Origin of the sequence: Bradyrhizobium sp. NAS80.1 (assembly GCF_001908205.1) — a bacterium.
Taxonomy (GTDB): domain Bacteria; phylum Pseudomonadota; class Alphaproteobacteria; order Rhizobiales; family Xanthobacteraceae; genus Bradyrhizobium.
In genome coordinates this window covers 1-47,084 of the sequence record NZ_LGHL01000104.1, presented here as the reverse complement: position 1 = coordinate 47,084, position 47,084 = coordinate 1, and the positions used below count along the sequence as shown (strand labels likewise).

Sequence of the window (47,084 nt, the reverse complement as noted above, 5' to 3'; positions counted from 1 at the left end):
CTTATCGTCTTCGTAGTACGCACTCTCTACAACAAACCCACGCGGCACCAGACTGGAGCGCTGGAGTGCTTGCTGCATGGCGCTGATTCTCCCCCATTCAAAACGCCAGACATCCCCCAAACTGCATCAAAAGTGAGTCAGAGCCAAGGTTGCACGCCGAAAGGGGGCAATATTTCGGAGCCAGAACACAATCCGGCTTTGGGTCATCGCCTTCGCCTTCCGCTTCCTTTTGCGCCTGGCGCTGCTTGATGCCCGCCTGACGGATTGGGGCGTCGCGCACCTCATGATCGTACTTGCCAGCCTCGCTACCCCACGCGTGCCAGCCGTGGCGCGTCTCACGCGAGAAGATGTCGGCGCGCCGCCAACCCGGCGTACGATCCGCGATCATCTGATAAAGCTCATCCGGCTTGCGGCTGTGCTGGCGCGCGATGCCGTCAAAGATCGATGGAAACGTGATCAGGGGCGGCTTTCCGATGGTGCCGATCAGCACCTGCTCGTGCATTGATCGCGTCCAAAATCCGCAACCCATACGCAGTTTCCCGCGCCTCGTGACCTTGCGCCAGACGATGTTACTTTTGTACGTGACACGCCACGCTTCAAGGCAGGCGAGCGCGTGCGGCAGCATAGGTATGGTGGCCCAACACATCACGATGGCGTCATCCTGGCAGAGATCGCGGACAGGAAGCACCTTGATCGCGTCGAGCGGCATCACGGTGTAATGTGCCTGCGCCGACTTGCCTTGTCCGGCAAGCGAGTAGGTTTGAAATTCCCACGGCGGATCAATCAGCGCGAGCCGGAATGAACGCGGCAACAACGGCTCGAAAAACCAGGGCATGATCGACATGGTACACCTCACGATCCTGCCCCAACGAAATATCCGCGCTGGCCATATCGCTCGGCCGGAGACCGAAAGCTCGCAATGCGAATGCTCCTGACAACGCCTGTGAGCGCCTGTCCCGCCCGGGCAGCGGGTTTGTCGTTGTCCGCAAGGTAGATGACATCGCGGTCCTTGAACACAGCAGCGATCTGTGGGGTCCAGACGGCGTCGACACCATGTTGAACGGCACCAAATCGAGTTCGTCATCAATCTGAAGACGACCAAGGCGCTCGGGATTGAACTGCCGGAGTAGGTTGAAGAGGAAGAACCGCCACGGCGGGAAACGATTGGCGCCCGCGAGCACCGCGGCAAACAACCGGAGCACCGCGACGAAGCGTCCTAGAAAGACTTTTGGGGTATGAGCCTCGGTGGATCTGGCCGGAGTCCGATTGACGAAATCCCGAAGACAAGGCCGCGAAGGTGCACAGTATCATTCAGCAACTCGGGGCAAGTCTTGCCGTCGCCTCTCCGGACGGTCCGGAAAATCTGCTCACCGTCTAGCTGCGAAAGCTACGAGCTTTCCGACGATTGGTCCGTGGTTTCTGGCCGCTTGTTGTACGGAATTTGTACGAAAATCGCAAAAAGTCACGGGTCAGCCCGCTCGGTGCAAAGGTAACAGGCTGTTTCTGATAGCAAAATAGAGCTGGAGCGGGTGAAGGGAATCGAACCCTCGTATTCAGCTTGGAAGGCTGCTGCTCTACCATTGAGCTACACCCGCGTTAGGGGCTCCCTAACACGGCCGGGCGGCGGTCTCAACTGCCCAAGGAGTGGCTTTCGGCGGCTTTTCCCGCTTGCCAACAGGTCCGGTTCGGCCCGGTCCGCCTCCCCTTAACAGCGGTAGGCTTGCTGCCTATATTGGGGCTCCCGAAACCAACGAAAGGAGGTGATCCAGTGTTTTATCTCAAGCGCTGTCACCTCGCTGGGATCGCCAGCTAAGCTTTGAACAGAGGCTTGGCATCGGGGCGGTCTCGGCCCTGGACCAGCGAGCAGGAAATCGGGCGCGACGGGCGACTGCCCGCCGCGCCTTTTCTTTTGAGATTTTGTCCTGGTCGGAAGGAGCGAGCCGGCTCAGATGGCGCGAAGCCGCTCGCGCATGGCGACGGCAGCAATCAGCGTGCCGACGCACCAGGTCATGACGGCGCGGTGTGGCTCGTCACTCAAGAGCACGGTCAAGATGGTCGTGAACAGGCACGGGGCGATCGCCTTGCTGGACCGGCTCGCCAGCGAGAGCAGGAACTGCATCGCGGCGATCGAAACTTGCAGGACGCTCATTGTCGCGCATCGGTTCGAAGGCTTTAGAGGCCGCGGACGTTCAGAAGACGCGGCTGCTTGCCGCGGCGGCTTTCGACGATCCGCTCGCCGCCGTTCTCAGCCGAGCTACCGTAATAGCGGTGATGGCCGCTCTGATCCTGCAAATCCGCCGGCTCGGATTGTCCCGCCCGACGCGCGTCGCAGATGATCCTGATGGTCGACATGGCCGCCTCCGAATGGCTCAGTGTTCTTGGTGGCCATCAGTCGCATCGATTTCGGACAGCGTTCACCGCTCGAGGCGGCAATCGGGTTTCAGGACGGTTTCGTCGCTGGGCCGGCGACGCAATATTTTCGGCGCCGCTATTGTCGGTGGCGGCCGCGGTGATACGTCCTTTGGGTGCGCGCAGCAAAATCAGCGAGGTGACGATGCTTTACGCCATCCTGGCCTATCATGTGGAAGACGAGGTCATGTCCTGGACGCCGGAGGCGGACGCCACGGTCATGACGAACCTGAGAGCTGCCCACGAGCCGTTGCGGGCCAACGGCCATTTCGGCCCCGCCGCCCGGCTCGACGAGACCAGCAAGGCCCGCACGCTGCGCGGGCCCGGCGCCGGGATGGTTCTGGACGGCCCGTTCGCCGAGACCAAGGAGCAGCTCCTCGGCTTCTACATCATGGAGTTCGACAACGAGGACGGCGCGATCGCCGCGGCGCGCGAGCTGCGCAAGGCCAATCCGAGCGCGGTCTACGAAATCCGCCCCATCAAGCTTTTCCTGCCGGCCGACGGGTTCGGCGCGACATCAGGGTGATCGGGGCGCTTTACGTATCCTGGTCCGCCGGTGCGGCATTAAAGCGCCTGATCAGGAGCCCACCGAAGGCAATGAACCAGAGAAAGGGCGCGACATGCGGCGCGAACGCCGCAGCGATCGTGCCTGGCACGAACACGAGCAGCGGAAACAGCGAGGCCATGGTCTCACGGCGCCAGCCGCCGAAGATCGTCCACCACAGCCAGGCATTGAGGCCGGCGATCGCAGTCAAGTGCAAGCCGTAGAGCACCGCGACGGCGCTACTCATGGCGTAATTGGTGTAGAGGCCGTTGGTCACCGGCAGCAGCACGATCGAGAGCAGGAAGAACAGATTGAGGATCACCACGCCACGGCTGCCGACAGGCTGGCGCGCCAGCCGTCGGTGATGGCTGATCCAGAACAGGCCGGCGATGATGAAGCTGAGCGCAAAACCGCCGAGCTTGCCGGAATAGACCCGGGCGAGATCGCTCCAGTCGGGCGCGCTGGTGAAGACTGCGGCCTTGGGCAAGTCATAGGCGAGCAGCGTCATGGCGACGCCAAAAATGGTGTTGCTGAGCGACTCCAGCCGCCGCATCTCGAACTGTTCGGGCTTGAGCTCGGTCATACCGGGTGCGCTTTTCGGGCTGGAACTTTGGGCCGTCTATTCCCTAGGTGTTAAACTCGGCTCCGTCCAGCCGCATTGCGATTCGCTGGCAAATCGCCGATTCTCACCCTTTCACCGGGGCGATTCGTGGCGACATATCTGGACACGCTCAATGCGGAGCAGCGCCGCGCCGTCGAGCATGGCGTGGCCGATGGCGCAACCGTGGGCGGTCCCCTGCTCGTCATCGCCGGCGCCGGTTCCGGCAAGACCAACACGCTGGCCCATCGCGTCGCCCATCTGATCGTTGCCGGCGCAGATCCGCGCCGCATCCTCCTGATGACATTTTCCCGCCGCGCGGCGGCCGAGATGGCTGGCCGGGTCGAGCGTATCGCCCGAAAGGTGCTCGGCGAGAACAATGCCGCGATCATGCGCGATGCGCTGACCTGGGCCGGCACTTTCCACGGCATCGGTGCGCGGTTGCTACGCGAATATGCCGAGCGGATCGGCGTCGACCCCGCCTTTACCATCCACGACCGCGAGGATTCCGCCGACCTGATGAACCTGGTCCGGCACGAGCGCGGGTTGTCGAAGACCGAGAGCCGCTTTCCGGCCAAGGGCACGTGCCTGTCGATCTACTCGCGCTGCGTCAATGCCGAGATGGAGATCGAGAAGGTGCTCGGTCAGCATTATCCCTGGTGCGCGGGCTGGGCGGCCGAGCTGAAGGGACTGTTCGCGGCCTATGTCGAGGCCAAGCAGGCCCAGCACGTGCTCGATTACGACGACCTCCTGCTCTACTGGTCGCAGATGATGAGCGATGCGCTGATTGCCGAAGAGATCGGCGGCCGCTTCGATCACGTGCTGGTCGACGAATATCAGGACACCAACCGCCTGCAATCCTCGATCCTGCTGGCGCTGAAGCCTGATGGCCGCGGCCTCACCGTGGTCGGCGACGACGCGCAGTCGATCTATTCATTCCGCGCCGCCACCGTGCGTAACATCCTGGAATTTCCGCAGAGCTTCTCGCCCCGCGCGGACATGATCACGCTCGACCGCAATTACCGCTCGACGCAGGCCGTGCTGGCGGCCGCCAACGGCGTCATTGGCCTTGCGCGCGAACGCTTCACCAAGAATCTCTGGACCGACCGCACCTCGTCGCAGAAGCCGCAGCTCATCACCGTGCACGACGAGGCCGACCAGGCGCGCTACATCGTCGAGGAGGTGCTGGCCAATCGCGAGCAAGGCGCACTGCTCAAGCACCAGGCGGTGCTGTTCCGCACCTCCTCGCATTCCGGGCCGTTGGAGATCGAGCTGACCCGCCGCAACATCCCCTTCGTCAAGTTCGGCGGGCTGAAGTTTCTCGACGCAGCTCACGTCAAGGACGTGCTGGCACTCTTGCGCTTTGCCGAGAATCCACGCGATCGCGTCGCGGGCTTCCGCGTCCTGCATCTGTTGCCGGGCATTGGCCCCGCAACCGCGCAGCGCGTGCTCGACCAGATGGCGGAGAGCACCGATCCGCTGCACGCGCTCGGCCAACTTCCGGTGCCGCCGCGTACTGGTGCCGACTGGACCGACTTCGTCCGCACGACCCAGAATTTGCGCTATTCGGAATGGCCGGCCGATCTCGAGCGCGTCCGGCTCTGGTACGAGCCGCATCTTGATCGCATCCACGAGGATTCCGAGACGCGCCGCGCCGACCTGATGCAGCTCGAGCAGATCGCGAGCGGCTATGCCTCCCGCGAAAAATTCCTGACCGAGCTCACGCTCGACCCGCCGGATGCGACCAGTGACAAGTCCGGTCCGCCCTTGCGCGACGAGGACTATCTGATCCTCTCCACCATCCACTCCGCCAAGGGCCAGGAGTGGAAGTCGGTGTTCGTGCTCAACGTCGTCGACGGCTGCATGCCCTCCGATCTCGGCGCCGGCACCAGCGCCGAGCTCGAGGAGGAGCGCCGCCTGCTCTATGTCGCGATGACGCGCGCCAAGGACGATCTGCACCTCATCGTGCCGCAGCGCTTCTTCGTGCACGGCCAGGCCGCCAAGGGCGACCGCCACGTCTACGCCTCGCGCACCCGCTTCATCCCTGAATCGCTGGTCTATTTGTTCGAGCGCACCGCGTGGCCGAAAGCCGCAGCGGGCGCGGCCCGCACCGCGGCGCAAGGCCCGAAGATCGATATCGGCGCGCGGATGCGCGGGATGTGGCGGTAGAGCGCGGCGCTCGGCAAGAGGGTTGTGCGTATCTCGAGATAGGACCCAAGAATGGAAACCCAGCATTTCCGAAAGCCGCCTTGTGAGCTGGCCGCCGTCCCTTAAGTCTCGTCGATCCCTCCCCTCAGAGACCTGATCGATGAACGCACCGCTTCAATTCGGACTGGATACCTTTGGCGACGTCACCAGGGACGCCTCCGGCGCGATGCTTGCGCATGCGCAAGTGATCCGCAATGTCGTCGACGAGGCGGTGCTGGCCGACGAGCTCGGCCTCGACTTCATCGGTCTCGGCGAGCATCACCGCGCCGATTTCGCGATCTCCTCGCCTGAAACCGTTCTCGCTGCGATCGCTGCGCGCACCAAGCACATCCATCTCGGCTCGGCCGTGACGGTGCTGAGCTCGGACGATCCGATCCGCGTCTTCCAGCGTTTTGCCACGCTCGACGCGCTCTCGAACGGACGCGCCGAGGTGATCCTCGGCCGCGGCTCCTTCACAGAATCCTTTCCGCTGTTCGGTTTCGACCTCAGGGCTTACGAGGCGCTGTTCGAGGAAAAGCTCGACCTGTTCGCAGCGCTCCTGTCGCAGAAGCCCGTGACCTGGGAAGGCAAGCTGCGTCCGCCGCTTAAGGGTCAGCTGGTCTATCCGCCGGTCGAGAACGGCCAGCTCAAAACCTGGATCGGCGTCGGCGGCAGCCCGCAATCGGTGGTGCGCGCCGCGCATTACGACCTGCCCCTGATGCTCGCGATCATCGGCGGCGACCCTGCGCGCTTTGCGCCTTACGTTGACCTCTATCACCGCGCCTTCAGGGAGTTCGGCCGCCCGGCACAACCAATCGGCGTGCACTCGCCCGGCTATGTCGCCGAGACGGATGCGCAGGCGCGCGAGGAGCTGTGGCCCGATTACAAGGCCATGCGCGACCGCATCGGCAAGGAGCGCGGCTGGCCGCCAATGGGCCGCGATGAATTCGTGAACGAGGCCGAGCACGGCTCGCTCTATGTCGGCTCGCCGGAAACCGTCGCGCGCAAGATCGCCAAGACGGCAAAGGCGCTTGGTATCGAGCGGTTTCAGCTGAAGTATTCGGCGGGGCCGTTGCCGCACGAGAAGCTGATGAAGAGCATCGAGCTCTACGGGCGGAAGGTGGTGCCGATGGTGCGGGAGATGATGGGTGAGCCCTTGGAGACAGCCTGACTACGCTGGCTTCATCAGCCCTAGCCGGCTTGCGCCGACATAGAGCGAGAGCACGGCAGCATTGGACACGTTGAGGCTCTTGATCTCGCCGGGCATGTCGAGCCGCGCCACGACGCTGCAGGTCTCGCGGGTCAGTTGCCGCAGGCCCTTGCCTTCGGCCCCGAGCACCAGCGCAAGCGGCTCGCGCAGCGCGACGTCCGAGAGGTCCTCGCTGCCTTCGCTGTCGAGGCCGACGGTCTGGAAGCCGCGCTCATTCAACGCGGTGAGCGCGCGGGCGAGGTTCTGCACGGTCACCATTGGCACCAGCTCGAGCGCGCCGGAGGCCGCCTTGGCCAGCACCCCGGTCGCTTCCGGGGTGTGCCGCGCGGTGGTGACGATCGCCTTGACTGCGAAGGCCGCCGCGGAGCGCAGGATGGCGCCCACATTGTGTGGATCGGTGATCTGATCGAGCACCAGCACCATGCCTTCCTGCTTCAAGGTCTCGATGTCAGGCGAAGGCAGAGGGTCGGCTTCCGCGAGCAGGCCCTGATGCACGGCGTCCGGCGAAAGCAGACGGTCGATCTCCTGGGGGCGGACGATCTCGGGCGCGACGCGGGTCTCGATGTTTTCTTCCGCCAGCCGCCGGGCGGCGTTCTCGGTCAGCGTCAGCTTGCGGATCCGCCGCGCTGGATTGGCCAGAGCCATCGTGACGGTGTGCCATCCATAGAGGATGACGGGTCCGTCGAGTTGCGAATCACGATCGCGCCAAGCCGGCCGGCCGGCCGATTTCCCGGGCCTGTTGAAGGGCTTAGCCCCGCCGCGGGGCCCCCTGGGGGCAAATTTTCGATCCTTCATGGGCTCGCTTGTGTCACGGGCGCCGGAATATGGCAATTTGGATGCGAGTGGAGGCGATTTTAGCTGTTCACCTCGGTTGACTTTGCCCCACTGCTTCGCCCATAAACGCGCCGGTCGCGCCCCGATCCGGGTTGCCGCGGCCTTCACGTTCCATGGCCGTCTTCGGTCCGCCGGCAAGGCCCGGCCCGATTGTGCTGCCGTCGAGCGGGGGAGTGTCCCGAGTGGCAAAGGGAGCTGACTGTAAATCAGCCGCCTCATGGCTTCGCAGGTTCGAGTCCTGCCTCCCCCACCAGCCTTTTTCCGCAAAGCCCTAGCGGCGTCCCCGTCTCTTCGTAACCGCCTATTTGCGATCACCGCTACGGCACGCTCACGCTAAAAACAAAATGCCCGTCCGCTTCGCGCGGACGGGCATTTCTTCAACTCAACCAATCAAACGATCAGTAATAGCGGCGCACCGCGCGCTGGCCGCCGTAATACGGCGCGCGGTAGCCGTAGCGCGGACCGTAGCCATAGTTCGTGCGCGGCAGATAGCCGTAGCGCGGGCCGTAGCCATAGCGATATGGACGGTAGGCGCCCGGGGCGGCAATGACGCCGCGATAGCCATAGCCGTAGCCATAGCCATAGCCATAGTTGGCGGGGGCAACGACCGCGTCCTCGCTATAGGTCGGATACGGCGCGAAGGCGCCCGGGCCGGTATAGGTCGGACCCTGGTTGACCCAATAGTACTGCGTCGTCGGCTCGGCGAGCTGCGCAAAGCCCCAACCGCCATAGCCCGGGCCATAACCCCAGCTACCGCCGCAACCCGTGTTGCAGCCGGAATAGACCGGTACAACTGGCGCAACCGGCGCGCAAGCAGTGTAGCCGCAATCCGCGGCCACCGCGGCGCCCGCAAACATCACGGCAGCCGCCGCGACCAGTCCCGAAATCATTTGACGCATTACTCTCTCCTGTTGAATTCCGTTCGTTGGATTTTGACGTTTCTTAGCCGGGGGGCCTGCCGGGCAACCCGGGATGCGGGCGCGGCCGATATCGCCGCGGATAGTCGTTGATCTCAGGCGCGAGGATCACCGGTGGCGGATCGACGGGCACGTCCATCTGCGGCGGCAGCGGCGCGGATTGCGCACTCCAGCTCTGGTGGTAGCTCTCGGCCGGCTTCGGCAATTTGCGGTTCGCGGGCGGCTCGACCTCGAGGCGGCCGTAGCCGGGCCGCAAGCCCAGCGTCGGATAATAATGGCCGACGTCGGCGGGCTGCCGCTCGGCGATATAGCGCCCGCCATAAATCGTCGGCTGCACCTGGACGTTCTTGCCCAGGCCCCAGACACCCTCGACGACAGTGTAGGATGCGTCGATGTTGTTGATGATGATCGGCACGCCGGGACGGCCGGGAACGACGATATCAAAGCCCTCGCCGGCAAACGCCGTCGCGGGCAGTCCGATCAGAAAGGCTGCGAGCGCCAGAGCGCGCATGGGAGGATCCCGGTTATCCGGGCGACAACCTATCCGATTGCGGCCCGCAGAGGGTTAAGGCCGCCTCACCAAATTCCGGTAAGCCTAACACGTAGGGATTGCATGCCGCTCAAATGCTGCGAAGCGAGCTAGCGAAGCGTTAACGCCTTGCGGCCGCCGATGCTCGGCGTCGCCCGAACCACGCCGGGATGCATGGCACAAACCGCACATCTTCTGCGCGATCACATCGAAGTGACACTGCTTACGCAAGATCGCGGAACGACTCGTCGACGGTCGCACTTAGCCTGTCGCTTAACGACGGTCTCAACTACATGGAGCAAATACCATGACGAGCCTGAAACTGATCGGCGCGGCTGCTATCGCGGCGTCCGCATTGGCGAGCCCTGCTTTTGGTCAAGCGGCCTTCTCCAATCCTGATGCTTGCCAGTCCGAGTTCCCGAACGCGAATTGCATGAACGCGGGCCCCGGCAGCCCCTACGCGACCAGCCGTCAACAGCGGCATTATCGGCGTACGGCCTACCGCCAGCCGAACCGCTACAATAATGCGACCAGGCCCAACAGCGGCTTCTGGCCGCTGGATACTGCGGGCGCAGTTGCTGGCGCCGCCGTCGGCACCGCGGCGGCCGTTGCCTCAGCTCCGTTCCGCAGCTGGGACAACTCGTACGCCTATGACGCTTCCGGCAGCTACAACCGTGGCGAAATGGGTTGGTACGGCAATTGGGATACTTACGCGGCCCGAAACGGCATCGTTTGCCGGCCCGGCACCTGGATCAAGGGCGAAGACGGTCGCCGGCACATCTGCCAGTAGGCTGACCCAGGTCGAATGCAATAGAACAGGCGGCCTCTAGGCCGCCTGTTTCATGTCCGCGAGGATGATCGCGGGGTTCTGGCACTTTCCGATCAAGTCTGGTATTGCGGCGCGCACGGGCCGGACAGCCCCGGCGCATGCCGGTCCCTGCCCACATCCCAGCGTCGCCGGCTTAGCTCAGCGGTAGAGCAGCGGTTTTGTAAACCGAAGGTCGGGGGTTCAATCCCCTCAGCCGGCACCACGGATTTGCCGGGAATTACCGGGCTTTTCTCGCTTTCAGGCCTCCGGAAGGCGCGGCTAAAACGGAAACAAAACGCGGTCACGTCCGTCGCAAGAACAGGCACAGTTGTTCTTGACCTGTTCACTTCCCGGCGAAAAAGTACACGAGCCCGTAACCCGGGAAAAATGCCGACAACAGCGCATTTAGAATCGATCCGTTTTTAACGCCTCGGATGATTCCCATGATCGGGCTCGCAATGAATACGATAACGACGACCCAATGCCAGATAGACAGCGAGCCCATACGCCCCCCCAGTTAGATCAGACCCATGCGCGGCATAGTCTAATCTCGGCGCGCGTTCAACTCGCGCCAGATCTTGCTCGCCTGGGTCTCTGTCAGCTTCCATCGCTGGAATGTGCCGTCTGCTTCCCCGAGGGTGATGTAGCGTTCGCCGGGCGCTCGCCGTTCAGGCCAAACTCAATCTCATCCTCGGGGCCAATATCTTCGACACGTACTTCCAGAGGCGCGGCATTGTCCGCTGGCGTTATCTCCGCCTACGCTACTAGGAGCGAAGACATCGCGGGGATCATCGGCGCCGAATACAGCCCCCCAATTGCGGAGGCGATCGAGGGTGCGGTGGGACAGCGCGTGACAAGCGTGCTGGTTCTGCCCCGTCGTAAATCACGACGTTGACGGCGCGACGCTGCCTTCGCCGCAAGTCCACGCCTTCCCCTCACTCCTGCCCCACCTCGAACGCCAGCAGCACGTTGCCGGCGACGCCGCCCCATTGGCCGTAGCCGGCATTGGTGTAGAGCATGCCGCCGGCGATGACCGGCCCCGGGCCGTCGATCGCGCCGCCATGGGCAGCAACGCCGTTGACGGCCTTGAAGTCCCGCGCGGTGTCGAACTCCCACAGCAGCTTGCCGTCGGCGGCGGCGTAGGCGCGCATGAAGCCGCTGACGCTGCCGGAGAACACGACGCCGGGGATCAGGCTCACCGCTGCCGACAGCGCGGGGCTGCATTGCAGACGCTCGCCGCAGGCGACCGGAGGCACTTCCATCGCGATTTTCCCGCTGGCGAGATCGAGGCCAAACAGGCCGCCACCCTGGGTGGAATCGAGCTGTAGCGGGCTGGCGCGCGTAAAGCGCACGTCGGAGTTCGCGACATAGACGCGGTCCTGATCGGCGGCCGAGCCCCATTCGCTGCCGCCGAGCGGGCCGCCCTTCCCGATTCTGGTCTGCCACAGGATCTTGCCGCCATCATCGGGATCGAGCGCATGCACGACACCGGATTTCTGCGCGATGACGAGCATGCGCCTGCCGTCGCGCAAGGTCACGAGGATCGGCGACTGGCCGAAATCATGATCGGGCCCGTGATCGTCGGGACAATTGGTCTTGTCTGCGCTGAAGCACGCCACGACAAAAGCATCCTTCGGCGTTGCCTGCTGCTTCCAGAGCAGCTTCCCGGTCGCGAGCTCGAAAGCGAGGATCGCATCGGCGGTTGCGGCTGGCGGATTCGAATAGGAATTGCTGGTCGCGACATAGACGGCGTTGCGCTTCGGATCGATCGTCGGTGCCGACCAGATCGAGGCGCCGGACGGACCGAAGAGCTGCGTGCCCCTCGCATTCTTGCCGGTCGGATGCGGCACTTCCGGGATTGTATAGGCCTGCCAGACCGGCTTGCCGGTCGCGGCCTCCAGCGCGACCACGCTGCCGCGGAAGGTACAGCATTCGTAAGTGACTTGCGAGCCGGCGGCTTCCTCGATCGAGGACACCGGCACGTAGAGAACGCCGGAATGCAGCGTTGGGGCGCCGGTGATGCGCGCGGCCGGATGCTCCTCGACCTTTGTTTTCCAGATCAGTGCGCCGGTCAGCGCGTTCACGGCATAGGCGTTCGCGCGCAAATCACCGAAGAAGATCGCGAACTGATCGGTGCCGGGAAGCGGCGCAAAGCTGATCGCGGCACGCACCGCGCCATCGGTTGCGAATGTCCACAGCGTGCAGCCGCTTCTGGCGTCGAGCGCGCGCACCTTGCGGTCGGTGCCGCCGATGAACAGCAGACCGCCTACGATGGTCGGTGGCGCAAAGGACACCGAGGCGCCGGGAAATGCATAGGCCCATTTCAGCCGCAGGCGCGGCACCTGCTCCGCGGTCAGGCCCGCCATGTCGGCCGGCTGGAAGCGGCTATTGTTGACGTCGACGCCCCAGCCGTTCCAGCGAGGACCGTCGAGCGGTTGCGGAAAACCGCTGACCCGCTGCGTGCAGCGGCCCTGCGCGTCGGCTGCGCTAGCCTCGGTCGCGGCCTTGCCGGTGACGAAGGAAGCGATCGCACGGCGTTCCTCGTCGCTACGGTCCTTCGCCATCGCCGCCATGCTGCCGGAGGTCAACGTCCCCAGCACATGATCGAACGACATCGCCTGCATGGCGCTGCGGCCCGGCACACGGCTCTGGGCATCTCCGCCATCGTGACATTGCGCGCAATGCGCTGCGTAGAGGGCGGCGCCGTCCTGCTGCGCCAGTGCCGGCGCGCAGCACCAGATCAGCATCGCAGCTACCACTACACTGGGTCTCATGGCGTGCTCCAGCACCGGTACCGGTACCTTAACGCGAGATGGCTTCACACAACCCCAAGTATATTGCGCCCAAGTATACTGCGCCAAGTGTACAGCGGCAGCAAGCGCCGAAGGAACGGATGTTCCGTCGCGTTTGTCACATATCCGTGGCAATGCCGGCGATATGGGGCAGTTCGTCCAGCCGCCAGAGCCCGAGGCTCTTGTCTCGCCAGCCGCCACCGCCCTCCTCGCAACGCTCGTTGATCAACGCGCGCGGCGCCGGCCAGTTGAACGGCGCCTTCTCCATGTTCAGCGCGCGCCAGTCGCCGTCTTCGCAATCGCGATTGCCGTCCCATTCGGGGAATGTCGTGACCAGCAGGAAGCGCGCGCCACTGTCGCGAAAGCGAGTGACGGTGCGAGCGATGTTCTGAAAGCTCAGATGCACCAGGCAGTCGCGGCACAGGATTATGTCGGCAAGCGGCAGCGCATCGCGCGTGATGTCCGCAACGCGAAACTGGCCGGCCAGTTCACCCCGCGCCGCGCGCTCGCTATTGGCCTCGATCAGCGACGGCACGATGTCGATGCCGATGTAATCGACATCGAGCTTCATGCGGCCGATCCAGCCGGCATCGCCACAGGGCGCATCGAGCAGCGAGCGCGCCCCGAGCCGTTGCAACAGTGCCGGGAGTGCTTCCCGGATTGCGGCGGTGGCGGGGTCCTCTGAGCCAAGGCCTGACACCGAGGTCGCGGCTCCCCAAAGGTTCGTCCTCTCTATCCGCTCGAACCGCGCGGCGAGATCGAGGCCAGCAAAGTTCTCGCGGTCGGCGACGAAGCGTTCGTGGGCGAGCACGGCTGGACGATTTGCGATCATGGGATGAGGCTCACATCAAGATTCCGTCGCGGGCTCACTATATAGACGTGGCGTCGCGTCCAAAATCATCGGCCCCTCCTTCAAGCCGGCTTCTGCCACTCCATGATGTGGAAGAAGGGCACGCGGCGATGATGGGCAATTCTGTCGGGATCGCCGGCTGTGGGCTGCGGTTCGACGAACAGGCGCAACTGCAGGCCGTGATCGAGCAGGAGCGTCATATAGGTGCTGAGCGGACGATGCCAGTTCTGGACACGGATGCCGTTCCAGCTCACCCAGATCGGCCGCTCGTCCATGTAGTGGTCGATCGAAAAGCGCGGGATACCCTCGCGGTCGCGCATCCATCCATCGGGCTGGCCTGCTGTGTTGAAGCTGGTCAGGTTGGCGATCAGCAGCGTGCCGCCCGGCCGCAGCGCGGCCACCATCTTCGCGATGGCCCCAGCGAGATCTGGTATGTCGATCAGGCTGAGATAGCTGACGACGAGATCGTAGAACGCATCGGCGTCGATCGTCTCGGCCCTGCCGAGCCGATAGTCGCCATGCGGGTCCAATTCCCGAGCAGCGCTTCGGTCGGATCGATGCCGGTCGTGCAGATGCCGGCGCGCTGCATGATGCGGCAGAAGCGCCCCTCCCCGCAGCCGACGTCGAGCGCATTGCGAAACCCGCGTCCCTCGATCCGCGCCTGCATTGGCGCATCCAGCACGAAGCGGCGGCCATAGTCGCCCTCATCCCCCTGCTCGATGATCCAGGCGGCCGCGGACGCGGCCCAGCCATCGCTGATGTCCTCGCTCATGCCTCTGCCTTCGGGACTGGATGCTCGCCGCGCGTTGCGCGGGGACGGCTACTGACCACAGATTGGATCAGAGTTCAACATGAGGTAGGGTGCACATGGCATGCATCCCTATACCAGCCGAGAGATCGCCAAGATCGTCGCCGGTGCCGTGACGGCGATCGTCGCGACGGGCTTTCTTTTCGCGATCGCCATGGCTCTCTTGCTGCCGCAATAGGAACTGCGGCTCGCCGGCGCAAGGCCGCCGGGCCTTGTGCGTCGCCCGGCTTACGCCGCGCGCACCGTCCGGAGGAATTTCCCGACCTCGTCCTTCAGCCGGTTGCTGTCGCTTGCCAGCATTTTGGCGGTCGAGAGCACCTGCGAGGAAGCCGAGCCGGTTTCGGCCGCGCCACGCTGCACGTCGGAGATGTTCGAGGAGACCTGCTGGGTGCCATGGGCCGCCTGCTGCACGTTTCGTGCGATCTCCTGGGTCGCGGCACCCTGCTCCTCGACGGCTGCGGCAATGGTCGAGGACACTTCCGACAGCCGCTCGATCGTCGCTGAGATGTCCCGGATCGCATTCACCGATTCCTGGGTCGCGCTCTGAATGCCGGAGATCTGCTGGCTGATCTCGCCGGTCGCCTTTGCGGTCTGCTCAGCCAGTGTCTTCACCTCCGAGGCGACGACCGCGAAGCCGCGGCCGGCCTCGCCGGCGCGCGCCGCTTCGATCGTGGCGTTCAGCGCGAGAAGATTGGTCTGACCGGCGATGGTATTGATCAGTTCGACGACATCGCCGATCCGCGTCGCCGCGATCGAGAGCTCGCTGACCCGCTCGGTCGTGGTGCGGGCCTGGCTGACGGCGTCGCCCGCCATCCGGGCCGATTCCTGCACCTGCCGGCTGATCTCGTTGACCGAGGAGGACAGCTCCTCCGTGGCGGTCGCGACCGATTGCACGTTGCCGGTGGCTTCGCCCGAAGCGGTCACGACGACCGAGGTCAGCTCCTGCGCACGTTGCGCGGTGGTTGCCAGGGTCGAGGACGACGCCTCGAGCTCGGTGGAGGCGGATCCGACGGTATCGATGATCTCGCCGACCGCACGTTCGAAGCCGTCGGCAAGGTTGAACATGTCGCGGCGGCGCTGCTCGGCAGCCTGCTTCTCCGCTTCGACCTGCGCGGCCTTGAGACGCTCCACTTCCAGCGCGTTGGTCTTGAACACTTCGACGGTCCTGGCCATGTCGCCGATCTCGTCGTGGCGCTCTTTTTCGGGCACCTCGGTTTTCAGATCGTTGCGGGCGAGACCCTCCATGGCGAGCTTGAGCCGGGCGATCGGCTGCGACATCGCCTTGAGGCCGATGAACAGCGCGATCGCGATGCCGACGAACAGGCCAAAAGCGCTGACGCCCATCACGGTCCAGGTCGCGGATTTGGCGTCACGTTCAATGGCATCCTTGCGCTTGACAACCGCCCGGGCAGTCTCGCCTACGAATGAATTGATGCGCACCAGGGCCGCGTCGATCAGCGGATCGCACTCCTTGTGAGCCCGATCGGCGGCCTTCGCATTCTCTTCCTGGCTGCTCGCCTGCGAGCCGGCCTGAAGTACCCGATCGCAGCCCATGAACACGGCCTTCAACTGGCTGCTCATGTTCTTGATCTCGCTTGCGCGCGACAGATCGTCTTGCTCCGCCGCCTCCAGGAATTGACGAATTTCGTCGCGGTTCTGGGTTGCTGTCTTGAGACGCTTGGCGTTGCCTGCCTCGGTCGCCTCGGTGAAGACCGCATAGAGCGCAGCGTGATACGTCTCGACGCGGCGCAAGGCTCGCGTCAAGTTAAGCGCCGACGATTGCGCAGCGGCGAGTTCGCTGTATCCGTCGACGGTTACAGAGAGTTCGCGCGTTCCAAAGGCGGCGACGCCAGCCAGCGCACAGCCCATCACGGTCACGATCAGCGTGACCTTCCAGACGATCTTCAAATTATTCAAAAAGCTCATTTCGGCCGCCCAACGATTTTCAGCGACCGAAGCAGTCGCAGCGGCGCCATTGGAGCCGGCGGTCGTTAAGATTTGATACCAGATGACGCTCGTAGTCTTACGGAAAAATAACCGCTCGCAGCCCGCGCGTAAGCTTCAGTGATCTCTGGCAGAGTTTGGTCCGCTCTCGGCGCGCCCTTCGTGCCCAACGTCAACCCACGCGAGCGATAGCGCTCAGCGCGGGGATGCCTCGGTACCCTCCTCGGGCCGGCCATGGGCACGCAGCAATGCCTCGACGAAAGCAATCACCTCCGCCCGCTTGTCGGGCGGCAGCGACAGAAAGGCGCGCACGAGCCTCAGGCCCTGCGCTTCGTCCGACTGCTCTGTCTTGGGATCCATGCCCTACTGTCGGGCGTTCGGGAAAAATATGCAATCCCCTGCGGGGTCACCTCCTTGATTCGGCCGGCCAGCTTTGCTGGAATAGCTCCAACCGAGGTGCACCATGAAGTGGATCAAGGAACGCGACGCGCTGATCGCGCAGACAATGGCCTTCGTCCAATCGGTAACCGGCAAAGGCAAAAGGGATACCCACCATCCACCGGAGCGCGCCACGACTGCGTTCGCGGTAACGACGGAGATTGTTACCGTCCGGGCCGTTGCGGTCGAAGCCGAGCCTCCGGCCGCCGTATCGCCACCCGAACCTCCGGCGGCCGTATCACCCCCCGAGCCCCCGCCGCTCGCCCAACCTCACCCCGTCCAGGTCCCGCCGCCGCGGACGAGCGATGTTCGCAGCGAGATGCAGGCCCGCATTGCCAATTTCCGCAAGCACCAGGAACGGTTTGAGCGCGAACGTGAGGAATATTGTGCGGCGACCTTCGCGCGGCTCCGCGCCGAGACGCGCGACGCCTCCCCCCACCCGCCGGCGGGAAAGTGAGGCGGCTAGCGCCTCACAGCCAGGACCATACCAGCCAGAGATTGGTCGCGCAGGCGCCGAACAGCGCCAGCGTCAACGGCAGGAGCATGTGCCCGCAGGAGGTTTTGAGGTCACTCGTCATGGCCAAAAACATCCGCTGATTCCGGCCGGAGAGTCCCAGGGATTCTTTTTTCTGGGATTCAGGACTCGTTTACGACTCAGGGCACCAGGCGCCTTGATCACGGCTCCGTGATCACACTGCCAGCCGGAACCCCCTCCCCAGCGAAGTCGTTAACGCGCATTCCGGGAGCGGGAAAAATGCCCTACGCCCTGTTCTGCAACGACGCACAAATCAGCAAGGCCTATCCGGGCGAAGCCGACGTTTGGAAACTCGCGGAGCGGAGCGGTTTGGTCGTGGATGTGTCAGCCGACGACGACCGTCCCGGACCGCGCCGGGTGCTCGACAACGACTACGAGATCAAGCCCTGCCGGGCAGCCCAAGGCGAGGACCCGGCCGAGAACAAGGCCGAGGCCGAGCAGCAGTCCAGGACGGAGCTTAACCTGAATTCGTGAGATCCGGCCGGAGGCCTGAGGGGGGCTCAGGGCGACGCGGTCGCCAGCGAGGCCTGCTCACCCGTCAGCACCACACAGGACTTCCGGCGGTGCAGCCCGCGGATTGCCCCGGTGACCTTCAGCACCTTGCCCGACGGACAGGAGGCGTCCTTGACGAAGGCCACCTCATAGGGTGCCAGCACCAGAGGCTCGGATTTGAGGATTGTCTGTGCAGAACACGGCAAGGCGATGAAGCACGAAAGCACTACTGCCGACACAAGAATACGCATGTCCGTCGTCCCACCAACCCGTAGCTGTCATATAACGCGTTCCGGAGCGCGAGTTCCGTAAGCGGCAAAAATTATTTTTGCTTTACCCGAGCCCCGTGACGCGCGTGAGAAGGCGCGCGCCAGAATGTTTGCCTGCAAATGATGCGCCAGATGGTTCACGCAAGGCAAACGAAAGGTCGGCAAACAAAAGGCCGGCGGAGGCCGGCCTTTGTCAGATCGTGGTCGTTGACGGTGCGTCAGTAGCGCGAGCCTGCCGGACCGCCCCAGCCGAAGCGGTAGTTCACACCGACCTTGACGGTATGGTCGTCCTCCCGGCCGCGAACACCGGCAATATCGGCCGGGCCTGAGGTGAAGGTCGTGCTGCCGAAATTATAGTACTGGTACTCGGCCTTGGCCGACCAGTTCGGCGCGAACATGTATTCGAGGCCGGCGCCGACCGTGTAGCCGTCCTTGCTGTTGCCGGTGGTGGTGAAGGCCTGGGGCACGCCGGCAATATTGACGCCGAGATTGTTGTTACGCCAGGCGTAACCGCCCTTGGCGTAGAGCAGTGTCGGCCCCCAGGTGTAACCGACGCGGCCCGTCACCGACCCGATCTGATCGGTGTTGGACGTCACCTGCGTCCCAAGCGGGAACAAGACACCGTTGTTGTTGGTCGGCAGCCAGGAATACTGGGCCTCGATACCCACCACCCAGTTGGGCGCGAACTGATAGTCGAAGCCACCCTGCACGCCGCCCAGGAAGCGCGCGTCGCTCGACTGGAAGCTGCTGTCGCCGGCGAAGGCGCCGCCGACATGGCCGCCGATGTAGAAACCGGTCCAGTTGTAGATCACCTGCGGCGGCGTGTAGACCGGCGCCTTGGTGTAGGTGCGCGGCTGCATGTCGGCTGCCGCGGCCGGCGCGGCCAACGCAAGCAGAGCTGCGGCGCCGAGCCAAATCGTCTTCATGTTCATCCCCGTTCTTTCAAGAGATCGACCCTCAGCAAACCAAACAACGTGGCGTGAATTTGGTTGCCTCGCGGCGATGCCGGAACGTTGATCGTTCGTTACTGTGACGGGTGACAACAACGCGATTTGTTCCGCCAAGTTGCCTTGCACCGACTGTTTTTGTCGCTTGCGCAAGGCCCCCGAAACAATTGGTCGCAAGGCAAAACCGCCCCGTTCAAAGCTCGCCAAAATGTGATCCAGCGGCTCCGGCGGCCCCTCTCCTAGCACCAGGCGATGAAGGCGGGCTTTGCGCTACCGCGTCATCTTTTCCAGTTCCGGAAAGGGAGCGTAAACCGCACCGGCGCAGAGCTCGCTGGCGCGATCGACGACGCGATCGGCCCGCCCGTTGACGAAAATCACGGCGCGCTCGCGCATGCCCTTGTAGCTGCCGTCGGTCTCACGCGGCGTGAAGTGCAGGCAACTCACATAGAACTGTCGTCCGCCGACCTCACGCTGCACCGGCTCGGCCATGCTGGCGTCGCGCACCCCGACTGGATTGTTGAGATAGGAGCGCATCAAGGCGAGTGTGTCGCTGCGGAAATTGTCGGGAAAGGGCTGCGGGCCTCCGGCCTGGGTCCCTTCCATCAGGGACGGACGGTCGCCATCGCTGCCGAAACATCCCGCAAGCGCCAGCGGCAATGCCAGGATCACCGCACGTTTCGCCAATCGCCCCACAGGTCGCGCTCTCCCCTCGAACAGACTTGGGGATGTTCTAGCTGCAAGGTTGCGTCAAGGGAATTCGCTTGCGCCCTCCGCGCCGGCGCGAATGGCGCACCGGCCCGCCACCGACACCTCGAGCTTTCGCGCAAGGCATGGCCAGCGGGCCGGGCCTGAATTCCGCACGCGGCAGCGGGGGCAATGCAGAGATGCCGCCGCGCGGGATCAGTCGTCAGCTGCGCTTTTCAGTGGTCGCCGGCTTGGTGACGTCCGGCTGCGCCTTCGGCGACTTCTTGGCCGACAGATGCTTGTGGTGATGACGATGCGTACGCACGGTCTTGTGCTCGTCGGGCGTGACGGCGGCGTGCGCGTTCATCGTCTTCGACTTGGTATCCGCCTTGACGTCGGCAGCCTTCGTATCGGCCTTGACGCCGGCATCGGGTTTCGCGGCGGAGTTCGACACCTTGCTCTGGCTCTGGTCCGCCTTGATCACCGGCGCGGTGGTGTTGGTCTTGCCGGCCTCGGTGGCGAAGGCCGGGGCTGCGATCACGGAAGCTGCGAGCAAGGCTGCGGAAAAGGTCTTCAACATGGTTGGTCTCCTCTTGAAGGATCTCGAGGCGGCGCCCTCTCGCCTACCCTTCGATCGTAGGTGCGAGCATAGGGAGTGCGCACTGAACCCAGTCTGAAGCTCCTTGCCAGCTTCCGTTCATCTCGATGACAAGTTTGTCATCTGCGGCACGGCGAATAGACCGGCCAGCCGGGAATGTTTTGGTCCGATGGGTGTTCCCGTCTTCGGGCAATCGTGTAGGATCGCCACATTCCATACGGGAGAACTTAGATGCGCAGACTCTCAATGCTTCTGGTGCCGGGACTCGTCTCCATGACGCTGGCGGCCGCGCCGGTGCTGACCAGCGCTTACGCCGCGGGCAGCGACGAGCCCTCGTCGCCGCCGAAGTCGGATACTTCCGCCAAAAAGGGGAAGAAGAAGAGCTCCTCCGTCAGTGATCCCAAATTCCTCGCTGCCTATCGCACCGCCTACACCACGATCTACGACAGCCACGACTACACGAGTGCGATCGATCAGTTGAAATCGCTCAAGCGCGACGACGTCGCCGACGTCGCCAATCTGATCGGCTACTCCTATCGCAAGCTCGGCGACTACCGGTCGTCGAAGGTCTATTACGAGCTGGCGCTGAAGGACGATCCAAACCATGTTCGCACCTGGCAGTATTACGGCCTCTGGCAGCTCGAGCAGGGCAACCGCGAACAGGCGCAGTATCATCTGAACAAGATCGCTTCGCTCGCCGGCACCGACAGCTCCGAGTATCGCTCGCTTGCCGCTGCGCTCGACAAGCCGACCGGCGCGACGCTCGTCTACTGAGACATCGTATTTTTGAGTGAAGCGAACGGGCACAACCTCAGGGTTGTGCCCGTTCCGCTTTCTCGGCTAGCCTCACGCACCGATCTTCCCCTCGCAAATTGGTGCGCAATGGACACGTGGCTACGCTCCGCGATCGACTACATCGGCTCCTGGATCGAATTCCAGCAGACGACAATCCAACAGCCGGGCGTCATCGTCGCATTCGCCCATCGCGGCGAGGTCGTTGCCGAGCATGCGTTCGGCCTCGCCAATCTCGACACCGGCGAGAAGCTCACCCCGCGCCACCGTTTCCGCATCGCCTCGCACTCCAAGAGCTTTACCGCAGCCGGCGTCATGAAGCTGCGCGAGCAGCGCAAGCTCCGGCTCGACGACCCGATCGGTCAATATGTCCGCGGCCTGCATCCGCGCGTCGCCGAAACGACGATTGCACAAGTGCTCTCGCACAGCGCAGGGCTGACGCGCGATGGCGCAGACTCCGGCCAGTTCATCGACAGCCGTCCCTATCTCAACGCCAAGGAGCTGCTCGCGGAATTGAAGCTGCCGACCGCGATCGAACCCGGCACGCGCTTCAAATACTCCAATCACGGTTTTGCACTGATCGGTCTCGTGATCGAAGCCGTGACGAAGGAGCCCTACACCGTTTGGATCAAGCGCGAGATCATCGAACCCGCGGGCCTGCGCGAGACCGAGCCGAATGCGCCGCTTGCCAAGGGCACGCCGTTCGCGCGCGGCCACACGCGAAAGCTGCCGCTGGGCGAGCGATGCGTCGTCCCCGGCGACAATCTCGCCTATGCCATGGCATCGGCCGCAGGCTTCGTTGCGACCGCCGGCGATACGGCTCGCTTCTTCTCGCAGCTTGCGCCCAACGCAAGGAAGAGCGTGCTGTCGGTCGCGAGCCGCCGCGAGATGACGCGAAACCATTGGCGCATCCCGCAAAGCTTCGAGGGCTATTACGGTTTGGGCGTCAGCGCCGGCAAAACCGACGGCTGGGACTGGTTCGGCCATGGTGGCGGTTTCCAGGGCTACATCTCCCGGACCTGCTCCATCCCCGGGTGCGAGCTTGCGATCAGCATCCTCAGCAACTCCATCGACGGCGCAGCGCCGTTGTGGATGGACGGCGCGATGCAGATCCTGCGCGTCTTCCAGACCCGCGGCGCACCCGACCGGCGCGTGCGCGACTGGACCGGCCGCTGGTGGACGATCTGGGGCGCAACGGACCTCGTGCCGGTCGGCAACCGGGTGCTCGTCGCTAATCCCCAGTTCAACAACCCGTTCATGGATGCCGCCGAGATCGAGGTCACCGGCCGCGACACCGGCAAGCTCGCCTGGGCCGCCGGCTACTCCAGTCATGGCGAGCCGGTGCGCCGCGTCCGCGACAAGCGCGGCAAGGTCAGCGACATCTGGCTCGCGGGCGCTAATATCAAGCCTGCGAGCGTCGTGACGCGCGAGATCGCGCGGCGCTACCCACCGCGCAAGCGGCGCCCTACTCCCTGATGAGCGCCTCGACCTCACCGCGGAACGCCTGCCGCGAGCCGTCGTGCGAATAGAACATATGGCCGCCGGGATAGACGACGAATTTCACCCGCTGCGTCGCAAAAGCCGGCAACTGGTCGAGCACCCGCTTCGTTCCGAAATAGGGCGTGGCGAGATCGAACAGGCCATGCCCGACCAGCACGTTCAGCTTTGCGTCGGTCGCAAGAATCTGGCGCAGATCCGACACCGACTGCGGCGGATTGATGCCCCGGCCGAAATCCCAGTGGCCTTCGACAGCCCCGTTCAGGACCTCATAGGAGCCGTCGGGCCGCCAGTTGAGCTTGCGCGTCAGGACATCGACCGCGGCACTCGTCAACGGCGCCTGGAGCGCATCGCCTGAAGGATCGCCGAAGCGCGAACTGCTTGAATCCGGATATGGGTCGAACCCGCGCACGGAAGCATCGTAGCGTCCCGTCACCATGCCGTTCTTGCGGTCGAACTCGCGGCGGAATTCGCCGACGTCAAAGCGGCCGGCGAGCCTGCGGCTCACCGCCTGGTCGATGCCGGTGAGCTCGGCGACCTTGTCGGCAAGCCGGTTGGCCGCCTCCCTGTCGGCCGCGCCCTTGACGAGGTCGGTCAGGAATTCACCTCGCGCGTAGGCCTCGACGTCGGCGAGATCGGCGCGCGTGACCGGTCCCTTGGCTTCGCGCGCCACCGCCACATAGCTCGGCAGCGTCGCGACATATTGCAGGAGGCTCGTGCCGGTGAACTCGCGGAAATCGAGCAGCGGCGACACCAGGATCAATCCCCTGACGCCGACGCCATGCTGGACCTGCAACTGACGCACGACCTTCGGTCCGCGGATGCCGCCATAGCTTTCGCCGGCCACGTATTTCGGCGAGACCAACCTGTCGTGCTTCTCGAGCCAGCGGCGGATCACGAGCGCGATCGAGTTGGCGTCACCATCGACAGAATAGAAGCGCTTGCGCGCGTCTTCGCCGCTGGTGACAAAACGGCTGTAGCCGGTGCTGACGGGATCGATGAAGACGAGATCGGTGAAATCGAGCCACGTCTCCGCGTTGGGCTTCACCTCGGGTGAAGCCGACGGCGACAGGGCTTCGCCGTGGAGCGGCAGCCGCCACGGCCCAACTGCGCCGAACTGGAGCCACGCCGAGGACGCGCCGGGCCCGCCGTTGAACAGGAACGTGACCGGGCGCGTGGCGCGGTCGGCACCGTCGAGCTCATAGGAGGTATAGGCGATGTCGACCAGCGGCTCTCCCTTGTCGTCGAACACGCGGATCGAGCCGGCGGTCGCACCGAAAGCAAGCGTCCGGCCGGGCAGATCGAGCGTGTGTTTCGTGGTCGAATCCGGCGGCAGACGGTGCGGCTCGGCCGCCGATGGTGACGTCGGCGCTGCGTTCTGTGCATTGCCGCTGCGCCCACCCTTTTGTCCGGTTGGCGCCGCCGCCTCAGAGCGCGGCTGCGGCGGATCGTCCGCGCGTGCAAATCCTGCGAGCGCGAAAGCCGACACCGCCAGCACCAGGGTCGCGCGGCGAAGCGCCGGCAAACTCTTGACCATAATCGTTCTCCCTGCCTGGCTATGAGAGCCGACGTTGACCGAAAGGCTAGCGCGGAATTACGACGGTTTGGGGGATCACAAAGTCCGGCAGCGCCTCAACAGGCCGATCGGGCTCAAATCGCCCCGGTTTTGTCCTGAATCGGGATCGGTCGTCGCCCGTTTGCTTTGACGGGCGGTCATCCTCGACAATGGAGGCCCATGTCGTATAGACGAGCCCGGCGGAACTTTCTCAAGCCAGCGGCCTGCCCGGAAGCCATGAACAAGCCATCGCGATACGACCGGATCGCCTTCGTCGCCAGCCCGAGCAGCGAGGCGCAGATCGCCTTCGGCCAGCTCACCAGGGATTATGGCAATTGCGACCCGAAGGAAGCCGACGTCGTGGTCGCGCTCGGCGGCGACGGACTGATGCTCCAGACGCTGCACCAGAACATGCACACGGGAAAGCCGATCTACGGCATGCACCGCGGCACGGTCGGCTTCCTGATGAACGAATACTCGACGCACGACCTGCGCGCGCGGCTGGAGGCGGCGCATGAATCCGAGATCAACCCGCTCCTGATGCGGGCGACCGACGTCAACGACCGCGTCCACCTGCACCACGCCATCAACGAGGTCGCCCTGTTTCGGCAGACCTACCAGGCGGCGCGCCTGCGGATCCTGATCGACGAGCGCGAGCGCATGCCCGAGCTGATCGCCGACGGCATCATGGTGGCGACGCCGGCCGGCTCGACCGCCTATAATCTGTCCGCGCAGGGACCGATCCTGCCGATCAACGCCGCCCTGCTGGCGCTGACGCCGATAAGCGCCTTCCGCCCCCGCCGCTGGCGCGGCGCGCTCCTGCCCAACACAGCCTACGTCGTGATCGAGGTGCTCGAGGGCGACAAGCGTCCGGTGGCGGCGGTCGCCGACCACGACGAAGTGCGCGACGTCCGCCGCGTCGAGGTCCTCTCCGACAAGACCATTTCGATGCGCATGCTGTTCGATCCCGGCCACAGCCTGGAAGAGCGCATCCTGCGCGAGCAGTTCGGCTACTGAGCCTAGGCGCAGATCACTGGCCGCAAGGCTCAAGCGATTCCAGGCCTGTCGCCATTGCGGGATCCCCGAGCAGATTGAAGTCCCTGACGACCGGAACGAAGCCCTTCGTCTCCGACGTCATCAGGTAGATCGTGACAAGCAGCGACGCCTGCGGCGCCGCATCCGCGCGGCAAAACTCCTTGGCTGCCACGCCGAGCCCCATCGACCCGCGCTTGCCATTCCTCCCCTGCTCGACCATCGACGCGCGCAGCGCCTCGAAGCGCGTCGCATCGGCCGGCGACAAGCGATAGGCGTAGATTGAAAAGCCCCGCGGCGGCGCCGGCAAGTCGACGCGATCTCGCGTTTGGCTCATCTCCGTCATGGCGAAGCTCGTCTTGGCCTCCGCCTCCCCCGCCAATTTGGTGACGACGTCGAGCTTGACGCCGCCCGAACGCGGCCGCAGCGCATCGGGCAGTTGCACGGCGACGCGCAGCATCGACAGATCCGTCGTCTTGGCATCGATGCGCGCCAGCGGCGGGATCGATGTCAGCGGCACCGAGCCGCAACCGGCAAGCATGAGCACAGCCGCGCTCGCAACAACGCGCGCAAGGCGGTTCATCGCAGGCTTCTCCAAGCTAAACTTGAAAGGGAATTGGCTAGGCCGATTTCCGGCCGGCCGCGCGATGCTCTAACGCGTCGTCGGCGTTACCCGGGACGTATTCGAGGATATCGCCGGGCTGGCAATCGAGCACGGCACAGATTCGCTCCAGCGTGTCGAAGCGGATGCCGCGCACCTTGCCCGACTTCAGCAGGGAGACGTTCGCCTCCGTGAGCTCGATGCGCGCCGCAAGTTCGCGCGACCTGATCTTGCGCCTGGCGAGCATGACGTCGAGATTGACGATGATCGGCATGGTCAGATGATCTCGCTGTTCTCGTGCCACGCGCGGACCGCATCGACCATCACGGTCGCGAACGCGACGAGTGCGAGGCCGCTCAGCACCGACAGCACATGCGACTGCTCGATCCCGAACATGACCACGATCTGGCCGGGCTGGTTGGCCCGCGTCAGGTTGATCGTGGTGAGCATCTGCACCAGCGGCGAGATCAACGCGTTGACGATCAGCGCGAGGCCCATCCGGCGGATACGCCAGGCATTGTCGGTCACAAAGACCTCGCCGCGCGCGAAACGGGCGAACAGCATCGAGAGCTGCAACAATGCGTAGATGACGGGCGCAAGGCCGATCACGCTGATCAGCGCGCCTATGACGCGCGTGCTGGGATTGAGCGTGAATGGCCGTGCTCCGAGCGGGGACTGTGTAGCGATCCAGTGCCGAAGCACCTCGTCGCTCGACCAGAGCAGCGGCACCGCAAGAACCGCGCCTGCGATGCAGACGAGCGAGCCGAAGGCCACGACCCGTCCGATGCGCCGCAACCGGCTCGGCTCGACCGGTGCAGGATAAGGAAACGCGATGACGCTCATCAGATGATGCTCCCGTCCAATTGAATATTTTTATTGTTTCACGATAAAAAATGGCAAAATTACGATATACAAATGCTTCCTCTTCGGACGGTTGCCAAACGCGGCGGCAACCCTTCGTTAACTCCCGTCGCGATATGGTTAACGAAGGTTGACCGCTTTGGCCCGGGCGTCATGTTCCGCATCGATTTCAACAAGCTGCGCTTCCTCGTCTGCGACGACAATCCGCACATGCGCCGCATCCTCCGGACGCTGCTGCACTCTTTCGGCGCGCGCGAAGTCTACGAGGCCGAGGACGGCGCGACCGCGCTCGAAATGTACAGCCATTATGTGCCCGACATCGTCATCACCGACTGGGCGATGCCGATCTTCGACGGGCTCGAACTCGCTCAGATGATCCGGCAGCCGGAATCCAAGGGCAACCCTTACGCGCCGATCATCATGCTGACCGGCCATTCCGAGAAGCGCCGCGTCACAGTCGCGCGCGACGCCGGCGTCACCGAATTCCTGGCCAAACCGATCTCGGCCAAGGGGCTGTATCAGCGCATCCTCAACGTGGTCGCCAATCCCCGCCCCTTCATCAAGACCAAGACCTATTTCGGTCCGGACCGGCGCCGCAACACCAACTCGGCCTATATGGGTCCCGAGCGCCGCGTCGGCGAAAAGCACGAGGTGCTCCAGCAGCCCTCGCTGCTCGACAAGGCCCGCTCCTCCATCTAGCGCAACGTCTGACACGATCGCGGCAGGTATCATGGCGAAGAACAGCGCAAGGGACATCGAGGTCACGGCCTTCGCCACGCATCAAATCATCACGCAGCCCAACCCGCTGCGCAAGGTGCTGCGCCGGGTCGAAGAGAAGGACATGGACGATCCGATCGGCCGCGCCGAGCAGGCTCTGGCCGGCCTCTCCGGTGAGTTCAAGGACTGGATGACAACCGAGGTCAACCGGCTGTCGGCCGCCTACGTCGCCATCCGCAATGACGGCTTCACCAAGGACAGGCGCGACGAGCTGTTCCGCGCTGCGCACGACATCAAGGGCGACGCCGCAACGTTCGGCTATCCGGCAGCGGCGGGAATCGCCGAGAGCCTGTGCCGCGTCATCGAGCACGCGCCGGATCTTGAGAGAGTGCCGGCGGAGCTGTTCACGCATCACATCAACGCCATCCTCGCCATCGTGCACGAAAACACCAAGCTCGACAGCATCAGCGTCTCCGCCGAGCTGAGCCGCCGCCTGCGCAAGGTCGCCGACGAATATCTCACCCACGTCAACCGCGACCGCCCCGAGCATCTCGAGATGATCCTGGCGCCAAGCATTGTGCCGGGGGAGTAGTTCTCCTCTCGTCATGCGAGCGCAGCGAAGCAATCCAGACTGTTGCCGCGGATAGACTCTAGATTGCTTCGCTGCGCTCGCATGACGGAGTTTTTTTGGCGTCGAGCCTGCTTATCGACACGATCAGAATTCGTAGGGTGGGTTAGCGCAGCGTAACCCACCACTCTTCTGTCAGCCCGGAAAGCAAAGAGGTGGGTTACGCCTTCGGCTAACCCACCCTACGGCATCTCGTTACGCCGCGATCAGATCGTCGTAAACCGGATCGATCGCCTCATCCGCGACGAGTTCGTCGCAGAACAGCCGCGCCTCCTCGCGCGCGGACTCGGTGGCGAAGCGGCGGAGCAGGACCATCAGCGGCCCGGTGGCGCCGCGGTCGGTCTCGCAATGGGTGAGCACGCGCTCAACCATGCGCCGGCGGAGCCGCGCCGCACCGTCGTCGCTGTCGACAAAACCTTGTTCGTGGCAGGCATCGAGCGCGACCTGGAACGCCGCAAACGTCGCCTCGGGCAGCCCGGCGCGGCGCAGCAGCGCGTGCAGGCTTGCCCCGCCGCGATCGTGCAGCAGCGCGGTGACGCGCGCGAGCGGCAGATCGGCCAGTTCGGCCAGCGCGGCGTCGAACAATTCGAGATTGCTGGACAACAGCGCACGCAGGATCAGGCCCGCGGTGAGCTGGCCCGTGACGCGCAAATGATGCACCAGGCCCTGCATGTCCTCGCCGCGCGAGCGCGACGCGATGTTCATGGTCGAACGGTCGCGCGCCTCGGTGGTGATGCGGTCGGCGCGGTCCGCACTCAGCCAGTTCCGGGCCACGACGAATTGCGCCAGGGTCTCCGAGAGTTTTGCCACCAGCGCGGCTCGCGTTGCGGCCGGCAGATCCTCCAGCACCAGCATCGCCTCGCGGATCGCGGCGAGATGGCCGTGACGCTCGACGATGCGATTCCAGGAGAACGGGGCGAGCTCGGCGTAGGGATTTTCGATCAGCTCCAGCGCTGCCGCCGCGTAACCGACTTCGGCGATGGCGGCGCAGACCGATACCGGCAGCGCGATGCGACGGGCGACCGCACACTGCACCTCGTCATTACCGGTCGCGACGATGTCGACAAGATCGGCGTCGATCAGCAGCGGAGAATGTTCGAGCACGGGCAGCGCGACGGTCGGCTGGTCCGCCGACAGCGCCCGGACGATCGATGCCGGCGCTTCGGTGCTGCGCGCAAACGCCTCGGCCATCGCCTGCCGCACCAGCGGCGAGGGATCGTCGAGCAGCATCAGAAGCGCGCCTTCGGCGGCGGTGCGGTCGTCATGGGAAAGGTCTGAGATCAGCCAGGCCCGCGCCAATGCCCGCGTTGCCTCCGCCCGCTCGCCAGCGGGCGCCGTCCTGATCCAATTGATGAACTGCCGAACGATCATGGTGCTTCCGGCTTACGCAACCCGACGAAATAGTGACGGCTTGTCACCTGCAACACAAAATAAACCACGACGCTTAACAAAGCGTTCACCATAACTGGCTGGTTTTATTGACGTTTTGTTAAGGGAACAAAGCCACCCTCGCCGCGTGCCCCGGACGCAGCGCAGCACGTGAGTGATGCGCTGCTGAGCCGGGGCCCATATTTTGGAGGGGAGTTCGAGCGGCATGGGTCCCGGCTCTGCGCAGCAGCGCTGGCGCGCTGCAGCGCGTCCGGGACACGAGACTTCGACTAGCTCGAGTATGCGCCGCTGCGATCGCTGAAGAGATCGAGCGGTTGCGGCGGACGCACGTCAGGCGTTGCTGATGCGACCGACGTCAGCGAGGCATTGTTGCCCCACAATTTCTGCACGGTGGCCGAGACCGGCTGCGTGGCATCGCCGGGCTGGTAGATGGAGCGGAATGCCGGCGTGGTCGGGGCACTGTCCGCAACCGTCGTTGGCGATGTCGCACTCACCGGCGTCACGCCGCGCGTATCCGGAAAGGTCTGGAGGTAGGCGGCATTGTCGATCACCGGAGCGGTGGGCTGCATGCCGTTGGCGCTCGCAACCTGCGTCGTCGACGGTGTGTCGCCATACATCGCGATCGCACTGCGGGTTACCTTCGAATTTGCCGCGCTGGCGTAGCGCGCGTCCAGCACCGAATAGACCTCGGAGACGCTGCGGGCGCGGCCGTCGGCGCCGTAGAAGATCGAGCGATTGGAGGACGCCGCATTGGGGAACAGCCGCGCGCCGACCGCTTGCGGATTGTCCTCCGCATTGGCGATCAATTTTGCGGCGCCGCCGATGCCCATGAAATGCGCCATGTAGAGTTCGCTGTCAGACGGCCTGCGCCCGAGCAGACCGGTGAGCTTGAAGCTGTTAGACAGCGTCAGCGCTGCCGCCATACTCGAGGCAGCCTCGGGGTCGTCGCGCAGCTTCATGATCGACCGCTTCATCACGGGATCGTCGACGGTGTAGGTGCCGGACGAAGTCCTGGTGATGGCGGCGGCATAGTTGCCATAGCCGAGCTGGGTGCCCGCCTCCTTCACGGTGCCGAGCCAGGTCTGGTCGATGAACTGGTAGAGCCCGTGTGCGGACGACGTGGTGGCTTCGGCTGTCGGATCGAAATCCGATTCCATCTTGGCGGTGGTCAGCATGTATTGGAAGCTGACGCCGGTCCGGTTCGAGACCTGCTTGATCGCGCCGGCGACGCGTGCCCGCGACGGATCGAGAACCGCCGTCTGAGAGGCACTGGAATTGTCGACCGACATGATGGAGTGCCCGCCCCGCGCGGCGTTGAGCGACGCCGGCAATCCGGCGCCATGTCGTCTCACCGTGGGACAGGTATGGTTAATGCGGGGTTAATTTGGCGGCTTCCGTCATTCCGGGGCATCGCGAAGCGATGAGCCCGGGATCCATTGAGCCGCGCGAGATGCCGTATGATGGATTCCGGGCTCGCGCTGCGCGCGCCCGGGAATGACAGCGAGCTACTTCTTATAAACAGCGTCCGGATCGAACAGCCTGTCCGCATCGACGAAGACAAGCTTCGAACCGCTGCTGTCAGCCTCGACCTTGCGGTAGAAGCAGGACCGGCGGCCGGTGTGGCAGGCGGCGCCGATCTGCTCGACACGAATCCAGACCGCATCCTGGTCGCAATCTGTACGCATCTCGACCACGCGCTGGGTCTGACCCGAGGTCTCACCTTTTCGCCACAACGCATTGCGCGAGCGGCTGAAGTACCAGGCCTCGCCCGTCGCAATCGTCTTGCGCAGCGCCTCGTCGTTCATATGCGCGACCATGAGCACGTCGCCGGTGGCGACGTCCGTCGCCACGCAGGTCACGAGCCCGGCGGCGTCGAACCGGGGCTGGAAGGAAAGCCCTTCCTCGATCTCATGGGAGTGGGCGGACACACGAACCTCGCCAGTTAACTCGCGAGGTCAGCGCTGCAGGCCTCGCACCAGGGACAGGAAACGGGCCTGCTCCGCCGGATTGTCGCGGAACATGCCGGTGAAACGGCTGGTGAACGTAGAGGCGCCATGCTTGGCGACACCGCGCACCGACATGCAGGTATGCTCCGCCTCGATCAGCACGGCAACGCCACGGGGCTTGAGGATTTCGTCGATGGCGGCGGCGATCTGCGCGGTCAGGTGCTCCTGGGTCTGGAGCCTGCGGGCGAAGATGTCGGTCAGGCGGGCTAGCTTGGACAGGCCGACGACACGCTCCACCGGCGTATAGGCGATGTGCGCCTTGCCGTAGAACGGCATCATGTGGTGCTCGCACTGCGAGGTGAACTCGATGTCGCGCACCAGCACGAAATCGTCATAGCCGGCGGTCTCGCCGAAGGTGCGGTCGAGCACCTCGGCCGGGCACTGGTGGTAGCCCTGATAGAGCTCGTCGAAGGCTTCGACCACGCGGCGCGGCGTGTCGAGCAGCCCCTCACGCTCGGTGTTCTCGCCGATATAGGCGAGCAGCGTCCTCACCGCCTGCTCGGCCTCGGCGCGCGCCGGGCGCAGCTGGTCGGCGCGGACGGCGACCGCCAGGAATTCGGCAGGATCAAGCTCCGCCGGGCGGCTCTCGAGCTGCTTGTCGGAAGTCTTGTTGGGGCGGATGGATTTAATCGTAGCGTCCATGTCTACTCCGTTCGACGGCCTTGCGGCCGGAGTGTCACCGGCAGACGGGGCGGCCAAGCCGCCGGACGCCTGAAGAGAACAGTTTTGGCGAAAAAAGGCGCCTAGGTCAAAACGCCGGCAGCGCAGATCTGGATCACGGCCGCCGCATCGCTGGACTGTTTTTCCGCCAGTTCCGCCCCTATATAGGACCGTGGACGGCGCCCGCCAAGGCCGATCCCGCCCGGAAGTGCTGGACTCCATCACATGCTGAACGACATCTATAACAAGCGGATCATCGAACTGGCCGGGAATATTCCGCGCCTCGGACGGCTGTCGGACGCAGATGCCAGCGCGACCGCCCACTCCAAGCTGTGTGGCTCGACGGTGAAGGTCGACCTCAAGATGAGTGGGGACACCGTCACCGACTTCGCGCATGACGTGAAGGCCTGCGCGCTGGGACAAGCCTCTTCATCCATCATGGCAAGTCACGTTGTCGGATCGACTGCGAGCGAACTCCGTGAGTTACGCGAAACCGTTCGCAAGATGCTCAAGGAGAACGGGGCGCCTCCTGAAGGTAAGTGGGAAGAGATCAAATTCCTCGAGCCGGTCCGTGACTACAAGGCACGGCATGCCTCGACGCTCCTGACCTTCGATGCTGTGGTCGATGCCATTGGTCAGATCGAAGCGAAGGCCAAGCAGCCGGCCGCGGCGCAGGGCTGATCCCTCGCCGTCATTCCGGGTTGGCGCCGACGCGCGCCCCGGAACGCCCTTCAAAGAATGGCTGTTACTTCGGCGGACTCGCGCTCGGCGCCGCGCCCGTCGGCACCATGGCTTCCGCCGTCTTGGTCGACCTGGCTGGTTGCTGCTGCTCGGGTTCCGCGCCGAACCGCGCCTGCGTCTTCGGTGCAAGCTCCGCCATCGCCGGCGCCGTGACGTCCACATGCGGCAGCACGTCAGCCACCAGATCGGTTGTCACGAGGTTGGTGAGCTTCAGCTCCCCGGTGTCCAGCTCGTGCAGGTCTTCCCAAGGCGGCACGCTGAGTGCGAGCGAGAGCAAGTCGCCGGCGCCGCCCATGTCGAACGTGTATTTGGCGAGCCGGCCGATATCGCGTTCCACGATCATCAGGTCCTGCGCGCTGTAGCTCGCCGCCTTCGCATCGTCGGCCCGATCGCCCATCCAGATCTGGTGAACCCGGACATGAGCGGCGTCCGGCACATAACGCTTCTTGCCGGCCAGCAGCAGGAAAACGCACATGGATTCGCAATAGGCTTCGGGCGCGACCGCTGGGCGGGCACTCTGCCCGCCGCGATTCTGCAGGCTGATGCCGACGGTGGTCAGAAGGCCGAGATTGCGGAAGCGCCGGCCGAGCGTGATCGCGTCGTTGACGGAACCGCCGCTGGAGTCGAGCACCACAGTGGCGCCGCCAAGCTGGCGTCCCCGCGCAAAATCCTCGAAATCCTTCGGCGTATCGGAGGTGATGATGCCGACCGCGCTGACCCAGCCGCGGCAGTTCGGCTCGCACGCAACCCAGCCGAACTTCATCGGCAGCTTGCGCTCTTCCAGGGCACCACCGGCTCGGGCCGACGACCCAAAGGTCGCAACGGCGCCAGCCAGCGCGACTCCACAGGCAGCGGTTCCCACCAGCAGCCAGCCGCGAAGATTGAGCGACTTCAGACGTTTCAAACTGGTCCCTTCCCCAAGCCCCAAGGTGATCAGGCAAGCCCCGTTTTGCGTTCCACAAGTCTACACATGGACGTCACAAAAATGGTATCCGGGGGAATACAGATCGTCCATAGGTACTTGCTGCACTGCTCCCAAAAAGCATGCAAAATATGGCGCACAAACAATACCTTGCTGTTCCCTGCGCCGGAACCGTGCACACCTCGCCTAAGATCGCAGCAAAGCGCACATGAAGCATTCAGCCTGCGAGCATTGTTCCACTTCCGTCGAGGGCGCGCTCCGTCTCCCGCGCAGATTTGGCCGCGCGCTGATCTGGCTCTACCGCCACACGCTCTCGCCGCTTGTGGGCTACAATTGCCGGCACCTGCCGACCTGCTCCGTCTATGGCGACGAGGCGATCGAACGGTTCGGACTTTGGGCCGGCGGCTGGATGACGCTGGCGCGTCTGCTTCGCTGCAATCCCTTCGGCACATCAGGCATCGACAACGTGCCCCTCGCCACACCGCAAGGCGCATGCTGGTATCTGCCTTGGCGCTACGGTCGGTGGCGCGGCGTCAACGCTCCCTAAAGCGCGATGCTCTTGTTTGTTTGCGCATGATCTCATCGCAAACGCGTTCCGCGTTTGTCGCGAGGCAAAACCGCTGCACACTTTTCCGGATCATGTCTCGCGTTTGCTGCGGTGCTTTGCGCATCGCTGCCCTGAGCGGAACCTTAAACTTTCTCCTCGCGTTGTTGTGATGCTCCTACGGGAGGAAACAACAATGCGCTGGAAAATCAGCCCTCATTTTCACTTCAGGCCTGGTTCAAATCTTAGCTCCAGGGGGCACCACGACCCCAGAACCGTCGACCTGCTCGCGATCATCGCCCTGCTGGCGATCGCGGTCGGCTCCGGCTGGTATCTGGCATCGAGCCTCGCCACCCCGCCAAGCACGACGGGGTTCATCGTGCCGAGCCAGAGCGTGCACTGGTAGCTAGCGAAACCAGAAGAAACGTCCGAACGGCGAAGGGACCGGTTCGGGCGGACGCGGCCGCTTCGGGCGCGGTGGTCTTGGCGGCGGCTCGGCGGATGAGGTGGCCTCCGCCGTCGGCACGGTCTCGGTCCCCGGCACCTTCACCGACAGCAGCAAATTCGACTCGTGCATCCGCCAGCGATAGCCGACGCCGAAATCGATCGGCTGGGCGCGCGTGAACAGTTCGGCGTAGCGCTCCTGGTATCGGCCGGGGAATTCGTCGATCGGTCCGAGATAGCGGCCGAACGGGAAGAACCGCCATTGCCGCGAATTGTAGTTTGCGAGCGGAATGCCGGAATCATCCTGGATGATGGTCGCGCTGTTGGCGAGCAGCCAGTCGCGGGCGACGGTGAAGTTTCCGGAGTGCAGCAGATAGGACGCGCTCTTGATCAGGCTGTTGCCGGGGCCGAGCGTCTCACTGAACTTCAGGAAGCCAGTCGCGCGCGCACTGGGATTGGAGAGATCTGTCGAGAAATAGTACAGCGTGCGTGCCTCACCGTCGCTGCCGGCAAAGATGATGCGGACGCCGCGCGTCGCGTTCCGTCCTGGATCGTCGTTCCCGACGTGCATCCCGCCCTGGGCGTCGAGCGCGACCGCCTCGACGTTGCGGATCGTCTTGCCGGACCGCGCGAGGAAGACATAGAGGATCGGCAAGGTGCCGTTGACCTGGTTGGCGTGCAGGTCAACCTTCATGTGCTTGGTGATGAAGAAGGAGAAGCTCAGGATCGAGCCGAGCGAACGCTCGACATTGTAGAGCGCGGTACCGACCGAACCGTGCGACAGCCGCGTCAGGTCGGGCACGGCTCCAACCGGCTCGAGCGCACCGAGCACGTAGGTGCTGGCGTTGGGATAGAAGGCGTTGGCGTAGAGGAAGTCCGGGCCGCTGAACATGTAGAACATGGTTGGCCTCGGCGCGGCCAGATTGACGTCGGCCCAGGCGCGGATCTTCGAGAGCTGCCGCTGCTCGAGCTGGGCGAGGGCGCCGTCGAAGAATTTTGCATGACGCTGCCAGCCCGGGTCCTTGGTGAGCGGCACCAGCGGCGAATCCGCCGAAGGCTGCATGCCCGCAAGGAACCGCGCCGTGTCGTCGAAGGTGACGTCGGCGGCATGCGCGGACGAGACGACCGCAGCCAGCAGGGCAAGAGCGACGGCCGCAATTTTCATGGGTCGAAACATGTCTATTCGCGATGTGATGAAGTGCCAGCGGCGACCGGCCGCCTGCGGAAAACAGCATAAATCAGCAGGCCCGAGAGCATGACGAGCATCCCCGAGAGCGACTGCACCGGCCGCTCGGTCAACAGGTAGTACATCATGAACGCGGTCACGAGCAGGAAAACCAGCGGCGTGAAAGGGTATCCCCAGGCGCGATAGGGTCGCGGCAGGTCGGGATCGGTAATGCGCAGCTTGATGACACCAAGCACGGTGAAGAAGGAGCAGAACAGCAGCGCAAACTGGATGAAGTCGAGCACCGCCTCGAAGCTGCGCGTGAACAGCAGCAGGTTGGCGACGGCAAGCTGAAACAGGATGGCATAGGCCGGCGCGCCGCTCACCGATCTCGTCGAGAACACGCGCAGGACCGGAATGTCCTCTCCCATCGTCATCATCACGCGCGGGCCGATCCACATCATCGCGCTGATCGAGGAGATCAGGCCGACGCAGATCATCGCGCCGACGATCCGGCCGCCGACGCCGCCGAAGATGGCAGTACCGGCGACGCTGGCGACGTCGAGCTGGCCGGCCAGCGCACTCACCGGCGTGGAATACAGAAACACAGCGTTCAGCGCGACGTACAGGACGAGCACGATCAGCGTGCCCGCGAGCAGCGCGCGCGGCAGGCTGCGCTGCGGCGTGTTCATCTCGCCAATGATGTAGGTCGCGGCATTCCAGCCCGAGAACGAGTACATCACGAAGACGAGGCCGATCGCGAAAGGCGCGCTGACAATGTGCGCCAGGTCACCTGCTTGCGGCGTGAAGGTGATCTGCTGCGGCACGCCGATGACGAAGCCGGCGACCAGGAAGGCGACGATCAGCACGACCTTCAGGATGGTCGAGATCAGCTGGAAGGTCGAGGAGTGCCTGACGCCAGTCAGCTGCACGAGCGAGACCAGCCACACCACGCCGATGGCAAGTGGGATCGGGGGCAGATCGGGGACAACGGATTTGGCGTATTCGCCGAAGGCCATCGCGGCGAGCGCGACGGGCGCTGCGAAGCCCACCGTCGCCGAGACCCAACCGGCGAGAAAGCCGAAGGCAGGATGATAGGCGCGGCCAAGGAAATTGTACTCGCCGCTCGAGCGCGGAAACATCGCACCGAGCTCGCTATAAGAGAACACTCCGCACAGCGCGACGATGCCGCCGACGGTCCACAGCAAGAGGATCGAGAAGCCGGACGGGATGTCCTTGACCTGGAAGCCGAGGCTGGTGAAGACGCCGACCCCGATCATGTCGGCTACGACGATGGCGGTCGCGACCAGAGCGGAGACCCCGGGCCCGCTCCCGGTCAGCCCGCCAGTGCAAGACGCGGTACCCGCATCAGATGCCGTCATCGGGTCCTTAACCTCAGGCGTCACGCTTCATTGGAAGTCAATTCAAGCAGTGTTAACAAGGGTTAAATGAGGCAGACGATATAGGTATTAAAGCACCGTTTATGCATGCTCTTGGGCAGTAAACCCCGCGAACACGGGAGAATCCCATTTCCCCTTCCCACAATCAGGACACGATTGCATGGTCCCTTTAAGCAATCCGGATGTGGGGAAGTTTCTCCGGACGCTTAACGTCACCTAAACGCCAGTCGGCTCAATTGTCTCAAGGATTGCCGATAGGCTTGTGGACATGACTTGGGGTCATGGGTGGATGGTCGGGGCCGTTCCGAACGTGAGAGCTGACATTCGTGCCGATCGGACGCCGTCCGGTGCGCGCGGTCGCGCGCTCCGGATCGGCCTGACCTTGGTGCCGCTGTCGCTCACGCTGGTTCAATGCGGCAGGGCGCCGGGCCCGGCGGCGCTCGCGACGAACTCGCAGGCCAATGTCCAGGTGGTCGCCAAGACCAATGCGCAAGCGACCAATCCGCAAGTGACCAATCAGCAAGTGGCAAGTGGCGACACGTTCGAGGATCGCTTCCCCGCCCCGCAATTCACGGAACGTTTCCCCTCGGCGAGCGAAAGTTTCCTGCAGCGGCAGATGTCGGACTTCTCGCCCAAGCGCGCCGTACAGCAGCAGCCTCCGCCGGAACAGGCCCCCTACAAGGTGGCCTCGCTCGAGCCGCAGGTCCCCTCCAAGCGTCCGGCACGTGAAGACCTGACGACGCTCGTCAGCATGAAGTCGTCCGCCTTCCCCTATTTCGGCAACAACCCCGCCTCCGACGCACCGTTCCTCAACATCTCCAAGGGCGACCGGCGCGGCCACCGCAGCTACTCGGGCCGCGTGTTCTGGCAGGACGAGACCTACAATGACAGTCGCGTGCTGGTGCACGTGCCCGAGCATTTCGATGTGCGCAAGTCAGGCGTGATCGTGGTGTTCTTCCATGGCAATGGCGCCACGCTCGAGCGCGACGTGCGCGACCGGCAACTGGTGCCGAAGCAAATCACCGATTCCGGCGCCAACGCCGTTCTGCTTGCGCCGCAGATGGCCGTCGATGCCGCCGATTCCAGCGCCGGCAAGTTCTGGCAGCCGGGCGGCCTCAAGCGCTTCATGGAGGAGTCGGCCAATCACCTCGCTCGCCTGACCGGCGATCCCAATAGCGCGCACGCCTTCGCCAACATGCCGATCGTGATCGTCGGCTATAGCGGCGGCTTCCTGCCGACGGCCTGGAGCCTCGAGGTCGGCGGCGTCAGCGACCGCGTTCGCGGCGTCGTGCTGCTGGACGCTGTCTATGGCGAGCTCGACAAGTTCGCTTCCTGGATCGAGAGCCATCGCACCGGCATCTTCGTCAGCTCCTACACCCACTACACCGCGCGCCGCGACCGCGAGCTGATGAGCACGCTGCGGCGGAAGGGCATCGGAGTCTCCGAGGACATGGATGGGCCGTTGCGGCCCGGCAGCGTGGTATTCGTCGAAACCGGCGACGGCATCACACATCGTGACTATGTGACGCGCGCCTGGACGCGGGATCCGCTCAAGGATGTGCTAGTGAAGATGTCGGCGACACCGTCGCTGGCGCTGACGCGCGTTGCATCCACCAATCCGTCGGCATCGAGCCGCTAGAGCTGATATTACGCGAGCCGGGATTTGGCCGCGCTGCCGGCAACGACGATCCGTCCTTCAAGGCGCTGTTCGGGATCGACCGGATCACGCTGACGCTCACCGGCCGGGAGGACGTCGACACGGCCGAATTCGAACGCGCCGCGCGCCAAGTGCCGGGCGTTGCCTTCAGAGCGGTGCTGAGCCGGATCGCCGACTAGCCGTCCGGCCTTCGAACCTCAGGTTTTGGGCAGCTTCGGAATGCTCTCGGCAAAGCCGTTGAAGCAGGCCAGCCGTTCGTCCTCTTCCTTGAGGAAGCGGCAATCGGCGACACCCTTGGCCTTCGGCGGCTTCGGCTTCGGCGTCGGCGGAATCACCGCGTCGTAGCAATTGAGACGGTCCTTGGTGCCGTCATCGAGGTCGAGGCAGGCCTGGAGCCGAACCGCGATCGATTGCGGCTTGCCCTTCGGCGCCGCGGCCGGCTTGGCCGCTGCCTCTTTGGTCCCCTTCGGCTTCACCTGCACCAACGGTTTGTCCCCGACCATCGGCGGCTTGTCGGTTTGCGCAAACGCGGAGGCTGAATAGAGCACCGCGGCAACCGCCAGAATCATCCTCATTTGAGTTCGCTCTCTTTGGTCCCCATGCCTCGCTTCTAGCGCTCTCCCGCGCGGTTTGCCAAGCGCCTTGCGCACAGGAAAACGCTGGCTTCAGGCTAGCGCAGCAGCCGGCCGGGCCGGGTCAGGATCACCGCCTGGACGACGAATCCGGAGGACGGAGGTGTTGAGCGCGACGGTCGCCGACCCAAGCGGCGGCGCGGCCGCGGCCAAGCCGCACGCAGGTGCAGGTAGAACGAGCCTGTGGCCACTTAAACGGCACGGACCGAAATAGTTGGTGCCCTGTCCCGGCTTTTGCGCGCCATTTTCTTGGAAATGCCGGATTGCACAGGCCGAATCGCCTGATATATCGCTCGTTCCCGCTTACCTGCGCTCGTTCGCAGGAGTGAGCCTCAGGAGAAAAGCAATGTCCGACCAGCCCAAGTCTGAATCCGGCTTCCAATATTCCCTCAGCAACCTGAAGCCCGTGACCCCCTCCCCCAAAGTCACTCTCACCTTCCCCGACGGCGCCCAGCGCCAGTTCGACCAGAGCATCACCGGCCTCGAGATCGCCAAGGGCATCTCGCCGTCGCTTGCCAAGCGCACGGTGGCAATGGCGCTGGATGGCGAGGTCACAGATCTCAACGACCCGATCGAGACCGATGCGAAGATCGAGTTCGTCAACCGCGACGATCCCCGCGCGCTCGAGCTGATCCGCCACGACTGCGCGCACGTGCTCGCGGAGGCCGTGCAATCGCTGTGGCCGGGCACCCAGGTCACCATCGGCCCCGTGATCGAGAACGGCTTCTACTACGACTTCTTCCGCAACGAGCCGTTCACGCCGGACGACTTTGCCGCGATCGAGAAGAAGATGCGCGAGATCATCGCGCGCGACAAACCCTTCACCAAGGAAGTCTGGGATCGCGAGAAGACCAAGCAGGTGTTCCGCGACAAGGGCGAGGCCTTCAAGGTCGAGCTGGTCGACGCCATCCCCGGCAACGAGCCAATCAAGATCTACTACCAGGGCGACTGGTTCGATCTCTGCCGCGGCCCGCACATGACCTCGACCGGCAAGGTTGGCAACGCCTTCAAACTGATGAAGGTGGCAGGCGCCTATTGGCGCGGCGACTCGAACAACCCGATGCTGACCCGCATCTACGGCACCGCCTTCGCCAAGCAGGAGGACCTCGACGCTTACCTCAAGCAGATCGAGGAAGCCGAGAAGCGCGACCATCGCAAGCTCGGGCGCGAGCTCGACCTCTTCCATTTCCAGGAGGAAGGTCCGGGCGTCGTGTTCTGGCACTCGAAGGGCTGGACCATCTTCCAGCAGCTGATCGCCTATATGCGGCGCCGCCTGACCGGCGACTACAGCGAGGTCAACGCACCGCAGATCCTCGACAAGGTGCTGTGGGAGACCTCGGGCCATTGGGGCTGGTATCGCGAGAACATGTTCGCGGCGCAGTCGGCCGGCGACGAGGCCGAGGACAAGCGCTGCTTCGCGCTGAAGCCGATGAACTGCCCCGGTCACGTCCAGATCTTCAAGCACGGCCTGAAGAGCTACCGCGACCTGCCCTTGCGCCTTGCCGAGTTCGGCGTGGTGCACCGTTATGAGCCGTCCGGCGCCATGCACGGATTGATGCGGGTGCGCGGCTTCACCCAGGACGATGCGCACATCTTCTGCACTGAGGACCAGCTCGCGGACGAGTGCCTGAAGATCAACGATCTCATCCTGTCGACCTATGCGGATTTCGGCTTCACCGGCGATCTCACCGTGAAGCTGTCGACCCGGCCGGAAAAGCGCGTCGGCACGGATGAGATGTGGGATCACGCCGAGCGCGTGATGGCGACGGTGCTGCGCGAGATCCAGTCGCAGAACAATCACATCAAGACCGAGATCAATCCCGGCGAAGGCGCGTTCTACGGGCCGAAGTTCGAATATGTGCTGCGCGATGCCATCGGCCGCGACTGGCAGTGCGGCACCACGCAGGTCGACTTCAACCTGCCGGAGCGGTTCGGCGCGTTCTACATCGACCATGACGGCGGCAAGAAACCGCCGGTGATGGTGCATCGCGCGATCTGCGGCTCGATGGAGCGCTACATCGGCATCCTGATCGAGCACTATGCCGGCAACTTCCCGCTCTGGCTCTCGCCGGTGCAGGCGGTGGTCACGACCATCACCTCGGAAGGCGACGAATACGCCAAGCAGGTCCTGGAGCAGGCACGGCGCGCCGGGCTGCGGGTCGAGATCGACCTGCGCAACGAGAAGATCAACTACAAGGTCCGCGAGCACTCGCTGGCCAAGATCCCGGCACTGCTCGTGGTCGGCAAGAAGGAGGCCGAGACGCATTCGGTCTCCGTCCGCCGGCTCGGCAGCGACGGCCAGACGGTGATGACGACAGCGGAGGCGATCGCCGCCCTGGTCGACGAAGCGACCCCGCCGGATGTCCGCCGGGCCCGTGGCACCGTCTGAATCCTGAAATCGATCTAAACCCGCTTTCGGTTGCGGGCGTGCATGCTTATCTAGGCATGGCACGCCCGACGACCAGCCGAAGAGGATATCGCAGTGCCCGACGCCATCGAACTCCTGAGGACCCGCCGCTCGGTCAAGCCGCGTGAGATGACCGGGCCCGGCCCCTCCCCGGCCGAGCTCGAGACGATCCTCACCATCGGTGTGCGCGTGCCGGACCACGGCAAGCTCGCGCCCTGGCGCTTCATCATTTTCGAGGGCGATGCGCGCCAGCGCGCCGGCGAGGTGATCGCGAAGGTTTTTGCCCGCAAGAATCCCGGCGCGCCGGCGGCCGACATTGAGACCGAACGTAAGCGCCTCACAGATGCGCCGCTGGTGATCGGCATCGTCAGCTTCACCAGACCGCATCCGAAGGTGCCGGCCTTCGAGCAGGAATTGTCGGCGGGCGCCAGCGCCATGAACATCGTCACGGCCGCGACCGCGCTCGGTTACGGCGCCTGCTGGCTGACCGGCTGGTTCGCCTTCGATCGCGACGTGCTGGACGGGCTCGGCCTCAAGCCGGACGAGAAACTCGCCGGCTTCATCCATATTGGCAAGCCGACCAGGCCGAGCGAGGACCGCCCGCGACCGTTCCTTTCGGAAATCGTGACGCGATTTTAAAACGAAGTCTTGTTGACGCCCCGAACGTCTTGCGGCTTTGTTCCCGGCGAGGGAGGAAGCCCGGAATGAAGCGTCGTGAATTTCTGGTCGGGGCCGCGCTGCTGGCCGGCACGATGGTGCGAAGCCGCGCCGCCGGCGTCCCCGCCCCGTCGTCCGACAAACTCGAACGCATCACGGCGTATTTTGACAACGAGGTGACGAGCGGCCGGCTGCCGGGCGCCGTGATCCTGGTCCAGCAGCACGGCAAACCGGTCTATCTGAAGACCTTCGGCGTGCGCGACACCAGGACGGGCCTCGCCATGACGCCCGATACGATCTTTGCCATCCACTCGATGACCAAGCCGATCACGTGTCTTGGTGCGATGATGCTGATCGACGAGGGCAAGCTTGCGCTCAACGACCCTGTCTCGAAATACATCCCTCTCTTTGCCGGCACCAAGGTGGGCATCGAGATCACCAAGCCGGACGGCAAACATGAGCTCGACCTCGTGCCGCCGGTCCGCCCCGTCAACATCGAGGACCTGCTGCGACACACGTCGGGCATCAGCTACGACTATATCGGCGCCCCATGGGTCGAGCAGGTTTACTCGGCCGCCAATATTTTCGAGGGGCCATTCAATAACAGACAATTTGCCGACCGCATCGCCAAGCTGCCGCTCACGCGTCAGCCCGGGACGCTGTGGCGCTACGGCCATTCCACCGACGTGCTCGGCGCCATCATCGAGATCATCTCGGGACAGACACTGTACGAATTCCTGAAGCAGCGCATCCTCGATCCGCTCGGCATGAGCAGCACCAAATTCGTGCTCAAGACTCCGGAGGAGCGCGCGCGGATGGCGCGGCCGCTACCGAACGACCCGGTCCTGCTCGCCGGCGAGCGCGACCGCCTCGCCCATCCAGAATGGGAGTCGGGCGGCGGCGGGCTGCTCTCGACCATCACCGACTACCAGCGCTTCGCGCAGATGCTGCTCAATGGCGGCGAGTTCGAGGGCAAGCGTTACTTGAGCCCTGCGGCCTTCAAGGCCATGACGACCGATCACATCGGCCCAGGCTCCGGCGTCGGACGTGATTACTTCTATTTCCCGGGTGACGGCTTCGGCTATGGCTACGGCCTTGCGGTGCGCACCGATCCCGGCAATGCCAAGCCACCCCCACCCGGCTCGCTCGGCGAGTTGAAATGGGACAGTGGCAGCGGCACCTATTTCGGCGTCGATCCCAAGCTCGATATGGTCTACCTCATGATGCAGCAGACCCAGAACGAGCGCAGCCGCATCACGCCCGCCTACAAGGCGCTGGTCTACGACTGCTACCCGCCGGAGCTACGCCGCCCGTGAGGCGCGCTCGCCGAAATCGGCGAGCAGCTTTGCGATCTCGGCAGCGGGCCGCGCAGCGCTGAACAAAAACCCCTGCACCTCGTTGCAGCCTTCGGCGCGCAACCAGTCGAGCTGATCCTCGGTCTCGACGCCTTCCGCAGTCGTGGTGATGTTGAGGCTGCGGCCCAGACCCGAGATCGCACGCACGATCGCGCCGCAATCGAGCCGCTGCGCCAGATCCTTCACGAAGGAACGGTCAATCTTGATCTTGTCGAAGGGGAAGCTGCGGAGATAGCTGAGGCTGGAATAGCCCGTGCCGAAATCATCCATGGAGATGCCGACACCGAGCCCGCGCAGCTGATGCAGGATCGCGAGATTGGCGTCGGTCTCGGCCAGGAAGATCGACTCGGTGATCTCGAGCTCGAGCCGCTTCGGCGACAGGCCGGACTGCGCCAGCGCGGAGATCACGATCTGAACCAGATTCCGGCTGCGGAATTGCGCCGGCGACAGGTTGACCGCGACCTTGACCTCGGCGGGCCATTTCACAGCCTCGGCACAGGCCTCGCGCAACACCCACTCGCCGAGCTGAGAGATCAGGCCGATGTCTTCGGCGACCGGAATGAATTCCGCCGGCGAGATCATGCCCTTGTCCGGGTGACACCAGCGCAGCAGCGACTCGAAGCCGGAGATGCGGTCGGAGGCGATTGACACCAGCGGCTGGTAGTGCAGCTCGAACTCGCCATTGGCGAAGGCGCGACGCAGATCGAGCTCCATGTCGCGGCGCTTCTGCGCCTGGAGATCCATCTCGCGCTCGAAGAAATGGTGCACGCCACCACCGTCGGACTTCGCCCGGTACAACGCCATGTCGGCATTGCGCATCAACTCTTCCGACGTCGTGCCATCACCCGGCGACAGCGCGATGCCGATGCTGGCGCCGATCACCATCTCCTGGCCGTCGAGCTCATAGGGCGCCTTCAGCATGTCGATCAGCAACGTCGCGCAGGCGCTGGCCTCGTTCGGCGAGACGTCGGCTACCAGAATCACGGCGAACTCGTCGCCCCCGAGCCGGGCCGCCAGGTTGGCGCCGCGGACCGCGGTGGTCAGACGTTCGGCAACTTCCTTCAACAGGCGGTCGCCCACCGGGTGCCCGAAGGAATCGTTGATGTTCTTGAACAGGTCGAGATCGATGTAGAGCACGCCGACCCGCTTGCCGCCGGCCTGATCGAGCGCCTGCTTCAGGCGATCCTGGAAATATTCGCGGTTCGGCAGGTCGGTGAGCCCGTCATGGTGCGCCATGTAGGCGATCCGCGCCTCGGCCTTGCGCCGCTCGGTGATGTCGGCCACCGCGACCAGATAGCCGTCGCGATCGTCGAAACTGACGCGGCGACCGAAGGTGAGTACCTCGATCTCGCTGCCGTCAGCACGCAGATGCCGCCAGTTGCGCGAGGATTGATAGGTGTCGCCGACACGTTCCAGCGCATCGGCATGGCTATCCCACTCGTCCTCGGGCCAGATCTCGTGCAGCTTCATGCGCAGGAAGGCGGCACGGCTGTAACCGTAGTGCTGGACCGCGGCGTCGTTAACACTGAGGAACTGCTTTGTCTCGGCGTCGAACACCCACATCGGCATCGGGTTGTTGTCGAACAGCAAGCGGAACGAGGCATCTCGCCGCTTCAACGCGGTGACATCCGAGATCGTGAGCGAGACCACGTCGGCGAAGGCGGTGGCGCCCAGCCGGAGGTGCCGCCCGTCGTTCTCGATCTCGAGTTGCTCGCCGCGACCGCCCGAGACGGCCCTGAGCAGGAATTCCATGATCTCGGACGAGGCCAGCAGCGTGCTCCCCTCGCCGATCCGGCGCCACAGCAGGCTTCCGTTCGCGACCTTCAACAGCGTGCCCGCGCTCTTGTTGTGGTGCACGACCTGGAGATCGAACGGCTTGCCGTTTGCGTCGCGCAGCGTCGCCAGCGAAACCACGGCGTCATCGGTCGCGGAGAAGATCGCGTCGAGGAGATTATATTGCGCGCCGCGCTCGTTGACATAGGCACCGATCAGCGTGGCGCCCCAGCGCGAGGCGGTCGGCAGCGCCAGCAAATCGTAAGTCCTGACCATGCCGTCGCGCACGCAATGCGCGCTCGCCTGGTGCGGCCGTCCGTTCTCGAGCGCGCTCGCCACCGCTTCCGACAGCGCCGTCGCGCAATCGGGCGACAGTTCGGCGACGGGAATGTCCCAGCGTTCCTCGCCGAGCCATTTCTGCACGTAGCGTCCGCTGCGCGACAGTTCGAGTGCGCCGTCGCCCTTGAGCAGCGCGATGTGATCGGCGAGCCGTCCGAGGCTGCCGAGCATCACGTCCTCGTAGCGCGGCAGCCGTTCGCCCGGCTTCAACGCCGCTCGCCATTTGCGCCGAAGCACCGGGATGTCGTCAAACATTTCGGTGGCCGGTTTTCCCGACGCTTTCTTCGCGGCACTCATTGCAGTCCCCAACGCACTTTCCCCGCGCATCCAATGCAGCCGGGCTTAATGGCGTGTAAAAAGGACGCAGGCGCGGGTTCCATTGGGCGATTATGACAGCTTTAAGTCGGGTGTTGGTTAGCGTGCGTTAGAGACTATGACGGTTGTGCAAAGGCGCATCTCTCGTGTCCCGGACGCGCTGCAACGCGCGAGCGTTGCTGCGCAGAGCCGGGACCCAGAATGGCACGGAGATCGCTGCGGCATGGGCCCCGGCTCTGCAGCGCACCGCCGAAGAGGCGCTGCGCTGCGTCCAGGGCACGAGACCTTGTTCGACATCGACACAACTGCTAATCCTCGCGGCTTGTCTCGCCCGAGCTTTGCTTCATCTCTTCACCCTCAATGAAAGAGGGTGCAGGGAAGCAATCCAGGGTCTTTCCGCGGATCTATTTCTGGATTGCTTCGCTGCGCTCGCAATGACGGAGTGTGGGGTAACGGCATCCGCCCCTCTCGTGTCCCGGACGCAGTGCGGCACGTAGTGACGCTCCGCAGAGCCGGCAACTGTTATGTTGACCTGGTCTGTAGGTACGGCTTCCTGTCGCGCATAATGGCGTTGAGGACCGTCAACAGCTTCCTGGCGACGG

The 47,084-nt window shown here is 64.2% G+C and carries 48 protein-coding genes, 3 tRNA genes and 1 pseudogene; 20 read left to right on the top strand and 32 right to left on the bottom strand.

Going from position 1 to position 47,084, the window contains the following annotated elements; all coding sequences use genetic code 11:
* Window positions 1–97 precede the first annotated feature (97 nt).
* The 5 genes from AC629_RS22995 to AC629_RS22975 all read right to left on the bottom strand — a co-directional run bounded on the left by AC629_RS22995 (window position 98) and on the right by AC629_RS22975 (window position 2,352).
* Complete coding sequence (locus AC629_RS22995) at window positions 98–844, bottom strand: MT-A70 family methyltransferase (RefSeq protein ID WP_245331977.1); 747 nt, start codon at window positions 842–844, stop codon at window positions 98–100.
* The gene (locus AC629_RS50235) at window positions 780–1,193 is read right to left on the bottom strand and encodes a hypothetical protein (RefSeq protein ID WP_349531207.1); all 414 of its coding nucleotides are present in this window, start codon (window positions 1,191–1,193) and stop codon (window positions 780–782) included. Before AC629_RS50235 ends, AC629_RS22995 begins: the two co-directional genes overlap by 65 nt.
* A gap of 328 nt (window positions 1,194–1,521) precedes the next feature.
* A tRNA-Gly gene (locus AC629_RS22985) sits at window positions 1,522–1,595 on the bottom strand.
* 350 nt (window positions 1,596–1,945) lie between these two features.
* Complete coding sequence (locus AC629_RS22980; protein WP_084807243.1) at window positions 1,946–2,149, bottom strand: hypothetical protein; 204 nt, start codon at window positions 2,147–2,149, stop codon at window positions 1,946–1,948.
* Between the two features lie 23 nt (window positions 2,150–2,172).
* The gene (locus AC629_RS22975; RefSeq protein WP_084807242.1) at window positions 2,173–2,352 is read right to left on the bottom strand and encodes a hypothetical protein; all 180 of its coding nucleotides are present in this window, start codon (window positions 2,350–2,352) and stop codon (window positions 2,173–2,175) included.
* Between the two features lie 202 nt (window positions 2,353–2,554).
* Here AC629_RS22975 and AC629_RS22970 point away from each other — a divergent pair, with 202 nt between their 5' ends.
* Window positions 2,555–2,935, top strand: a complete 381-nt coding sequence (locus tag AC629_RS22970; protein WP_084807251.1) for a YciI family protein — start codon at window positions 2,555–2,557, stop codon at window positions 2,933–2,935.
* A 10-nt stretch (window positions 2,936–2,945) separates the two neighbouring features.
* On the opposite strand, the gene AC629_RS22965 is transcribed toward AC629_RS22970, so the two are convergent.
* Window positions 2,946–3,536, bottom strand: coding sequence for a TMEM175 family protein (locus AC629_RS22965; RefSeq protein ID WP_084807241.1), 591 nt, complete (start codon window positions 3,534–3,536; stop codon window positions 2,946–2,948).
* A 126-nt stretch (window positions 3,537–3,662) separates the two neighbouring features.
* Between AC629_RS22965 and AC629_RS22960 the strand changes: the two genes are divergently transcribed.
* A complete protein-coding gene (locus AC629_RS22960; RefSeq protein ID WP_084807240.1) occupies window positions 3,663–5,720 on the top strand; it encodes an ATP-dependent helicase in 2,058 nt (685 codons plus the stop codon).
* Between the two features lie 139 nt (window positions 5,721–5,859).
* Entirely contained in the window at window positions 5,860–6,909 is a 1,050-nt protein-coding gene (locus AC629_RS22955) for an LLM class flavin-dependent oxidoreductase (RefSeq protein ID WP_084807239.1), read from the top strand.
* Here the strand turns inward: AC629_RS22955 and rlmB are convergent, their stop codons facing one another.
* Window positions 6,910–7,743 (bottom strand): 23S rRNA (guanosine(2251)-2'-O)-methyltransferase RlmB, encoded by an 834-nt coding sequence (rlmB, locus tag AC629_RS22950; protein ID WP_084807238.1) that lies wholly within the window; start codon window positions 7,741–7,743, stop codon window positions 6,910–6,912.
* Between the two features lie 206 nt (window positions 7,744–7,949).
* Here rlmB and AC629_RS22945 point away from each other — a divergent pair.
* Window positions 7,950–8,035, top strand: a tRNA-Tyr gene (locus tag AC629_RS22945).
* 145 nt (window positions 8,036–8,180) lie between these two features.
* Here AC629_RS22945 and AC629_RS22940 read toward each other — a convergent pair.
* Both AC629_RS22940 and AC629_RS22935 read right to left on the bottom strand, forming a co-directional pair.
* A complete protein-coding gene (locus AC629_RS22940; RefSeq protein WP_084807237.1) occupies window positions 8,181–8,681 on the bottom strand; it encodes a hypothetical protein in 501 nt (166 codons plus the stop codon).
* Window positions 8,682–8,724: 43 nt separating this feature from the next.
* Window positions 8,725–9,210 (bottom strand): hypothetical protein, encoded by a 486-nt coding sequence (locus AC629_RS22935; RefSeq protein WP_084807236.1) that lies wholly within the window; start codon window positions 9,208–9,210, stop codon window positions 8,725–8,727.
* 325 nt (window positions 9,211–9,535) lie between these two features.
* Here AC629_RS22935 and AC629_RS22930 point away from each other — a divergent pair, with 325 nt between their 5' ends.
* Both AC629_RS22930 and AC629_RS22925 read left to right on the top strand, forming a co-directional pair.
* Window positions 9,536–10,018, top strand: a complete 483-nt coding sequence (locus tag AC629_RS22930) for a hypothetical protein (protein ID WP_084807235.1) — start codon at window positions 9,536–9,538, stop codon at window positions 10,016–10,018.
* Between the two features lie 166 nt (window positions 10,019–10,184).
* Window positions 10,185–10,259, top strand: a tRNA-Thr gene (locus AC629_RS22925).
* Between the two features lie 712 nt (window positions 10,260–10,971).
* Here AC629_RS22925 and AC629_RS22920 read toward each other — a convergent pair.
* The 5 genes and pseudogenes from AC629_RS22920 to AC629_RS47025 all read right to left on the bottom strand — a co-directional run bounded on the left by AC629_RS22920 (window position 10,972) and on the right by AC629_RS47025 (window position 16,790).
* Window positions 10,972–12,810, bottom strand: a complete 1,839-nt coding sequence (locus AC629_RS22920) for an outer membrane protein assembly factor BamB family protein (protein WP_084807250.1) — start codon at window positions 12,808–12,810, stop codon at window positions 10,972–10,974.
* Window positions 12,811–12,946: 136 nt separating this feature from the next.
* Complete coding sequence (locus tag AC629_RS22915) at window positions 12,947–13,660, bottom strand: class I SAM-dependent methyltransferase (RefSeq protein WP_084807234.1); 714 nt, start codon at window positions 13,658–13,660, stop codon at window positions 12,947–12,949.
* An 80-nt stretch (window positions 13,661–13,740) separates the two neighbouring features.
* Window positions 13,741–14,450 (bottom strand): annotated as a pseudogene (locus tag AC629_RS22910) (class I SAM-dependent methyltransferase).
* A 264-nt stretch (window positions 14,451–14,714) separates the two neighbouring features.
* On the bottom strand, window positions 14,715–16,412 hold the full coding sequence (locus AC629_RS22905) for a methyl-accepting chemotaxis protein (protein ID WP_084807233.1): 1,698 nt from the start codon (window positions 16,410–16,412) through the stop codon (window positions 14,715–14,717).
* Between the two features lie 213 nt (window positions 16,413–16,625).
* Window positions 16,626–16,790 (bottom strand): hypothetical protein, encoded by a 165-nt coding sequence (locus tag AC629_RS47025; RefSeq protein WP_168195566.1) that lies wholly within the window; start codon window positions 16,788–16,790, stop codon window positions 16,626–16,628.
* Between the two features lie 103 nt (window positions 16,791–16,893).
* Between AC629_RS47025 and AC629_RS22900 the strand changes: the two genes are divergently transcribed.
* Both AC629_RS22900 and AC629_RS22895 read left to right on the top strand, forming a co-directional pair.
* A complete protein-coding gene (locus tag AC629_RS22900) occupies window positions 16,894–17,325 on the top strand; it encodes a hypothetical protein (protein WP_084807232.1) in 432 nt (143 codons plus the stop codon).
* 297 nt (window positions 17,326–17,622) lie between these two features.
* Window positions 17,623–17,877: a hypothetical protein gene (locus tag AC629_RS22895; protein ID WP_084807231.1), complete on the top strand. Its 255-nt coding sequence runs from the start codon at window positions 17,623–17,625 to the stop codon at window positions 17,875–17,877.
* Between the two features lie 26 nt (window positions 17,878–17,903).
* Here AC629_RS22895 and AC629_RS22890 read toward each other — a convergent pair whose 3' ends face one another.
* From AC629_RS22890 to AC629_RS22875, 4 genes are all read right to left on the bottom strand, one after another.
* Entirely contained in the window at window positions 17,904–18,146 is a 243-nt protein-coding gene (locus AC629_RS22890) for a DUF6719 family protein (protein WP_084807230.1), read from the bottom strand.
* A 236-nt stretch (window positions 18,147–18,382) separates the two neighbouring features.
* A complete protein-coding gene (locus AC629_RS22885) occupies window positions 18,383–19,090 on the bottom strand; it encodes an outer membrane protein (RefSeq protein ID WP_084807249.1) in 708 nt (235 codons plus the stop codon).
* A gap of 291 nt (window positions 19,091–19,381) precedes the next feature.
* Window positions 19,382–19,777: a hypothetical protein gene (locus AC629_RS22880; RefSeq protein ID WP_084807248.1), complete on the bottom strand. Its 396-nt coding sequence runs from the start codon at window positions 19,775–19,777 to the stop codon at window positions 19,382–19,384.
* A 241-nt stretch (window positions 19,778–20,018) separates the two neighbouring features.
* Window positions 20,019–20,375, bottom strand: coding sequence for a His-rich protein BRANT (locus AC629_RS22875; protein WP_084807229.1), 357 nt, complete (start codon window positions 20,373–20,375; stop codon window positions 20,019–20,021).
* Window positions 20,376–20,624: 249 nt separating this feature from the next.
* Here AC629_RS22875 and AC629_RS22870 point away from each other — a divergent pair, with 249 nt between their 5' ends.
* Together AC629_RS22870 and AC629_RS22865 are read left to right on the top strand one after the other, a co-directional pair.
* Window positions 20,625–21,167 (top strand): tetratricopeptide repeat protein, encoded by a 543-nt coding sequence (locus AC629_RS22870; RefSeq protein WP_084807228.1) that lies wholly within the window; start codon window positions 20,625–20,627, stop codon window positions 21,165–21,167.
* A gap of 108 nt (window positions 21,168–21,275) precedes the next feature.
* The gene (locus tag AC629_RS22865; RefSeq protein WP_084807227.1) at window positions 21,276–22,661 is read left to right on the top strand and encodes a serine hydrolase domain-containing protein; all 1,386 of its coding nucleotides are present in this window, start codon (window positions 21,276–21,278) and stop codon (window positions 22,659–22,661) included.
* Here AC629_RS22865 and AC629_RS22860 read toward each other — a convergent pair.
* Complete coding sequence (locus AC629_RS22860; RefSeq protein ID WP_084807226.1) at window positions 22,651–24,219, bottom strand: S10 family peptidase; 1,569 nt, start codon at window positions 24,217–24,219, stop codon at window positions 22,651–22,653. The genes AC629_RS22865 and AC629_RS22860 overlap by 11 nt on opposite strands.
* 255 nt (window positions 24,220–24,474) lie before the next feature.
* On the opposite strand from AC629_RS22860, the gene AC629_RS22855 reads away from it, so the two are divergent.
* Window positions 24,475–25,254 carry an NAD kinase gene (locus AC629_RS22855; protein WP_084807225.1) on the top strand — a complete coding sequence of 260 codons (780 nt, stop codon included), beginning with the start codon at window positions 24,475–24,477 and terminating at the stop codon, window positions 25,252–25,254.
* A 13-nt stretch (window positions 25,255–25,267) separates the two neighbouring features.
* Here the strand turns inward: AC629_RS22855 and AC629_RS22850 are convergent, their stop codons facing one another.
* From AC629_RS22850 to AC629_RS22840, 3 genes are read right to left on the bottom strand one after another with little or no spacing between them, the layout of a single operon-like run.
* Window positions 25,268–25,852, bottom strand: a complete 585-nt coding sequence (locus AC629_RS22850) for a hypothetical protein (RefSeq protein WP_084807247.1) — start codon at window positions 25,850–25,852, stop codon at window positions 25,268–25,270.
* Between the two features lie 37 nt (window positions 25,853–25,889).
* A complete protein-coding gene (locus tag AC629_RS22845; protein WP_084807224.1) occupies window positions 25,890–26,144 on the bottom strand; it encodes a helix-turn-helix domain-containing protein in 255 nt (84 codons plus the stop codon).
* Between the two features lie 2 nt (window positions 26,145–26,146).
* Window positions 26,147–26,713: a DUF2975 domain-containing protein gene (locus tag AC629_RS22840; RefSeq protein ID WP_084807223.1), complete on the bottom strand. Its 567-nt coding sequence runs from the start codon at window positions 26,711–26,713 to the stop codon at window positions 26,147–26,149.
* 171 nt (window positions 26,714–26,884) lie between these two features.
* Here AC629_RS22840 and AC629_RS22835 point away from each other — a divergent pair, with 171 nt between their 5' ends.
* Together AC629_RS22835 and AC629_RS22830 are read left to right on the top strand one after the other, a co-directional pair.
* On the top strand, window positions 26,885–27,430 hold the full coding sequence (locus AC629_RS22835) for a response regulator (RefSeq protein ID WP_008549760.1): 546 nt from the start codon (window positions 26,885–26,887) through the stop codon (window positions 27,428–27,430).
* 31 nt (window positions 27,431–27,461) lie between these two features.
* The gene (locus tag AC629_RS22830; RefSeq protein ID WP_084807222.1) at window positions 27,462–28,040 is read left to right on the top strand and encodes an Hpt domain-containing protein; all 579 of its coding nucleotides are present in this window, start codon (window positions 27,462–27,464) and stop codon (window positions 28,038–28,040) included.
* A 231-nt stretch (window positions 28,041–28,271) separates the two neighbouring features.
* Here AC629_RS22830 and AC629_RS22825 read toward each other — a convergent pair whose 3' ends face one another.
* From AC629_RS22825 to folE, 4 genes are all read right to left on the bottom strand, one after another.
* Complete coding sequence (locus AC629_RS22825; protein ID WP_084807221.1) at window positions 28,272–29,447, bottom strand: DUF2336 domain-containing protein; 1,176 nt, start codon at window positions 29,445–29,447, stop codon at window positions 28,272–28,274.
* A gap of 287 nt (window positions 29,448–29,734) precedes the next feature.
* A complete protein-coding gene (locus AC629_RS22820) occupies window positions 29,735–30,796 on the bottom strand; it encodes a transglycosylase (protein WP_084807220.1) in 1,062 nt (353 codons plus the stop codon).
* A 174-nt stretch (window positions 30,797–30,970) separates the two neighbouring features.
* The gene (gene hisI, locus AC629_RS22815) at window positions 30,971–31,393 is read right to left on the bottom strand and encodes a phosphoribosyl-AMP cyclohydrolase (protein WP_084807219.1); all 423 of its coding nucleotides are present in this window, start codon (window positions 31,391–31,393) and stop codon (window positions 30,971–30,973) included.
* A 27-nt stretch (window positions 31,394–31,420) separates the two neighbouring features.
* Window positions 31,421–32,113: a GTP cyclohydrolase I FolE gene (folE, locus tag AC629_RS22810; RefSeq protein ID WP_084807218.1), complete on the bottom strand. Its 693-nt coding sequence runs from the start codon at window positions 32,111–32,113 to the stop codon at window positions 31,421–31,423.
* Window positions 32,114–32,356: 243 nt separating this feature from the next.
* Between folE and AC629_RS22805 the strand changes: the two genes are divergently transcribed.
* Window positions 32,357–32,812, top strand: coding sequence for an iron-sulfur cluster assembly scaffold protein (locus AC629_RS22805; RefSeq protein ID WP_084807217.1), 456 nt, complete (start codon window positions 32,357–32,359; stop codon window positions 32,810–32,812).
* Window positions 32,813–32,876: 64 nt separating this feature from the next.
* Here AC629_RS22805 and AC629_RS22800 read toward each other — a convergent pair whose 3' ends face one another.
* On the bottom strand, window positions 32,877–33,776 hold the full coding sequence (locus AC629_RS22800) for a COG3904 family protein (RefSeq protein WP_084807216.1): 900 nt from the start codon (window positions 33,774–33,776) through the stop codon (window positions 32,877–32,879).
* A 226-nt stretch (window positions 33,777–34,002) separates the two neighbouring features.
* On the opposite strand from AC629_RS22800, the gene yidD reads away from it, so the two are divergent.
* Entirely contained in the window at window positions 34,003–34,341 is a 339-nt protein-coding gene (gene yidD / locus AC629_RS22795) for a membrane protein insertion efficiency factor YidD (protein WP_084807215.1), read from the top strand.
* A gap of 193 nt (window positions 34,342–34,534) precedes the next feature.
* Window positions 34,535–34,744 (top strand): hypothetical protein, encoded by a 210-nt coding sequence (locus AC629_RS22790; protein WP_084807246.1) that lies wholly within the window; start codon window positions 34,535–34,537, stop codon window positions 34,742–34,744.
* On the opposite strand, the gene AC629_RS22785 is transcribed toward AC629_RS22790, so the two are convergent.
* Complete coding sequence (locus tag AC629_RS22785; protein ID WP_084807214.1) at window positions 34,745–35,947, bottom strand: hypothetical protein; 1,203 nt, start codon at window positions 35,945–35,947, stop codon at window positions 34,745–34,747.
* A 14-nt stretch (window positions 35,948–35,961) separates the two neighbouring features.
* Window positions 35,962–37,329: an APC family permease gene (locus AC629_RS22780; RefSeq protein WP_084807213.1), complete on the bottom strand. Its 1,368-nt coding sequence runs from the start codon at window positions 37,327–37,329 to the stop codon at window positions 35,962–35,964.
* Window positions 37,330–37,636: 307 nt separating this feature from the next.
* Here AC629_RS22780 and AC629_RS22775 point away from each other — a divergent pair, with 307 nt between their 5' ends.
* The gene (locus AC629_RS22775; RefSeq protein ID WP_084807212.1) at window positions 37,637–38,986 is read left to right on the top strand and encodes an alpha/beta hydrolase; all 1,350 of its coding nucleotides are present in this window, start codon (window positions 37,637–37,639) and stop codon (window positions 38,984–38,986) included.
* An 8-nt stretch (window positions 38,987–38,994) separates the two neighbouring features.
* Here AC629_RS22775 and AC629_RS47020 read toward each other — a convergent pair whose 3' ends face one another.
* On the bottom strand, window positions 38,995–39,135 hold the full coding sequence (locus AC629_RS47020) for a hypothetical protein (protein WP_168195565.1): 141 nt from the start codon (window positions 39,133–39,135) through the stop codon (window positions 38,995–38,997).
* Window positions 39,136–39,201: 66 nt separating this feature from the next.
* Entirely contained in the window at window positions 39,202–39,579 is a 378-nt protein-coding gene (locus tag AC629_RS22770) for a hypothetical protein (protein ID WP_084807211.1), read from the bottom strand.
* Between the two features lie 403 nt (window positions 39,580–39,982).
* Here AC629_RS22770 and thrS point away from each other — a divergent pair, with 403 nt between their 5' ends.
* From thrS to AC629_RS22755, 3 genes are all read left to right on the top strand, one after another.
* A complete protein-coding gene (gene thrS, locus AC629_RS22765; protein ID WP_084807210.1) occupies window positions 39,983–42,025 on the top strand; it encodes a threonine--tRNA ligase in 2,043 nt (680 codons plus the stop codon).
* Window positions 42,026–42,118: 93 nt separating this feature from the next.
* On the top strand, window positions 42,119–42,682 hold the full coding sequence (locus tag AC629_RS22760) for a nitroreductase family protein (RefSeq protein WP_084807209.1): 564 nt from the start codon (window positions 42,119–42,121) through the stop codon (window positions 42,680–42,682).
* Window positions 42,683–42,747: 65 nt separating this feature from the next.
* Window positions 42,748–44,016 carry a serine hydrolase domain-containing protein gene (locus AC629_RS22755; protein ID WP_084807208.1) on the top strand — a complete coding sequence of 423 codons (1,269 nt, stop codon included), beginning with the start codon at window positions 42,748–42,750 and terminating at the stop codon, window positions 44,014–44,016.
* Here the strand turns inward: AC629_RS22755 and AC629_RS22750 are convergent.
* On the bottom strand, window positions 44,002–46,464 hold the full coding sequence (locus tag AC629_RS22750) for a putative bifunctional diguanylate cyclase/phosphodiesterase (protein WP_084807207.1): 2,463 nt from the start codon (window positions 46,462–46,464) through the stop codon (window positions 44,002–44,004). The two genes, AC629_RS22755 and AC629_RS22750, sit on opposite strands and share 15 nt — an antisense overlap.
* Between the last annotated feature and the right edge of the window lie 620 nt (window positions 46,465–47,084).

Coding starts and splice junctions, on each gene's coding strand:
- AC629_RS22995 (WP_245331977.1), bottom strand. CDS start 844: ATGTCGATCATGCCCTGGTTTTTCGAGCCGTTGTTGCCGCGTTCATTC.
- AC629_RS22980 (WP_084807243.1), bottom strand. CDS start 2,149: ATGAGCGTCCTGCAAGTTTCGATCGCCGCGATGCAGTTCCTGCTCTCG.
- AC629_RS22975 (WP_084807242.1), bottom strand. CDS start 2,352: ATGTCGACCATCAGGATCATCTGCGACGCGCGTCGGGCGGGACAATCC.
- AC629_RS22970 (WP_084807251.1), top strand. CDS start 2,555: ATGCTTTACGCCATCCTGGCCTATCATGTGGAAGACGAGGTCATGTCC.
- AC629_RS22965 (WP_084807241.1), bottom strand. CDS start 3,536: ATGACCGAGCTCAAGCCCGAACAGTTCGAGATGCGGCGGCTGGAGTCG.
- AC629_RS22955 (WP_084807239.1), top strand. CDS start 5,860: ATGAACGCACCGCTTCAATTCGGACTGGATACCTTTGGCGACGTCACC.
- rlmB (WP_084807238.1), bottom strand. CDS start 7,743: ATGAAGGATCGAAAATTTGCCCCCAGGGGGCCCCGCGGCGGGGCTAAG.
- AC629_RS22940 (WP_084807237.1), bottom strand. CDS start 8,681: ATGCGTCAAATGATTTCGGGACTGGTCGCGGCGGCTGCCGTGATGTTT.
- AC629_RS22935 (WP_084807236.1), bottom strand. CDS start 9,210: ATGCGCGCTCTGGCGCTCGCAGCCTTTCTGATCGGACTGCCCGCGACG.
- AC629_RS22930 (WP_084807235.1), top strand. CDS start 9,536: ATGACGAGCCTGAAACTGATCGGCGCGGCTGCTATCGCGGCGTCCGCA.
- AC629_RS22920 (WP_084807250.1), bottom strand. CDS start 12,810: ATGAGACCCAGTGTAGTGGTAGCTGCGATGCTGATCTGGTGCTGCGCG.
- AC629_RS22915 (WP_084807234.1), bottom strand. CDS start 13,660: ATGATCGCAAATCGTCCAGCCGTGCTCGCCCACGAACGCTTCGTCGCC.
- AC629_RS22905 (WP_084807233.1), bottom strand. CDS start 16,412: ATGAGCTTTTTGAATAATTTGAAGATCGTCTGGAAGGTCACGCTGATC.
- AC629_RS47025 (WP_168195566.1), bottom strand. CDS start 16,790: ATGGATCCCAAGACAGAGCAGTCGGACGAAGCGCAGGGCCTGAGGCTC.
- AC629_RS22900 (WP_084807232.1), top strand. CDS start 16,894: ATGAAGTGGATCAAGGAACGCGACGCGCTGATCGCGCAGACAATGGCC.
- AC629_RS22895 (WP_084807231.1), top strand. CDS start 17,623: ATGCCCTACGCCCTGTTCTGCAACGACGCACAAATCAGCAAGGCCTAT.
- AC629_RS22890 (WP_084807230.1), bottom strand. CDS start 18,146: ATGCGTATTCTTGTGTCGGCAGTAGTGCTTTCGTGCTTCATCGCCTTG.
- AC629_RS22885 (WP_084807249.1), bottom strand. CDS start 19,090: ATGAAGACGATTTGGCTCGGCGCCGCAGCTCTGCTTGCGTTGGCCGCG.
- AC629_RS22875 (WP_084807229.1), bottom strand. CDS start 20,375: ATGTTGAAGACCTTTTCCGCAGCCTTGCTCGCAGCTTCCGTGATCGCA.
- AC629_RS22870 (WP_084807228.1), top strand. CDS start 20,625: ATGCGCAGACTCTCAATGCTTCTGGTGCCGGGACTCGTCTCCATGACG.
- AC629_RS22865 (WP_084807227.1), top strand. CDS start 21,276: ATGGACACGTGGCTACGCTCCGCGATCGACTACATCGGCTCCTGGATC.
- AC629_RS22860 (WP_084807226.1), bottom strand. CDS start 24,219: ATGGTCAAGAGTTTGCCGGCGCTTCGCCGCGCGACCCTGGTGCTGGCG.
- AC629_RS22855 (WP_084807225.1), top strand. CDS start 24,475: ATGAACAAGCCATCGCGATACGACCGGATCGCCTTCGTCGCCAGCCCG.
- AC629_RS22850 (WP_084807247.1), bottom strand. CDS start 25,852: ATGAACCGCCTTGCGCGCGTTGTTGCGAGCGCGGCTGTGCTCATGCTT.
- AC629_RS22845 (WP_084807224.1), bottom strand. CDS start 26,144: ATGCCGATCATCGTCAATCTCGACGTCATGCTCGCCAGGCGCAAGATC.
- AC629_RS22840 (WP_084807223.1), bottom strand. CDS start 26,713: ATGAGCGTCATCGCGTTTCCTTATCCTGCACCGGTCGAGCCGAGCCGG.
- AC629_RS22835 (WP_008549760.1), top strand. CDS start 26,885: ATGTTCCGCATCGATTTCAACAAGCTGCGCTTCCTCGTCTGCGACGAC.
- AC629_RS22830 (WP_084807222.1), top strand. CDS start 27,462: ATGGCGAAGAACAGCGCAAGGGACATCGAGGTCACGGCCTTCGCCACG.
- AC629_RS22825 (WP_084807221.1), bottom strand. CDS start 29,447: ATGATCGTTCGGCAGTTCATCAATTGGATCAGGACGGCGCCCGCTGGC.
- folE (WP_084807218.1), bottom strand. CDS start 32,113: ATGGACGCTACGATTAAATCCATCCGCCCCAACAAGACTTCCGACAAG.
- AC629_RS22805 (WP_084807217.1), top strand. CDS start 32,357: ATGCTGAACGACATCTATAACAAGCGGATCATCGAACTGGCCGGGAAT.
- yidD (WP_084807215.1), top strand. CDS start 34,003: ATGAAGCATTCAGCCTGCGAGCATTGTTCCACTTCCGTCGAGGGCGCG.
- AC629_RS22790 (WP_084807246.1), top strand. CDS start 34,535: ATGCGCTGGAAAATCAGCCCTCATTTTCACTTCAGGCCTGGTTCAAAT.
- AC629_RS22785 (WP_084807214.1), bottom strand. CDS start 35,947: ATGAAAATTGCGGCCGTCGCTCTTGCCCTGCTGGCTGCGGTCGTCTCG.
- AC629_RS22780 (WP_084807213.1), bottom strand. CDS start 37,329: ATGACGGCATCTGATGCGGGTACCGCGTCTTGCACTGGCGGGCTGACC.
- AC629_RS22775 (WP_084807212.1), top strand. CDS start 37,637: ATGGTCGGGGCCGTTCCGAACGTGAGAGCTGACATTCGTGCCGATCGG.
- AC629_RS22770 (WP_084807211.1), bottom strand. CDS start 39,579: ATGAGGATGATTCTGGCGGTTGCCGCGGTGCTCTATTCAGCCTCCGCG.
- thrS (WP_084807210.1), top strand. CDS start 39,983: ATGTCCGACCAGCCCAAGTCTGAATCCGGCTTCCAATATTCCCTCAGC.
- AC629_RS22755 (WP_084807208.1), top strand. CDS start 42,748: ATGAAGCGTCGTGAATTTCTGGTCGGGGCCGCGCTGCTGGCCGGCACG.
- AC629_RS22750 (WP_084807207.1), bottom strand. CDS start 46,464: ATGAGTGCCGCGAAGAAAGCGTCGGGAAAACCGGCCACCGAAATGTTT.